The sequence below is a fragment of the Dyella solisilvae genome (assembly GCF_003351225.1).
Lineage (GTDB): Bacteria > Pseudomonadota > Gammaproteobacteria > Xanthomonadales > Rhodanobacteraceae > Dyella > Dyella solisilvae.
Genome location: NZ_QQSY01000001.1, coordinates 1,128,686 through 1,185,599, shown reverse-complemented (window position 1 = coordinate 1,185,599; position 56,914 = coordinate 1,128,686). Strand labels below are relative to the sequence as shown.

49 protein-coding genes (2 of these 49 cut by a window edge) are annotated in these 56,914 nt (G+C 64.1%); 23 read left to right on the top strand and 26 right to left on the bottom strand.

What is annotated here, in order from left to right:
* Window positions 1-697, top strand: the 3' portion of a protein-coding gene (gene cysQ / locus DVT68_RS05210; RefSeq protein ID WP_114823935.1) for a 3'(2'),5'-bisphosphate nucleotidase CysQ. Its footprint begins 131 nt before the window's first position; 697 of the gene's 828 nt are visible here — the last part of the coding sequence; its start codon lies off the left edge, out of view; its stop codon occupies window positions 695-697.
* Window positions 694-1,509: a nucleoside triphosphate pyrophosphohydrolase gene (gene mazG / locus DVT68_RS05205; RefSeq protein ID WP_114823934.1), complete on the top strand. Its 816-nt coding sequence runs from the start codon at window positions 694-696 to the stop codon at window positions 1,507-1,509. Before cysQ ends, mazG begins: the two co-directional genes overlap by 4 nt.
* Before the next feature lie 83 nt (window positions 1,510-1,592).
* On the opposite strand, the gene DVT68_RS05200 is transcribed toward mazG, so the two are convergent.
* The gene (locus DVT68_RS05200; RefSeq protein ID WP_114823933.1) at window positions 1,593-2,174 is read right to left on the bottom strand and encodes a hypothetical protein; all 582 of its coding nucleotides are present in this window, start codon (window positions 2,172-2,174) and stop codon (window positions 1,593-1,595) included.
* A gap of 146 nt (window positions 2,175-2,320) precedes the next feature.
* Here DVT68_RS05200 and DVT68_RS05195 point away from each other — a divergent pair, with 146 nt between their 5' ends.
* Window positions 2,321-3,103 (top strand): DUF4097 family beta strand repeat-containing protein, encoded by a 783-nt coding sequence (locus DVT68_RS05195; protein WP_114823932.1) that lies wholly within the window; start codon window positions 2,321-2,323, stop codon window positions 3,101-3,103.
* 9 nt (window positions 3,104-3,112) lie between these two features.
* Here DVT68_RS05195 and DVT68_RS05190 read toward each other — a convergent pair whose 3' ends face one another.
* From DVT68_RS05190 to DVT68_RS05180, 3 genes are read right to left on the bottom strand one after another with little or no spacing between them, the layout of a single operon-like run.
* The gene (locus DVT68_RS05190; RefSeq protein WP_114823931.1) at window positions 3,113-4,228 is read right to left on the bottom strand and encodes an SLC13 family permease; all 1,116 of its coding nucleotides are present in this window, start codon (window positions 4,226-4,228) and stop codon (window positions 3,113-3,115) included.
* Between the two features lie 6 nt (window positions 4,229-4,234).
* A complete protein-coding gene (locus DVT68_RS05185) occupies window positions 4,235-6,718 on the bottom strand; it encodes an ABC transporter permease (RefSeq protein ID WP_114823930.1) in 2,484 nt (827 codons plus the stop codon).
* 19 nt (window positions 6,719-6,737) lie between these two features.
* Entirely contained in the window at window positions 6,738-7,463 is a 726-nt protein-coding gene (locus DVT68_RS05180) for an ABC transporter ATP-binding protein (RefSeq protein WP_114823929.1), read from the bottom strand.
* Here DVT68_RS05180 and DVT68_RS05175 point away from each other — a divergent pair.
* From DVT68_RS05175 to DVT68_RS05165, 3 genes are all read left to right on the top strand, one after another.
* Complete coding sequence (locus DVT68_RS05175) at window positions 7,462-8,079, top strand: arylesterase (protein ID WP_114823928.1); 618 nt, start codon at window positions 7,462-7,464, stop codon at window positions 8,077-8,079. The two genes, DVT68_RS05180 and DVT68_RS05175, sit on opposite strands and share 2 nt — an antisense overlap.
* Window positions 8,080-8,190: 111 nt before the next feature.
* Window positions 8,191-8,922 (top strand): response regulator transcription factor, encoded by a 732-nt coding sequence (locus DVT68_RS05170; RefSeq protein WP_114823927.1) that lies wholly within the window; start codon window positions 8,191-8,193, stop codon window positions 8,920-8,922.
* Between the two features lie 21 nt (window positions 8,923-8,943).
* Window positions 8,944-9,927: a sensor histidine kinase gene (locus DVT68_RS05165; protein ID WP_114823926.1), complete on the top strand. Its 984-nt coding sequence runs from the start codon at window positions 8,944-8,946 to the stop codon at window positions 9,925-9,927.
* Window positions 9,928-10,276: 349 nt separating this feature from the next.
* Here DVT68_RS05165 and DVT68_RS20825 read toward each other — a convergent pair whose 3' ends face one another.
* A complete protein-coding gene (locus DVT68_RS20825) occupies window positions 10,277-11,635 on the bottom strand; it encodes a 3-oxoacid CoA-transferase (protein ID WP_114823925.1) in 1,359 nt (452 codons plus the stop codon).
* Window positions 11,636-11,870: 235 nt separating this feature from the next.
* On the opposite strand from DVT68_RS20825, the gene DVT68_RS05155 reads away from it, so the two are divergent.
* Window positions 11,871-12,860, top strand: a complete 990-nt coding sequence (locus DVT68_RS05155) for an isoaspartyl peptidase/L-asparaginase family protein (protein WP_114823924.1) — start codon at window positions 11,871-11,873, stop codon at window positions 12,858-12,860.
* Window positions 12,861-12,945: 85 nt separating this feature from the next.
* On the opposite strand, the gene DVT68_RS05150 is transcribed toward DVT68_RS05155, so the two are convergent.
* The 3 genes from DVT68_RS05150 to DVT68_RS05140 all read right to left on the bottom strand — a co-directional run bounded on the left by DVT68_RS05150 (window position 12,946) and on the right by DVT68_RS05140 (window position 16,528).
* Window positions 12,946-13,509 carry a response regulator transcription factor gene (locus DVT68_RS05150; RefSeq protein WP_114823923.1) on the bottom strand — a complete coding sequence of 188 codons (564 nt, stop codon included), beginning with the start codon at window positions 13,507-13,509 and terminating at the stop codon, window positions 12,946-12,948.
* Between the two features lie 102 nt (window positions 13,510-13,611).
* Window positions 13,612-14,889 carry an ATP-binding protein gene (locus DVT68_RS05145; RefSeq protein WP_114823922.1) on the bottom strand — a complete coding sequence of 426 codons (1,278 nt, stop codon included), beginning with the start codon at window positions 14,887-14,889 and terminating at the stop codon, window positions 13,612-13,614.
* Window positions 14,890-14,995: 106 nt separating this feature from the next.
* The gene (locus DVT68_RS05140; RefSeq protein WP_114823921.1) at window positions 14,996-16,528 is read right to left on the bottom strand and encodes a peptide MFS transporter; all 1,533 of its coding nucleotides are present in this window, start codon (window positions 16,526-16,528) and stop codon (window positions 14,996-14,998) included.
* A gap of 237 nt (window positions 16,529-16,765) precedes the next feature.
* On the opposite strand from DVT68_RS05140, the gene DVT68_RS05135 reads away from it, so the two are divergent.
* The 4 genes from DVT68_RS05135 (at window position 16,766) to DVT68_RS05120 (ending at window position 19,318) form a co-directional block, all read left to right on the top strand.
* On the top strand, window positions 16,766-17,137 hold the full coding sequence (locus tag DVT68_RS05135; RefSeq protein WP_114823920.1) for a diacylglycerol kinase: 372 nt from the start codon (window positions 16,766-16,768) through the stop codon (window positions 17,135-17,137).
* A gap of 163 nt (window positions 17,138-17,300) precedes the next feature.
* Complete coding sequence (locus tag DVT68_RS05130; protein ID WP_114823919.1) at window positions 17,301-17,918, top strand: LemA family protein; 618 nt, start codon at window positions 17,301-17,303, stop codon at window positions 17,916-17,918.
* Window positions 17,919-17,931: 13 nt separating this feature from the next.
* Window positions 17,932-18,813: a TPM domain-containing protein gene (locus DVT68_RS05125; protein ID WP_114824403.1), complete on the top strand. Its 882-nt coding sequence runs from the start codon at window positions 17,932-17,934 to the stop codon at window positions 18,811-18,813.
* A 1-nt stretch (window position 18,814) separates the two neighbouring features.
* Window positions 18,815-19,318, top strand: coding sequence for a TPM domain-containing protein (locus DVT68_RS05120; RefSeq protein ID WP_114823918.1), 504 nt, complete (start codon window positions 18,815-18,817; stop codon window positions 19,316-19,318).
* 173 nt (window positions 19,319-19,491) lie between these two features.
* Here the strand turns inward: DVT68_RS05120 and DVT68_RS05115 are convergent, their stop codons facing one another.
* Window positions 19,492-22,377: a TonB-dependent receptor plug domain-containing protein gene (locus DVT68_RS05115; protein ID WP_114823917.1), complete on the bottom strand. Its 2,886-nt coding sequence runs from the start codon at window positions 22,375-22,377 to the stop codon at window positions 19,492-19,494.
* Window positions 22,378-22,873: 496 nt separating this feature from the next.
* Between DVT68_RS05115 and lgt the strand changes: the two genes are divergently transcribed.
* The 4 genes from lgt (at window position 22,874) to DVT68_RS05095 (ending at window position 26,148) form a co-directional block, all read left to right on the top strand.
* Window positions 22,874-23,767, top strand: a complete 894-nt coding sequence (gene lgt / locus DVT68_RS05110; protein WP_114823916.1) for a prolipoprotein diacylglyceryl transferase — start codon at window positions 22,874-22,876, stop codon at window positions 23,765-23,767.
* A 4-nt stretch (window positions 23,768-23,771) separates the two neighbouring features.
* Window positions 23,772-24,566: a thymidylate synthase gene (locus DVT68_RS05105; protein WP_114823915.1), complete on the top strand. Its 795-nt coding sequence runs from the start codon at window positions 23,772-23,774 to the stop codon at window positions 24,564-24,566.
* 122 nt (window positions 24,567-24,688) lie between these two features.
* Window positions 24,689-25,177, top strand: a complete 489-nt coding sequence (locus DVT68_RS05100; protein ID WP_114823914.1) for a dihydrofolate reductase — start codon at window positions 24,689-24,691, stop codon at window positions 25,175-25,177.
* A 38-nt stretch (window positions 25,178-25,215) separates the two neighbouring features.
* The gene (locus DVT68_RS05095) at window positions 25,216-26,148 is read left to right on the top strand and encodes a Nudix family hydrolase (protein ID WP_114823913.1); all 933 of its coding nucleotides are present in this window, start codon (window positions 25,216-25,218) and stop codon (window positions 26,146-26,148) included.
* A gap of 7 nt (window positions 26,149-26,155) precedes the next feature.
* Here the strand turns inward: DVT68_RS05095 and coaE are convergent, their stop codons facing one another.
* The 4 genes from coaE to pilB form a co-directional block, all read right to left on the bottom strand.
* Window positions 26,156-26,779, bottom strand: coding sequence for a dephospho-CoA kinase (gene coaE, locus DVT68_RS05090; protein WP_114823912.1), 624 nt, complete (start codon window positions 26,777-26,779; stop codon window positions 26,156-26,158).
* Window positions 26,776-27,633, bottom strand: a complete 858-nt coding sequence (locus DVT68_RS05085; protein ID WP_114823911.1) for a prepilin peptidase — start codon at window positions 27,631-27,633, stop codon at window positions 26,776-26,778. The genes coaE and DVT68_RS05085 overlap by 4 nt, the downstream gene beginning before the upstream one ends.
* A gap of 66 nt (window positions 27,634-27,699) precedes the next feature.
* Window positions 27,700-28,968 (bottom strand): type II secretion system F family protein, encoded by a 1,269-nt coding sequence (locus DVT68_RS05080; protein WP_114823910.1) that lies wholly within the window; start codon window positions 28,966-28,968, stop codon window positions 27,700-27,702.
* 143 nt (window positions 28,969-29,111) lie between these two features.
* A complete protein-coding gene (pilB, locus tag DVT68_RS05075; protein WP_114823909.1) occupies window positions 29,112-30,833 on the bottom strand; it encodes a type IV-A pilus assembly ATPase PilB in 1,722 nt (573 codons plus the stop codon).
* Between the two features lie 218 nt (window positions 30,834-31,051).
* On the opposite strand from pilB, the gene DVT68_RS05070 reads away from it, so the two are divergent.
* The 7 genes from DVT68_RS05070 to DVT68_RS05040 all read left to right on the top strand — a co-directional run bounded on the left by DVT68_RS05070 (window position 31,052) and on the right by DVT68_RS05040 (window position 39,262).
* Window positions 31,052-32,224 carry a DegT/DnrJ/EryC1/StrS family aminotransferase gene (locus tag DVT68_RS05070; RefSeq protein ID WP_233523350.1) on the top strand — a complete coding sequence of 391 codons (1,173 nt, stop codon included), beginning with the start codon at window positions 31,052-31,054 and terminating at the stop codon, window positions 32,222-32,224.
* Window positions 32,225-32,350: 126 nt separating this feature from the next.
* Window positions 32,351-33,205: a glycosyltransferase family 2 protein gene (locus tag DVT68_RS05065; protein ID WP_114824402.1), complete on the top strand. Its 855-nt coding sequence runs from the start codon at window positions 32,351-32,353 to the stop codon at window positions 33,203-33,205.
* A gap of 21 nt (window positions 33,206-33,226) precedes the next feature.
* A complete protein-coding gene (locus tag DVT68_RS05060) occupies window positions 33,227-34,450 on the top strand; it encodes a glycosyltransferase (RefSeq protein ID WP_114823907.1) in 1,224 nt (407 codons plus the stop codon).
* A gap of 47 nt (window positions 34,451-34,497) precedes the next feature.
* A complete protein-coding gene (asnB, locus tag DVT68_RS05055; protein WP_233523349.1) occupies window positions 34,498-36,279 on the top strand; it encodes an asparagine synthase (glutamine-hydrolyzing) in 1,782 nt (593 codons plus the stop codon).
* A 4-nt stretch (window positions 36,280-36,283) separates the two neighbouring features.
* The gene (locus DVT68_RS05050) at window positions 36,284-37,399 is read left to right on the top strand and encodes a glycosyltransferase (RefSeq protein ID WP_158543455.1); all 1,116 of its coding nucleotides are present in this window, start codon (window positions 36,284-36,286) and stop codon (window positions 37,397-37,399) included.
* Window positions 37,396-38,307 carry a lysylphosphatidylglycerol synthase domain-containing protein gene (locus DVT68_RS05045; protein WP_114823904.1) on the top strand — a complete coding sequence of 304 codons (912 nt, stop codon included), beginning with the start codon at window positions 37,396-37,398 and terminating at the stop codon, window positions 38,305-38,307. Before DVT68_RS05050 ends, DVT68_RS05045 begins: the two co-directional genes overlap by 4 nt.
* Complete coding sequence (locus DVT68_RS05040) at window positions 38,300-39,262, top strand: class I SAM-dependent methyltransferase (protein WP_147281666.1); 963 nt, start codon at window positions 38,300-38,302, stop codon at window positions 39,260-39,262. Before DVT68_RS05045 ends, DVT68_RS05040 begins: the two co-directional genes overlap by 8 nt.
* A gap of 120 nt (window positions 39,263-39,382) precedes the next feature.
* On the opposite strand, the gene DVT68_RS05035 is transcribed toward DVT68_RS05040, so the two are convergent.
* From DVT68_RS05035 to DVT68_RS05005, 7 genes are all read right to left on the bottom strand, one after another.
* Window positions 39,383-40,153 (bottom strand): class I SAM-dependent methyltransferase, encoded by a 771-nt coding sequence (locus DVT68_RS05035; RefSeq protein ID WP_158543454.1) that lies wholly within the window; start codon window positions 40,151-40,153, stop codon window positions 39,383-39,385.
* On the bottom strand, window positions 40,143-40,949 hold the full coding sequence (locus DVT68_RS05030) for a class I SAM-dependent methyltransferase (RefSeq protein WP_114823902.1): 807 nt from the start codon (window positions 40,947-40,949) through the stop codon (window positions 40,143-40,145). The genes DVT68_RS05035 and DVT68_RS05030 overlap by 11 nt, the downstream gene beginning before the upstream one ends.
* Before the next feature lie 77 nt (window positions 40,950-41,026).
* Window positions 41,027-43,057, bottom strand: coding sequence for a tetratricopeptide repeat protein (locus tag DVT68_RS05025; RefSeq protein WP_199535957.1), 2,031 nt, complete (start codon window positions 43,055-43,057; stop codon window positions 41,027-41,029).
* Between the two features lie 26 nt (window positions 43,058-43,083).
* A complete protein-coding gene (locus DVT68_RS05020; RefSeq protein WP_147281665.1) occupies window positions 43,084-45,063 on the bottom strand; it encodes a hypothetical protein in 1,980 nt (659 codons plus the stop codon).
* A gap of 58 nt (window positions 45,064-45,121) precedes the next feature.
* Window positions 45,122-45,556 carry a pilin gene (locus DVT68_RS05015; RefSeq protein WP_114824399.1) on the bottom strand — a complete coding sequence of 145 codons (435 nt, stop codon included), beginning with the start codon at window positions 45,554-45,556 and terminating at the stop codon, window positions 45,122-45,124.
* Window positions 45,557-45,688: 132 nt separating this feature from the next.
* Window positions 45,689-46,132 carry a pilin gene (locus DVT68_RS05010; protein ID WP_114823900.1) on the bottom strand — a complete coding sequence of 148 codons (444 nt, stop codon included), beginning with the start codon at window positions 46,130-46,132 and terminating at the stop codon, window positions 45,689-45,691.
* A 401-nt stretch (window positions 46,133-46,533) separates the two neighbouring features.
* On the bottom strand, window positions 46,534-47,877 hold the full coding sequence (locus DVT68_RS05005) for a hypothetical protein (protein WP_114823899.1): 1,344 nt from the start codon (window positions 47,875-47,877) through the stop codon (window positions 46,534-46,536).
* 289 nt (window positions 47,878-48,166) lie between these two features.
* Here DVT68_RS05005 and DVT68_RS05000 point away from each other — a divergent pair, with 289 nt between their 5' ends.
* On the top strand, window positions 48,167-50,248 hold the full coding sequence (locus DVT68_RS05000; RefSeq protein WP_114823898.1) for a S9 family peptidase: 2,082 nt from the start codon (window positions 48,167-48,169) through the stop codon (window positions 50,246-50,248).
* Between the two features lie 67 nt (window positions 50,249-50,315).
* Here the strand turns inward: DVT68_RS05000 and DVT68_RS04995 are convergent, their stop codons facing one another.
* From DVT68_RS04995 to DVT68_RS04970, 6 genes are all read right to left on the bottom strand, one after another.
* Complete coding sequence (locus DVT68_RS04995) at window positions 50,316-50,834, bottom strand: pilin (RefSeq protein WP_114823897.1); 519 nt, start codon at window positions 50,832-50,834, stop codon at window positions 50,316-50,318.
* Between the two features lie 1,147 nt (window positions 50,835-51,981).
* A complete protein-coding gene (locus tag DVT68_RS04990) occupies window positions 51,982-52,998 on the bottom strand; it encodes a magnesium and cobalt transport protein CorA (protein WP_114823896.1) in 1,017 nt (338 codons plus the stop codon).
* A 46-nt stretch (window positions 52,999-53,044) separates the two neighbouring features.
* Window positions 53,045-54,289 carry a lipoprotein N-acyltransferase Lnb domain-containing protein gene (locus DVT68_RS04985; RefSeq protein ID WP_114823895.1) on the bottom strand — a complete coding sequence of 415 codons (1,245 nt, stop codon included), beginning with the start codon at window positions 54,287-54,289 and terminating at the stop codon, window positions 53,045-53,047.
* A gap of 35 nt (window positions 54,290-54,324) precedes the next feature.
* Complete coding sequence (locus tag DVT68_RS04980) at window positions 54,325-55,170, bottom strand: CorC family transporter (protein ID WP_114823894.1); 846 nt, start codon at window positions 55,168-55,170, stop codon at window positions 54,325-54,327.
* 141 nt (window positions 55,171-55,311) lie between these two features.
* The gene (locus DVT68_RS04975; protein ID WP_114823893.1) at window positions 55,312-56,817 is read right to left on the bottom strand and encodes an efflux transporter outer membrane subunit; all 1,506 of its coding nucleotides are present in this window, start codon (window positions 56,815-56,817) and stop codon (window positions 55,312-55,314) included.
* Between the two features lie 13 nt (window positions 56,818-56,830).
* Window positions 56,831-56,914, bottom strand: partial view of a glycosyltransferase gene (locus DVT68_RS04970; protein WP_114823892.1) — the final stretch only. It continues 1,890 nt past the right edge of the window; only the last 84 of its 1,974 coding nucleotides appear in the window; its start codon lies beyond the right edge, outside the window — the gene reads right to left on this strand; its stop codon occupies window positions 56,831-56,833.

Below are 56,914 nucleotides of genomic sequence, written 5' to 3'. Positions count from 1 at the left end.
AGCAGCCGACCTGGCCGCGCAGCGGGTGATCGCCGCGGGACTGGCGCAACTTGACGCTGGCGTGCCGCTGGTGTCGGAAGAGGCCCGCGCCGCGCCATGGCTGCAACGCCGCGAATGGCGCCGCTACTGGCTGGTCGATCCGCTCGATGGCACGCGCGAATTCGTCAAGCGCAACGGCGAGTTCACCGTGAACATCGCCCTGATCGAGGATCACCAGCCCATTCTCGGCGTCGTGCTCGCCCCGGTGACCGGTGAAATCTACGCGGCCGCGCGCGGCGAAGGCGCCTGGATGCAGTCGCAGGAGCATGCTCCGTGGCGCCGCATCGGCACGCGCGCCATCGCCGAACCGGCGGCGGTGGCCGGCAGCCGCTCGCATGGCGGCGCGGGCACGGCCTTGCTGCGGCAGCTGATCGGCGAAGACTACGAGTCGATGCCGCTCGGCTCCTCGCTCAAGTTCTGCCTGCTGGCGCGTGGCGCTGCGGACGTCTATTTGCGCCGTGGCGCCACCAGCGAGTGGGATACTGCAGCGGCCCAGTGCGTGCTGGAGGAAGCTGGCGGCGCAGTGCTGGATCTCTCAGGCGAGTCCCTGCGCTACAACCGCGGCGAATCGCTGATCAATCCTGAATTCTTCGCGGTGGGCGATATCTCGATCGACTGGAAGGCGCGCCTGCTCGCTGCCGACCTGGATGCCTCATGAGCACCACCACGCGCCATAGCCTCGACGATCTGCTGGCGATCATGGCGCGACTGCGCGATCCACAGGACGGCTGTCCGTGGGATGTGAAGCAGGACTTCGACTCGATCGCTCCCTATACGATCGAGGAGGCTTACGAAGTGGCCGACGCCATCGATCGCAAGGACTGGCATGACCTGCGCGACGAACTGGGCGACCTGCTGTTGCAGGTGGTGTTCCACGCGCAGATGGCGAAAGAGGCCGGGCTGTTTGATTTCGCCGACGTGGCGCATGCGATCAGCGACAAGATGGTGCGCCGTCACCCGCACGTGTTCGGCGACGAGAGCTATGACGATCTCGACGCGCAGAAGCAGGCCTGGGAAGACATCAAGTCGGCCGAGCGCGCGGCCAAGGGTGAACAGCACGATGACAGCGCGCTGGCCGGCGTGTCGCGTGGACTGCCCGAATGGAAGCGTGCGCTGAAGTTGCAGGAGCGCGCGGCTCGCGTGGGCTTCGACTGGCCTGACGAGCAGCCGGTGCTGGACAAGCTGCTGGAGGAGGTGGACGAGGTGCGCGCCGAGTTCGCCCACGGGCGCGATCCGGAGCGACTGCAGGACGAGATCGGTGACGCGCTGTTCGTGCTGGTCAACCTGGCGCGGCATGCCGATGTCGATTTCTCGAAGGCCTTGCGTCACGCCAATGCCAAGTTCGAGCGTCGCTTCCGTCGCATGGAGCAGATCGCGAGCGATGAGGGCCAGCCCCTGGCGGAACGCGGCCTGGCGGCGCAAGAAGCGCTATGGCAGTTGGCCAAGCGCGGCGACGACCCGCTGCGCTGATAAAAAAGAGGCACGGGGTCTGGGGTTCCCGTGCCTCAGGCTGAGCGCCGCCGGTTGTGGCGGCGCCCTTCAGGTTTTTATTGTTATGGCTGCGGCGCCGGCGCGGGCTTGCCCGCCGGGGCGCGGCGCTGCTCCCACTCCTTGCGCATCTTGTCCATGTCGGCGCGGCGCTTGGCTTCATTGGCGAGGTTTTCGTCCAGGCTCTTGCGCAGCGTGGCGATCGCCTGGTCGGTGTTGGCCGGCGCAGCCTGCGCATGGGCCAGGTGGTGATAGACGTAGGTGCGCACCTGCGGATCCTGCGTCTTGGACAGCACCTCGTTGTAGAGCGCCGGCAGTTCCTTGGCGCGGCCACTGGTGATGTACAGGTGCTCGAGTTCCTTCAGGTCGGAGATCACCGGCGAGCGCGGGCCACCAAAGCCGGGGCCACCGAAGCCCGGACGTCCAAACCCGGGGCCGCCGCGGGAGCCGGGACCCATGCGGCCCATCGGACCATCAAAGAAGCCCATGTCGTCGTCCAGATCCGCGCGGGGCGGCACCTTGCTGGCCGGGGAGGCCTTCGGTGCAGGCGCCGACGGCGCAGGCGTGGCGCTCTGTGCGAGCGCGAAGGTGGCCGAGCCGGCGAACAGCAGGCCGAGCGTGGTGGCGAGCAGGGTCTTGCGTTGCATGGTGATGCGTCTCCACGATGGTCGTGTTGGCAAAAACGTGGATTGCCTTGCGCGGTTGACCGCGGCGGGTGTCGCCAACGTGGGCTTTCAACCTTTTGGCCGTGTGAAACATCACAGCCGGTGTCAATCAAAGCGAGGAGTACCCCATGCGCCGTCTTGTGCTTGCCACCCTTTTGTTCGTCCCGTTGGGCGCCTACGCCAGCGACTGCAAGTTCGAGGCGCCGCGCAACCTCACCCTGGACCTCGCGGGGGTGCGCGTCGTGCAGGTGGACATGCACAGCCACGAGCTGCACCTCAGTGGCAGCCCGGGGGCCAAGGTCGGCACACTGACCGGGCACGCTTGTGCTTCCGACCAGAAGGCGCTCGACGCCCTGGTGGTGACGCAGCGCCGAGAAGGCGACCGACTGATCGTCGAAACCGGCGAGCACAACCAGCTGACCATCGGATTCATGGGACACCGCTATTACGAGTCGAGCCTGCAGATCAACCTGCAGTTGCCGCCGGAAGTGCCGGTAGAGCTCAACGTCGGTTCCGGCGACGCCTGGGTGACCGGGCTGAACACGTTGCAGGCGCAGATCGGTTCGGGCGACGTGCACGTCAGCAAGATCAGCGGACCGTTCACCCTGAGCATGGGGTCGGGCGACCTGGACGCACGCGATGTGGGCAGCCTCAGCATCGGCTCGATGGGATCGGGCGACATCAAGGTGGAAGGCGTCGCCAAGGATGCCCACGTGGGCAGCATCGGTTCGGGCGACGTGTCGATTTCGTCGGTGGGCGGCAGCGTGCGCGTGGATACGCTGGGCTCCGGTGATCTGCGCGTGCGCAATGTGCGTGGCGACTTCACCGTCGGCGCCAAGGGCAGCGGTGACATCAGCCACTCGGGCGTGCAGGGCAAGGTCAGCGTGCCGCGCGATCGCGGCGACGACTAGCGATCAGCTTCAGCCAAGCCAGCGCCACGCGAGGTAAACCAGTGGCGCGCATACCAGCAGGAACGGTATCGATACCCGGTGCAGTTGGCGCAGGCCGTGCGGCTGGCCAGCCAGCCGCAGCGCGATCAGGTTGGCCAGCGAACCGATCGCCACGCCGAAGCCGCCGACATTCACCGCCACCGCCAGGCCCATCGCGTCGGGCGCGTGGCGCAGCAGCAGCACGGTGGCCGGCACGTTGCTGATCAGCTGGGACGTAACGATGCCGCTGGCGTAAAGAACCAGCGGCCGCTCCAGCGCGAGGCCATCCAGCGCGCGCTGCACCATGCCCAGTTCCGCGAAGTGGCCCAGCCCGAGAAAGATCGCGGCGAACGTCGCCAGCAGCAGCCAGTCCACGCGCGCCAGCGTGCTGCGCTCAAGCAGCAGGAAAGGCACGAGCAGCAGGCTGGCGCCGAGCAGTGCGTGGCCGTGCTCCATCATCAGCACCATGCTGGCCATCGCCGCCAGCGACAGCACGGCTTGCGTCCACGAGATCGGGTGGCCGTCGATGTCTGCGGCATGCAGCACGACGCGTCCGCGCGGCATCCACGCAAGCGTCAGCATGGCCACCAGCGCGAACATGGTGGCGAACGCAGGCAGCATGGCGCGCACGAACTCGAGGAAGGGCAAGTGCGTGTATTGCCATAGCAGCAGGTTCTGCGGATTGCCGATGGGGCTCAGCGTGGAGCCCGCGTTCACCGCCAGCGCCTGGAGGATCACCATGCGCATCAGCGGGAGGTTGGAGATGCGGCTGATCGCCAGGGTCAGCGGCACCAGCAGGAACAGGCTCACATCGTTGGTCAGCACCATCGACAGCACGGCGGTGGCGCTGACCAGCAACAAGCCCATGCCACGCAGCGAATGCGCACGCTCCACCATGGCCGCCGCGGCGTGCTGCACCAGGCCGCTGTCGCGAATGCCCTGGATGCAGATCATCAGGCCCAGCAGGCCAGCCAGGGTGGGTACCTGCAGCCAGCGCTGGTGATCGACCCAGGGATGCGGGTCAGTCACGGCAAGGACGGCGGCCAGCAGGCCAAAGCCGATGAGCAGGCGCTCGTTGGCGAGTCGTTTGATCCAGGAGGGCGCCATCAAGCGTCAGTTTTCCCGTAGCAGGCGCATCGGCGCGGTGCGGCTCACGCGGCGCGTGCCGGCCAGTCCCAGCAGCATGACCACCACCGCGGCGGCCAGTGCGGCCAGCAACAGGGATCCGAGCGGCGGCACGAAATGTTCGATGCGGAAGATGGTGTGGCCCAGCCATATCCCGGTGCCGGCTGCGCCGAACGCGGCGGTGAGGCCGGCCACCAGGCCGAGCAGGGCGAATTCGCAGGCCGCCGCGGCGCGCAGCTGGCTGCGGCGGGCGCCGAGGGTGCGCAACAGGGCGGCTTCGTGACGGCGTTCGTGCGCGCTGGCAGCCAGCGCGGCGGCCAGCACCAGTGCGCCGGCGAGCAGGCTGAAACCCAGCACCCAGCGCACCGCGCCGCTGACCTGATCCACGATCTCGTGCACGCGATCGAGCATGGCGTCGACGTCGACCAGACTGAGGTTGCTGTACTCGCGCGATAGCGCGGCCAGTGCTTCCGCATGGCCGCGCGGCAGGTAGAAGCTGGCGATCCAGGTGTGCGGCAGGCCGCTGGCATGGGCCGGATCGAACAGCAGGAAGAAGTTGACGCGAAACGAAGTCCAGTCCACCCGTCGGATGCTGCCGACGCGCGCATCGATGCGCCGGTCGCCGACGTCGAAGCTCATGGTGTCACCTACCTTCAGGGCGAACATGTCGCGCCACATGGTGTCGATCGACACCTCGGCCTGCGGCGGACTCGCGCCAGCCCAGCGGCCGGCGATCACCTGGTTGCTCGGTGGCAGTTCGTCGGCCCACGACAGGCGCAGCTGGCGGTCAGCCCATTCCTTGGCGCGTTCGTCCTTGAACCGGCTCTGGTCGATCGGGCGGCCGTTGATGGCGGTGAGCTTGCCCACCGCCAGCGGCAGCATGTTGAGTTTGTCACCACCGATGCCGGCGAGTGCACGCTCGAAACCTTCGCGCTGGTCATCCTGCAGGTTGAGCACGAACCAGTTGGGCGTGTCGGCGGGCAATTCGCGCCGCCAGCCTTCCAGCAGCGCTGGCGCCACGATGGCGAGCAGCAGCAAGGCCACCAGGCCAAGGCTCAGGGCAGTGGCCTGCAGCAGGCTCATGCCGCGTCGGCGCGCCAGTGCAGCCAGGCCCAGCCGCAGGGCCGGGTGTGCGCCGGGAGCAACCCGTCGGGCCACCCACAGCAACAAAGCCGACAGCAGGGCTGCTACCAGCGCCACGCCGGCCAGGCTGGCGGCCAGCACGCCCGCCAGCTTCGCTGAGCCGCTCTGGCTCCAGATCAGCAGCAGGGCGACCAGCGCCGGCGCCAGATACAGCGCGTCGAAGCGGCGCACGCGGCGCGCAGCGCTCTGGCGGAACACCGCCACGGGCGGCACCTCGGCCAGCCGCGCCAGCGGCGGCAGCGCAAAGCCGGCAAGCACCGCCAGGCCGATGACGGCGGCGGCGATGACGGGTCCTGCGGGCATGCTGGTCGGCACGGCGGCGAACAGCTGGCTGGCGAAGTGCCAGGTCAGCTCAGCTAACCCGAGCGCGATCAGGGCGCCTCCGGTCACCGCCGGCAGCGCCAGCAGGCCCAGGGTGCCCACCAGCAGGCCCAGCACCTGGCGCCGGGGTGTGCCGAGCGCACGCAGCAGGGCGACCTCGTCGGTCTTGCGGCGCGCATAACGCTGCGCGGCCAGCGCAATGGCCACGCCGGCCAACAGGGCCGAGAGGAGGGCGGTCAGGCGCAGGAAGGCGCTGGCGCGGTCGAAGGCGCTGCGCATGCGCTCCTGGGTCTGCTCCAGCGTGATCAGTTGGGCGCCCTGGGGCAGGGTTTGCGCTTGCACCCAGTCGCGCCAGTCCTGCACCAGGGCGGGCGGGCCGGCCACCAGCACCCGATGGTGCGCCCGGCTGCCGACACCAAGCAGTCCAGCTGCTTCGGCGTCCCCGATGTTCATCAGCGCGCGTGGCGCCATGGCCACCAGCTCGCCGCCATCGGGCTGGCGCACGATTTCTCCGCCCACGCGCAGGTCGCGGCCGCCCAGCTGAACCGTGTCGCCCAGCTTCAGGTTGAGCGCAACCAGCGCGCGATGGTCGAGGAAGACGGCGCCTGCCGGCGGACCATGGCCGACCACGCTGGCGCCGCTCGCATCACGCAGTTCCAGCGTGCCGCGCAGCGGATAGGCGGCATCGGTCGCCAGCACATCGAGCAACTGGCTTTGTTGCCGGGCGAACGCCACGCTGGGAAAGCTGGCGCCACGAGAGACCTGCAAGCCGCGTTGCGCCGCCTGCGCCGCGTACTCCTGCGGCAGCGCTTGCGGCGCGCTGATACCGAGGTCGCCCCCCATCAGCTCGGCGGCGCTGGCCAGCACGCCACGCTCCATGCGGGCAGCCAGCGTGGCCACCACGCCGAGGGCGACGACCGCCAGCACCAGCGAGGCGCCGAGCGTGCGCAGCTCCGGCAGATGCCACTCGCGGCGCAGGCTGCGCAGGGACAGTCGAAGCAGCTTCACGGGCGTGCCCCGGATGCCCTCATGGCGACACCGCCGCCGGCGAGCGCGACGGCGCGATCACGCGGCCGTTGTCGAGCTCCACCTGGCGCGCACAGCGGGCGGCCAGCCTGGGGTCGTGCGTGACCAGCACCAGCGTGGTGCCGTGGTCGTGGTTCAGGGCGAACATCAGGTCGCTGACGTGGCTGCCCGTGCGCTGGTCCAGGTTGCCAGTGGGTTCATCGGCGAACAGCAGGCGCGGGCCGTGCACGAACGCGCGGGCGATCGCCACGCGCTGTTGCTCGCCGCCGGAGAGCTGGGCCGGGTAGTGGCGTCGCCGCGCCGACAGCTCGACCGCTTCGAGCGCCTCACGAGCCCGCGCACGGGCATCGTCGCGTCCTTCCAGTTCCAGTGGCAGCATCACGTTCTCTTCGGCGGTAAGCGCCGGCAGCAGGTGGAACGACTGGAATACGAAGCCGACCAGCCTCCGGCGCAGGTCCGCGCGCGCCTCCTCGTCCATGCTGTGCAGCGCGTGTCCGTCCAGCGTGATGCGGCCGTTGCTGGGCACGTCGAGCCCGGCCAGCAGGCCGAGCAGGGTGGTCTTGCCGGAACCCGAGGCGCCGACGATGGCGAAACTTTCTCCCTGGCGCACCTGCAGCGATACGCCGGTCAGGATGTCCAGGCGCCCCTCGGGACCCTGCACCGTCTTGCTAACATCGGTCGCCTCCAGGAGCACACCGTCGGATATAGCGGAGGCATTGCCACTCATGCGTCGATTCCTTTGTTGCCTGGTCGTGCTCTTGGGCGCCATCGCCGGCGCCGCCCGCGCAGCCCCGCCGAAAACCGTGCTGGTGCTGGGCGACTCGCTTTCGGCCGCGCACAACATCCCGGTCGAGTCCGGCTGGGTGCATTTGCTGGGCGACCGTCTGACCAAGATGGAGCCAGGCTGGACGGTGGTCAATGCCAGCATCAGCGGTGAGACCTCGCTCAGCGGGCGTAACCGCCTGCCCGCGCTGCTGGAGCAATACCATCCCGCCGTGCTGGTGATCGAGCTGGGCGCCAATGACGGCCTGCGCGGCCTGCCGCTGGCCCAGCTGCGGGACAACCTCGCCGCCATGATCGCCGCCGGCCAGCAGGCCAAGGCCCGAGTGCTGCTGCTGGGCATCGAGCTGCCAGTGAACTACGGGCCCCAGTACCGCGACGGCCTGCGCGAGGTCTACGCCGGCCTGGCCAGGGACAAGGGCGTGGCGCTGGTTCCCTTCTTCCTCGATGGCGTGGCGCAGCGGCAGGAGCTAATGCAGGAGGACGGCCTTCACCCGGTAGCGACAGCCCAACCCATGGTGCTGGACAACGTCTGGAAGGCATTGCAGCCGCTGTTGCGCTAACGTGAATGTGGTCACAACCCAATGTGAACCGGTCATCTGGATTTCACGCGCTCCTCACGATGCCGGTCGTTAGCTGTTCACCTTTGTGAAGTCAGCTTCTGGAGGTAGGCAATGAGCTCACGCGACGAACAATCAGGACTGATCCTATTGGTTGAGGACAACCGCCAGATCGCGGAAATGGTGGGAGAGTTTCTCGAGCGTCGGGGCTATTCGGTCGACTACGCCGCCGACGGTGTCAGTGGACTGCACCTTGCCGTTTCAAACAGCTATGACGTGGTGGTGCTCGACCTGATGTTGCCGGGCATGGATGGCCTGGACGTGTGCCGCAAGCTCCGTCGCGACGCCAAGAAGTCCACGCCGGTGCTGATGCTGACCGCCCGCGACACGCTGGAAGACAAGCTGGTGGGTCTGGAAGCCGGCGCCGACGACTACCTGGTCAAGCCGTTCGAAGTGCGCGAGCTGGAAGCCCGCCTGCGAGCGCTGATCCGCCGCGATCGTCGCCAGGTTTCCACCGAGATACTCACGGTGGGCGACATGACGCTCGATACGGCGACGTTGCGCCTGGTGCGTGGCGGCCAGGAGCTCACCGTCTCCCCGATCGGCCTCAAGCTGCTGGCCATCCTTATGCGCGAATCGCCCCGCGTGGTCAGCCGCCGCGACATCGAACGCGAGATCTGGGGCGACACATTGCCCGATTCGGACACCTTGCGTTCGCACCTGTACAACCTGCGCCGGGTCATCGACAAGCCGTTCGAGCGTCCCTTGCTGCACACCATCCACTCCGCCGGTTATCGCCTCGCCGATCTCGAATCGGAGGTGGCTTCGGCCTCGCAACCGGCATAACCGCGTCGGCTTGAACTGAATATGGCCAGCAGGGGCAGCTTGCAGTCCGCGGAAGCGATTCGCCGCGGACTGTTTCATCGACGCTTGGCGATCATCTTTGGCCTGCAGCTGCTGGCCATCGTGATCGTGTGCCTGATGGGCGTGTATGACGTCGCGCCGGTCAGCGCCGTGCTGGCGCTGATTGTCATCATCAGCGCGCTCGCCTGGCTGGCGGTGCGGCGCCAGTGGGCGCCGGTGAGCCGGCTGGCGCGCGTGGTGGGCGACTGGGACGAGCAGTCGCTCGACCTGGAGGGATGGAGTCCGGACCAACTGCCGCGCCGCACCGATGCGGACGTGGCCACCCTGGCCAGCAGCCTCTATGGCTTCGCCAACCGCATCGCGGGCTACAACCAGCGCGAACGCAACTTCACCCGCGACGCCAGCCACGAACTGCGCAGCCCGCTCACCGTGATCAAGATGTCAGCCGACATGCTGGCGGACGACCCCTCGCTGGGCGAGTTCGGCCAGCGCTCGGTGCAGCGGATCAAGCGTTCCACGCGCGAGATGGAAGCGCTGGTGGAGGCGCTGCTGATCCTGGCGCGTGAATCGGACAACGGACTGACCGAAGAAGACTTCGTGGTCAACGACGTGATCCGGCACGAACTGCCCGACGTGCTGGAAATGCTGGAAGGTCGCCCCATCACGCTGGAGCTGGAGGAGCCGGCGCGCTTTGCGTTGCACGGCTCGCCGCGCGTGTTCTCGGTGCTGTGCTGGCAGTTGATCCGCAACGCCTGCCAGCAGGCCGAAGGTGGCACGGTGGTGGTCACGGTGATGCCCGGCGTGGTGACGGTAACTCACCGGGGCGAACCGTTGGCGCGCTCATCGGCCAACCGCCACGGATTCGAACTGGCCATCGCCCAGCGCATCAGCGAACGCTTCCACTGGCCGCTGGAGCTGCAGACGCGCGAAGGCCGCCGACACATCGCGCGCATCCGCTTTCCGGAATCGACTTCGCTGCCGGTGTAAGCGGGCCGCTATTTCTTCTCCCCTGAGGGGAGATGTCACTTCGCGCACGACTCCCTGCTCGTCGTCCCAGCGAAAGCTGGGACCCAGCGACTTTCGCCGGGCATACGCTTACCGCTGACGTGGCCAGCGGCAACGCGATGCTTCGTCATCGAACGTGGAGCATGGGCACACCTGTCTTGCCGAAACCCAGCGACACTGGATGACTCGCTGCGCTCGCCCCTTCGGGGCCGCCCTACGGGCGTTCTACGCGCTTCGCGCTTGTCCAGCTTTCGCTGGGACGACAACGCTTGGAGCGCGAGGAAGCTTGGGCGACGAGCTTCGCCACCCGCTCTTTCGCGCAGGGCCGCGATCAATGCTTCAGCGACGCACTCACCGCAAACGCACAGCCCGTCTTCGCCTTTACATCGTCGAGCGTCACGCCGTCCTGCAGCTCGATCAGCGTCAGCCCCTTGCCCTTCTCGACCGAGAACACGCACAGGTCGGTGATGATCAGGTCCACGCATTCCTTGCCGGTGATGGGCAGGTCGCACTGATCCTTGATCTTGGGCGAGCCGTCCTTCGCGGTGTGCTCCATCAGCACCACCACGCGCTTCACGCCACTGACCAGGTCCATCGCGCCGCCCGGGCCCTTCACCATCTTGCCGGGCACCATCCAGTTGGCGAGGTCGCCGGTGCAGGACACTTCCAGACCGCCCAGGATGGACAGGTCGATGTGGCCGCCGCGGATCATCGCGAACGAGTCGGAGCTGGAGAAGAAGCTAGAGCCGGGCAGGGTGGTGATGGTCTGCTTGCCGGCGTTGATCAGGTCCGGATCAACGTGCGCGTCATCGGGGAACGGGCCGATGCCGAGCAGGCCGTTTTCCGACTGCAGGGTGACGTCCATGCCCGGCGGGATGTAGTTGGCGACCAGCGTCGGAATGCCGATGCCGAGGTTGACGTAGAAGCCGTCCTGCAATTCCTTCGCGGCGCGCTGCGCCATCGCGGTGCGGATCGGGCTTTCCTTGCCGGTGTTGGCGCCGGCGATGGTGCGGAACTCGATGCGCTTCTCGTACGACGGACCCTGGATGATGCGGTCGACGTAGATACCCGGCACGTGGATGCCATCCGGCGGCAGCTCGCCCACTTCCACCAGCTCTTCCACTTCGGCCACGCAGACCTTGCCGCAGGTCGCGATCATCGGATTGAAGTTGCGCGCGGTCTTGCGGAACACCAGGTTGCCCAGGCGATCGCCCTTCCACGCCTTCACGATCGACACGTCGGCATGGATGGCTTCTTCAAGCACGAATTCCTTGCCGTTGAAGACCTTGGTTTCCTTGCCTTCAGCGAGCTTGGTGCCGAACGCGGTGCGGGTATAGAAGCCGGGGATGCCGGCGCCGCCGGCGCGCAGCTTTTCAGCCAGGGTGCCTTGCGGCACCAGGTGCAGCTCGAGTTCGCCGGCCAGCACCTGGCGTTCGAACTCCTTGTTCTCGCCCACGTAGGAGGCGTACACGCGCTTGACCTGGCGGGTCTTGAGCAGCGGGCCCATGCCGAAGTCATCCACGCCGGCATTGTTGCCGACAATGGTGAGCCCCTTGGTGCCCGCGGCCAGCAGCGCCGCGATGAGGTTCTCGGGAATGCCGCACAGGCCGAATCCGCCGGCGGCGATGGTCATGTCGTCGAACAGCAGCCCGTCGAGGGCTTGCTTCGCGCTTGCATAAACCTTGTCCATTGAGATGCCTTCTTGCAGGGAGAGCCAGCTACCAAGGATACGACGAATCGACTGCGGGGCATGCTGGTCGAAAATCCCACGGGGCGCCCCCCTCCAACGAGGGAGGGTCGGGCGCAAAACATCCGGATGAGCATGGTGGGATGGCTGGATATACTCGAGCCGAACGCTTTGGGGAGTACCGTCTGTGAAGTCCTGCCGTCTTGTCGCCGTCGTTGCGGCGCTTGGGATTGCGTCCATGAGCCATGCCGCCTCGCCGGTGCTGGTGATTCACGGTGGCGCCGGCGTGATCAAGCGGGAGATGAGTCCCGCCAAGGAAAAGGCGGTGCGTGCAGCGCTGACTCGTGCGTTGCAGAACGGTTACGCCCAGCTGAAAGCCGGCAAGACGGCAGTCGACGCCGTCACGACGGCGATCACCGTGCTGGAGGACGACGCCAACTTCAATGCCGGCAAGGGTTCGGTCTTCACGCACGACGGCAAGAACGAACTCGACGCCGCGATCATGGACGGCTCCACCCTGGCCGCCGGCTCGGTGGCCGGTGTACACCGCGTGAAGAACCCCATCCTGCTCGCGAGGGCGGTGATGGAGAAGTCACAGCACGTGATGCTGGTGGGCGATGGCGCCGAGGAATTCGCCAGGAGCGTAGGCATCGAACTGGTCGACCCCTCCTATTTCCACACCGAGGAACGCTGGCAACAGTTGCAGAAGGCGTTGAAGGAAGACGCCGAGCATTCCCGACATTCTGATGTGGAGACCGCCAAGCACTTCGGTACCGTGGGCGCCGTGGCGCTCGATGCGCAAGGCCACCTCGCGGCCGGCACTTCCACCGGCGGCATGAATGACAAGCGATGGGGGCGGGTCGGTGATTCGCCCATCATCGGCGCCGGCACTTACGCCAATGATGGCTGCGCCGTATCCGGCACCGGCTGGGGCGAGTACTACATCCGCACCGTGGCCGCGCATGAAATCTGCATGCGCGTGACGCAGATGCGCGTGCCGCTGCAGCGCGCGGCCGCCGAGGTGATCAACCAGGAAATTCCCTCGATGGGCGGCAATGGCGGCGCCATCGCGGTCGATGACGAAGGTCACATCACCATGCCGTTCAACACCGACGGCATGTATCGCGGCTGGATCGGCGCCGACGGCGTGCCGCACGTGGCCCTTTATGGCGACGAGAACGACGGTACCGCCGAACCGCTGCCGGCGACGTCAAGTTCGATCGACTGAAGAAGCGGGCAGGGCGCAGGAGCGCGCGATGCCGGAGTGGTGGCGGCGCAGGTCGCCGCCACCCGTGGATATCACGCCTGCGCGCTCAATCTTCCTGCTCGGGGCGTTCCCGCACCGGGTGCTTGCTGAGCTTGCGCTGCAGCGTGCGGCGGTGCATGCCGAGGCGACGTGCGGTCTCGGAGATGTTGCCGTCGCATTCGGTCAGCACGCGCTGAATGTGCTCCCACTCGAGTCGGCGCAGCGCCAGCGGCGCTTCCGGCGCGTCCACCAGGTCCTCGTCGCCTGCGCTCGTGTCGCCATCGAGCAGCGCGCGCACGACCGCATCAGCGTCCACCGGCTTGGCCAGATAGTCGTGTGCGCCGCGCTTGATCGCTTCCACCGCGGTAGCGATGGAGGCATAGCCGGTCAGCAGCAGCACGCGGATTTCCGGCACGAGTGCCTGCAGTTCCGGGATCAGGCGCAGGCCGTTCTCTTCGCCGAGCTTCAGGTCGAGCACGCAATAGCGCGGCTGGTGGCGCCTGGTAAGGGCGCGGGCCTCGTCGGCGTTGCTGGCCGTGATGACTTCAAATCCGCGCGAGCTGAGCGCGCGGGCCAGGACGCGCGCAAACGTGGCGTCGTCGTCGATGATCAGGAGTTGCTGTTCACTCATCGTGTTCTCCACCGGCCGATGGCCGAGTGGGCCTATTGTCGCTGGATGCGACAACGCATGCACATGTGGCCCTCTGCCACTGTGGCCATCTGCCGCAGTTACTTAGGGTGCAGCAATCACCGCAAGGGGCAAACGCAGGCTCATTTGTGCGCCGTTGCCTGTGTTGTCTGTAGTCAATTCCCCTTCGAGCCGCTCGGCCGTGGCCTCAGCCAGCGCCAGGCCGATGCCCAGCCCGGTCTGCTTGTGAGACTGACCCAGTACGGCCAGCTCACCAGTGGCGGTGAAGCCCGGGCCATAGTCGCGCACGATCAGCTCCAGCCAACCCTGGTCGCAGTGGGCAGTGAGTTCCACCGCCTGGGACCCGTTCAGGGCGGACGCGTCGACGGCGTTGTTGAGCAGGTTGATCAGGGCATGGCGCAGGCCGCGCGGCGTGCGCAGCAGGGTGCGGGCATCCGCCTCGTCCATGCGTAGTTCCAGCTCTGCTTCCGGACGCAGCAATTGGAACCGCTCCAGGCAGCCGTGGATGAAGCTAGCGAGCGTGATTTGCTCGGGCACCTGGGAAAGCTGCGCCTTGCCGAAGGCCACCATCTCGCGAAGGATGGTGCGGCAACGATCCACCTGGCCTTCGAGCAGGGCGAGGTCGTCGGCCAGCGGCGCGTCGCCGGCATGCTCGCGGCGAATCTCCGGCAGCAGGGTGCGCATGGTCGCCAGTGGCGTATTGAGTTCATGCGCCGCGCCAGCGGCCTGGGTGGCGATGGCGAGAATGCCCTCGTCGCGCAGGGCGCGTTCCCGCACGCGCTGCACTTCGAATTCCTGCATGCGCACGGCGCGCGCCAGCCGGTTGATGAAGAAGCCCAGCAGCACGGCCATGATCAGGAAGTTCACGCCCATGCCCAGCACATGCAGCGAGAAGCTGCCGGCCGTCGCCGCTTCCACCGGTACCGGTAGCGGCACGTACCAGAACAGCAGCACCAGGTAGGCCAGGCCGACCAGGGCGGCAACCGCCAGCACGGCGCTGACCGGCAGCGCCGCTGCGCTCAGGGCGATCGGAATCAGGAGCAGGGTGATGAACGGGTTGCTGGCGCCGCCGGTGAAGTGCAGCAGGTAGCCCAGCACGAGCGTGTCCACGCCCACGTGCAGGATGGTTTCCCACTGTCGGATCGGCCACGGCTGGGCCAGGCGCCAGGCGGCGAACACGGCAAACACCGCGAGGATGCCGATACCCACCATCAGGGGCAGCAACGGAATGTCCAGGTGCATCCACAGCGCGCAGACCAATACGGCGCTGCTCTGGCCGGCGATGGCGCAGATGCGCAGCCAGGCCAGGCTGCGGAAGAGGGTGCGAGGGCCGATGCGCTGGCGGGTCGTGGGACGTTTCATGCCGCGATACTAGCCGTTTTTGCCGCGTGCCCCGACGCGGCGAATCGGCGCGTCGCCATCCCGACCGGAGTCGGGATGGCAAGCTGCTGACGATGACGTCAGGGCGTCAGACTTCTTCGCTGTGCACGGCCGGCAGGATCGTGTGCGCCTCGGCATGGCTGCGCGAGAGGCGCTTCATCAGCGGCAGCATCACCACGGCGATTACCGTGCAGCCGACGCCCACGAAGCCGAGCTTGTTGAACAGGCCAACGTAGATGTTCAGCGACTCGACCGGGCTGCTGATGTTTTCCGGCATGGCCGCCATGTTGGCCACCACGCTGCCCAGGTACTGCGAGATGCCCACCGCCACGTAGTAAGCGCCCATCATGAAGCCGCCCATGCGGGCCGGCACATAGCGGGCGATCATCGCCAGGCCCAGGCCGCTCACCAGCAGCTCGCCCAGCGAATAAAGGCCGTAGCCCCAGACCATGGTCCAGGAGGAGACCTGGCCGTCGACTGCGCTCAGCGCGCCGAAGCCGTACATGAAGAAACCCAGCGCAACCGCGGCAAATCCGAGGGCAAACTTGGTGGCGACCGACGGATCCTTGCCTGCACTGCCCAGCGCGTTGTAGATGATCACCAGGATCGGGCTCAGGATCACGATCCAGATCGCGTTGAGGCTCTGGTACTGCTCGGGGATCCAGGTGTAGAGGTGGAGGCCGAACAGGCTCCAGGACAGATCCACGTTCTTCTGCGCGAACAGGTTCAGCGAGGTCGCCATCTGCGCGTAGAAGATGAAGAAGAAAATCGTCTGCACGGTGAGCACGAGCGCCGCGATCAAGCCTGCGCGTTCGCTCTTTTCTGCGCTGCGGATCAGGTGCACGAAAATGCCCAGGATCACCACGCCGGCCAGATAGACGCAGATCTTCGCGGCCAGCAGGCTCTGCAGGATGAAGGCGGCGATCGCCACCAGCACCAGCGAAGCGGCCAGCAGCGCCAGCGCGCGCTTGACCGGCACGCTGTGTTCATCAGCGGGCGAACCGATATGGGCCAGCGTCCGGCGCATCAGCGAATAGTTGATGAGGCCCAGGATCAGGCCGACCGCACAGGCCCCAAACGCCGTATGCCAGCCCATGGCATCGCCGTAGCGGTTACCGACCCAGTCGCGGATCGCCGGCGTGGCGATCATGGACACCATCGAGCCGACGTTCACCGCCATGTAGTAGATGGTGAACGCACTATCGATGCGGGTGTCGTCGCCCTCGTAGATCTTGCGCACGAGGTTGCCGGCGTTGGGCTTGAAGAAGCCGTTGCCGACGATGATCACGCCCAGCGCGGTATACAGCAGGGTGGGATTATTGGAAGGAATCCATAGCATCACGTAGCCAAGCGTGAGCACCACGGCGCCGGTAAGCATGGTGCGGCGGGTGCCGATCAGCTTGTCGCCGACCCAGCCGCCGATGGCCGGCGTGGCGTAGATCAGGGCGGAGGCGGCGCCCCACACCAGGTTGGCCTTGGTGTCGACGAAGCCGAGCTTCTTCATCATGTAGGTGACCATCAGCACCTGCATGCCGTAGAAGCCGAAGCGCTCCCACATCTCGATCAGGAAAACCGTGCTGAACGAGCGGGTCTGCGAGACCGGTGGATTCTGGATTGCCATTCGATTGTCCGTACTGCGTTTCATACAACGACCGCGGGGCGGCCGGCTCGCGCAACCCGGGTCTGGGTCACAAAGTGGGCAAGGGTAACGCATCTGTCATTCAGGCCACGTTGCGCTGCGGCATGCGGAAACCTGCGTTCCAAGGGGTGCCCCGGGGACTGCTGTGGCATCATGACGGACTTGTGTCTGCCGCCTGCGGGCGCGGCCAGGCAACGATCTCAACAGGACGAAGACACCATGGCCGCCAACGGCTTCCGCGGACCCCGCCAGATATGGAATGCCTTCAAGTGGTCCATGAAGGGGCTGCGCGCGGGCTGGCGGCACGAAGCCTCGTTCCGGCTGGAGGCCTGCCTGGCGGTGGTGCTGGTGCCCCTGGGCCTGTGGTTGGGCCATGGGCCGCTGGAGAAAATCGCGTTGGTGCTGCCGCCGGTGCTGGTGCTGTCGGCCGAGCTGCTCAACTCGGCGGTGGAGGCGGTGGTGGACAAGGTCAGTCCCGAGTTCCACGAATTGGCCGGGCGAGCCAAGGACATGGGGTCGGCGGCGGTCTTCCTGCTGCTGTTGCTGACCGTGCTGAGCTGGGGCCTGATCCTCTGGCCCCACGGGGCCTGATCCACTCTCTCCGGGAGCGCCCAGGTCGCGCTCGCCAGGATCCCAAGGGTGTCTCTTATTCACCCTTGACGCCGCCACATCGCGCCAAGGACGGGCAAACGCAAGATTGCGCCGGTCATGGCGGGATGCTGCAATGGCGTCTCCATCGGATCGGAGCATCACCATGAAACTTCTTCGTCTCCTCGCCTTGTTGATGGTGGCCGCGGGTCTCTCCGGTTGCGGCTACAACGCGATCCAGCGCCAGGACGAGGCGGTCAAGGCAGCCTGGTCCGAGGTGCTCAACCAGTACCAGCGCCGCGCGGATCTGGTGCCCAACCTGGTGAATACGGTGAAGGGTTATGCCCAGCACGAGGAGCGCGTGTTCACCGAGGTCACCAATGCGCGCGCCCGGGTGGGCAGCGTGCAGCTGTCCACGGACGACCTGAACAACCCGCAGAAGCTGCAGCAGTTCCAGGCGGCCCAGGGCGAGCTCTCCAGCGCGCTGTCGCGGCTGATGGCGGTGAGCGAGAACTACCCGCAGCTGAAGGCCGACGGTCTGTTCCAGAACCTGCAGGCCCAGCTCGAAGGCACCGAGAACCGCATCACCGTGGCGCGCAATCGCTACGTGCAGGCGGTGCAGCTGTACAACTCGATGATCCGCACCTTCCCCAACAACCTCACCGCGCGGATGTTCGGTTACCAGGTGAAGCCGAACTTCGCCGTGGAGAACGAGCGGGCGATCTCCACCGCGCCGACGGTGGATTTCGGCAACACCCCGGCGCCTGCCACGACGGCCCACTGAGATGATCCGGCGCATGGCGCGCCTGCTGCTTGTGCTGGCGGTGGCCCTGCTGCCGCTGGCGCTGCTGCATGCCGGGGATGACACGCCTGCCGTACCCACGCTGGCGCGGCATGTGACCGACCTGACCGGCACGCTGACGCCTGCGCAGGTCGATCAGCTCGACGCGCAGCTTGTGGCGCTGGAAAAGGCCAAGGGCGCGCAGCTCGTCGTGTTGATGGTGCCGACCACCCAGCCGCAGGCGATCGAGGAGTTTTCGCTCGCGGTGGCGGAAGCCAACAAGATCGGCCGCAAGGGCACTGACGACGGACTGTTGCTGCTGGTCGCCAAGAACGACCGGCGCGTGCGCATCGAGGTCGGCTACGGCTTGGAAGGGGCGATACCGGATGCCGCCACGGCGCGCATCATCCGCGAATACATCGCCCCGAAATTCCGCGTCAACGACTACTTCGGCGGCATCAACGACGCCCTTGGCGCACTGACCCAACTCGTCAACGGCGAGGCCTTGCCGCCGCCGGTGGAGAGCGGCAATCGCGAAAAGCATGGCGTGGACTTTGGCCATGTGCTGCTGATCGGCGTGTTCGTCGCCTTCTTCCTGCGCAGCCTGTTCGGCCGCTCGGCGATCTGGCTTCGCACGCCGCTGGGCGCGGCGATCACCGGTGGCTTGCTATGGCTGCTGGCCGCCTCGGTGGGCGTGGGCATCATGGGCGCCCTCATTGGCGGCCTCTTGATGCTGATGCCGGCCGGCGCCGGCCGTTCAATCGGTGGCGGCGGCTGGGGCGGCTTTGGCGGCTGGGGTGGGGGAGGCTTCGGCGGTGGCGGCGGCGGTTTCGGAGGCGGCGGCTTCAGCGGTGGCGGCGGCAGTTTCGGCGGTGGTGGTTCGTCAGGGAGCTGGTGACATGGCGCGCATGCAACGACTGCTGATGAACCTGTTCGATGGCTGGTTCCTGTTGCGTCGGCGCTTTCCGGGTGACCTGCTGGACGAGATGACCACAGCCATCGCCAACGGCGAGCGCGATCATCGTGGCGAGATCTGTTTTGCCCTCGAATCGCGCCTGTCCCCGACGGCCGTGCTGGAAGGCCTGGACCCTGAGCGGCGGGCCCACCAGGTGTTCGCCCAACTGCGCGTATGGGATACCGAGCACAACAGCGGCGTGCTGTTCTACGTGCTGATGGCGGAGCATCGCGTGGTGATCATCGCCGACCGGGGCATTGCCGCGGCGGTCACTCAGACGGAGTGGGACGCCATCCGCGACCACATGCTGGCGAGCTTCTCCCAGGGCGCCTGGCGCGATGGCTGCCTCGACGGCATCGCCGAGGCGCACGCGCTGCTCAGGCGCCACCTTCCAGGCAACGACAAGGCGAAGCCCGATGAGTTGCCGGACCGGCCGGTGGTGCTCTAGGGCTTTCGTGTTCGTTTGATCAGTGTGGCGTGGGTGGCGCACCGGGTGCGCTCACGTACACACCGCTGTGGGGCGCACCCTGTGCCAGACCCAAGCGCCTTGCCTAGGCTCAGTACGCGCAAAAAAGGCGGGCCCGAAGGCCCGCCCCATCAATCGTTCACACGCTTCCGCCCTTAGAACTTCTGGTTGTACGACACATACCAGTAACGATCGATGTCGAAGGCCGGGTTGTACGGCGAGCTGCCGGTACCCGTGCTGGTCACCGAGTAGTAGAACGGACCCTTCTTGTTGAAGATGTTGTTCACGCCGACGGTGAACACGCCCTTCCACGGCGCCGTGTAACGGAACTGCGCGTCGTTGAACGCCACCGAACCCTTCTGGCTCATGCCATAGGTGCCCCACCAGGGGTTGGTGTAGTTCGGCGAGCTGCACTCGACCAGATCGGTCGGATCGTTCGAGTAGCACTGGTCCTTCAGACCCGAGTAGTAACGGATCGTCCAACTGGCGCCGAACTGCTTGTAATCCCAGTCCACCTGCAGGTTCGAACGCAGACGGTACAGGCCGTCCTCGCCGTCCATGAAGCCGACCGGCGTCTTGGCGACCGCGCCCGGACCGCTGACCAGCTCGTACTTGCTCAGGTAGGTGCTGTCCGACGCAATGCGGAAGCGACCGAACGAGGTTTCCGGCAGGCGGTAGTGGATGCCGACGTCGTAGCCCTCGGTCTTCAGCGTGCCGAGGTTGTACAGCGTCTCGGTCAGGCTATCCACCGAGCCCGCCGCCACGCCCGTCACCGGGTTGGCCGTGGCGGCGCGGGTGAAGCTCTTGCAGAAGGACGGATCGTTCTGGATGTAGCAGTAGTTCAGCGTGTCCTGCGCATCGACCGCCGTGATGATGTTCTTCACGTAGATGTTGTAGTAGTCGACGGTGAAGTCCAGGCCTTCGACCTGGTGCGGGCTGAAGACCAGGCCCAGGGTGCGGGTGATCGACTGCTCCGGCTGCAGGTTCGGGTTCGAGGCGGAGATGAACGCGACCGGCGTCTGGCTGCCGTTGCTGTTGGTGATCGGCTTCCCGCTGGTGCTGTTGACCTGGCGGTAGCCGGCCGGCACGCCGGCGGCGGCGCAGCTCTTGGCCACGGCGGGGTTGCTGGCGGCGGCGCCGTACACCGAGTCACACGGATCGAGGAAGGTCTCGAAGCTCTGGGCCTCGCCACCGTACAGGTTGTCCAGCGACGGCGCGCGGAAGCCGTGCGCGAAGGTGCCGCGGACCAGCAGGTCCTCGAACGGACGGTAGCGGAAGCTGTACTTGTTGTTGGTGGTGCTGCCGAAGTTGCTGTAGTGCGAGTAGCGGCTGGCGATGTTGATGCCGAACTCCTGGGCGCCCGGCAGGTCACGCAGCAGCGGCACGTCCAGCTCGGCGTAGGCCTCGTTGGTGTTGTAGGCGCCGCTGGTCGGGGCTGCCGCCAGGTCGGTGGTCAGGCCGGCCGAGACGTTGGCGTCCGGACGGAAGTTGCCCTTCTCGCCGCGGTGCTCGATGCCCACAGCCAGGTTCACCGTGCCGGCAGGCAGATCGAACAGGCCGCCGGACACGTTGGCCGTGTAGTCGTCGGTCGAGCTGGTCTGGCGGTTGGTCTCGATGTAGTTGACGTAGTTCAGCACCTGCTGCGAGGCGCTGCCCGGACCGGCAAGGATGTTCCACGGCACGCAGCCCGCGGCGCGCGCGGCGGCGTTGGCGCACACCACCTGGCCATTGACGGTCTCCGTCGGGCCCAGGGCGTTGGCCAGGTTCACCAGGTTCAGGTTGCCCGAACCGATCTGGCGGATCTTGTTCTGCGAGTAGGTGTAGTTCGCGTCCCAGCTCCAGTCGTGGTCGAGGAACTGGAAGTAGCCTTCCGCGCCGACGTCGATATGAGCCAGCTTGGAGTTGCTCCAGGTGATGCGCGGCAGCTCGGTCGTACGGCGGTAGAACGCGACGTCCTGGCCCGGGAACGGGTTGTACGCGTTGTCACCGCTGATGGCCACGCCGGTGCCGCCGGTGGACAGCGGGTAGCCGGCAAGCTGGCTGGAGGTGTCACGCGTGCTGTAGCTGGCCATGCCGTGCAGCGTGATGTTGTCCGTCAGCTTGTACTTGTCCTGCAGGAAGATGTTCTTCAGCTTCGAGCCGGCGCGGAACGTCATGTCCTGCTGCGTGTTGTACTTGTCGGCGTTGCTCGAGCCGTCGTACAGGTGGTAGTTCGACAGGTCGGCGGTGTTGGTCGCGCCGTGGTTGATCACGTACTGCTGGTTCGTGTTCGGGTCGATCACGCGGCCGTACGGGCCGGTGCCGCTCCAGCCGTCGTTCGGGTGACGCGGACCGTTGGCGTAACTGGTGATGTCACGCTCGCGGTTCCACATCGGATCGGTGTTCTGGTACGACGCGCCGATGATCAGCGAGTTCTTCTCGGTGCTGTGGCCCCAGGTGAAGTCGTAGTTCGTGGTGGTGCCGTCGCCCTGGCCGTTCTGGCCGAAGTAGACGTTCGCTTCGGCGCCGTCGAACTTTTCCTTGGTGATGATGTTGACCACGCCGCCGATGGCGTCGGAGCCGTAGATGGAGGAGGCGCCGTCCTTCAGGACGTCGATGCGCTCGATCATCGAGACCGGGATGGTCGACAGGTCGGTCAGGCCCGAGAGGCTGGTGCTCCAGCGACGGCCGTTGACCAGCACCAGGGTGCGGTTGGAACCGAGGTTGCGGATGTTGACGTAGCGACCGCCGACGTCGGTGCCCGACGACAGCGTGTCCTGCGGGGTGATGTCCGGAGTACCCGCGGAAGGCATGCGGGCGATGATGTCGTTGACGTTGGTCAGACCGGTGGCCTGAATCGCGGCGCGATCCATGGTGAAGACCGGCTGCGAGGTTTCCACGTCCACGCTGCGAATGCGCGAACCGGTCACGGTGACGGTTTCAAGGCTCTTGGCCGAACCCTGGTCGGCCTGAGCGGGGGCAGCATCCTGTGCGGCCACCGACCACGTCTGCAGCACGAGCGCTGCGGCGATGGCAGTAGCCAGCAGTGTCTTTTGCTTCATTGTTGGAACTCCGAACAAAAAATAGCCGTCAGCCAGCGCGCAAGCGGCTGGATCTGATGGTCTTGGGATGGCGCGCAGCGCCCTGGGGAAGGGCCTCCGTGCCGCGGCATCGCCCTGGCTTGGGGGAAGGGCGATGTAACTCCGACGTTAAAACAAAGTGACGATCGCGTGCAACGGGATTGACATGTTCAGCTGATAGCCGAACGGGCCGCACATCGCGGGTCACGGCAAGGTCCGGTGACGGGCAGGTGGCGTCTTGACGCCAAGTGGGGCATGTCCTGGCCCGTCGCGGATGTGTCGCAACCGATCGAGCCTGGCCATGCTTGGTGAGCGGCAAGATGCGGCCACCCAGCGCGCGGGTCACCGCAGTCGCGGTGAACGGTCGCCTGAGCGTCAGCCAGGGATCCGGGCGCTCACCGCTGCGCGCGTGCCGCGTGCTCCGCGCAGGCTGTCAAGGCCGCTAAACTTGGGGTTTGCCACCAGCCACCGCCGCCCCATGACGCAGCCCTATACCGTCGCCATCAACCCCGTAGCCTTCCATCTGGGGCCGGTGCAGGTCCATTGGTATGGCCTGATGTACCTGGGTGGATTCCTTGGCGCGTGGGCCCTGGCGGAGTATCGCCGGCGTCGCGGACGCCTGCCGGTCTCGAAGGACGCGTTGGGCGACCTGGCGTTCTACGTGATGATGGGCGTCATCGTGGGTGGGCGCATCTGGTACATGCTGTTCTACTCCGACATCCGCTGGATCTGGACCGATCCGCTGGCGCTGTTCCGCGTGTGGGACGGCGGCATGAGCTTCCACGGCGGCCTGCTCGGTGTGCTCACCGCGGGCCTGTGGTGGTCGCGCCGCAACGGCATGCATTTCTTCGATACGGTGGATTTCGTGGCGCCCATGGTGCCGATTGGCCTGGGCCTCGGGCGACTTGGCAACTTCATCAACGGCGAACTGTGGGGCAAGCCCGGCGACGTGCCGTGGGCCATGCTGTTTCCCAACGCACATGCCGCCGACGTGGACTGGGCAGCCACGCACCCGCAGTGGCAGGCAGCTCTGGCGCAATATGGCGCGCTGCCACGCCATCCGTCGCAGCTGTACGAGATGCTGCTAGAGGGCGTGGTGATGTTTACCGTGCTGTTCCTGGTGTCGCTCAAGCCCAAACCCCGCTACCTGGTGTCGGGGCTGTTCGGGCTGATGTACGGTTGTTTCCGCTTCGGCGTGGAATTCGTGCGCGTGCCGGACCCGCAGCTCGGCTATCTCGCCTGGGGCTGGCTCACCATGGGGCAGATCCAGTCGCTGCCGTTGGTCGTGGTGGGAGTGATTCTGCTCGTCATGGCGCGCAAGGCGCCGACCCTGCGCCCGTACACCGTCTCGATGCCCGGCAAGGAGTCGTAAGCACATGCGTGCCTATCTGGACCTGCTGCAACACGTGCTCGAACACGGCGCCGAGAAGGCCGACCGCACTGGCACCGGCACGCGTAGCGTGTTCGGCTGGCAGATGCGCTTCAACCTTGCCGACGGCTTCCCGCTGGTCACCACCAAGAAGCTGCACCTGAAATCGATCATCCATGAGCTGATCTGGTTTCTTAAGGGCGACACCAACATCGCCTACCTCAAGGAGCACGGCGTCAGCATCTGGGACGAATGGGCCGATGCGAACGGCGAGCTGGGCCCGGTCTACGGCCGCCAGTGGCGCGCCTGGCCCACCGCCGACGGTGGCGTCGTCGACCAGATCCGCTGGGTGGTGGACGAGATCAAGCGCAACCCGGACTCGCGCCGTTTGGTGGTGAGCGCCTGGAACGTGGGCGATCTGCCGAAGATGGCGCTGATGCCGTGCCACGCGCTGTTCCAGTTCTACGTGGCCGACGGCAAGCTCAGCTGCCAGCTGTACCAGCGCTCGGGCGACATCTTCCTCGGCGTGCCGTTCAACATTGCGAGCTATGCGCTGCTCACCCACATGATCGCCCAGGCGTGTGGCCTGGGCGTGGGCGATTTCGTGCACACGCTGGGCGATGCGCACCTGTACAACAATCACGTGGAGCAGGCGCGCCTGCAGCTGACGCGGGAGCCGCGTCCGCTGCCACGGCTGGTGCTCAACCCGGACGTGCGTTCGCTGTTCGACTTCCGCTACGAGGACATCGCCATCACCGGCTACGAGCCGTACCCGGCGATCAAGGCGCCGGTGGCTGTGTGACAGTTTCGGCCTAGACGATCGGCCGGTGGCCGTGTCGGCGCATCCTGCTAAGATCGGCGGGCGCGGCGCCATCGGCCCGGCGACGCGAGCCGTCCCCCACTGTCGATGTCACAAGGATTTCCATGGCTATTTCGCTGATTGCCGCGCTGGATGAGAACTTTGCCATCGGCCGCAAGGGGCAGCTCCCCTGGCATCTGCCCGATGACCTGCGCCGGTTCAAGCAGCTCACCATGGGTAAATTCGTGCTGATGGGCTACCACACGGCCGTTTCGATCGGAAAGGCCCTGCCGGACCGCACCAACCTGGTATTGAGCCGCAAGCACGAGGCGCCGTTTCCGGGGCAAATCACCGTGCGCTCGCTGGCCGAGGCCCAGGCCCGGGCGGGCGGCACCGGGCTGATGGTCATCGGAGGCGGTCAGGTGTACGCCGAGGCGCTGCCCTCGGCCAAGCGCCTCTACCTCACCTGGGTCAACGCCGCGGTCGAAGGCGCAGACACGTTCTTCCCCGGCCTGCACTTCAGTGACTGGACCGAAGTGTCTCGTGTGCACCACAAGAAGGACGCCGACCATGCGTACGATTTCGACATGGTCGAGTACATCCGCAACGACTGATCGGACCACTGACGTTGGCTTTCCCTGAGGCGGCTGTCATGCACGTCATGGCCGGCGTGCTTGTCGATGCGCAAGGCCGCGTGCTGCTGGCGCAGCGTCCTCCCGGCAAACACCTGGCCGGGCTGTGGGAGTTTCCGGGCGGAAAGCTGGAAGACGGGGAGTCGCCGGAAGCGGGGCTGGTTCGCGAGCTGCGGGAAGAGCTTGGCGTGGACGCGGCCGTGGACGAGCCATTGATCCGCGTACCCTGGCGTTACGGCGAACGCCCTTTGCTGCTCGACGCGTGGACGGTCCGCCAGTGGCGAGGCCAGCCAGCGCCGCTGGAGGGGCAGGCGCTGCAGTGGCGCCATCCGGCTGACGTCGACCTGTTGCAACTGGCGCCGGCCGATCGCCCCATCCTGCGGGCCTTGCAGCTTCCCCGTCGATATCTCATCACCCCGGCCGATGCGCCCCTGGATGCCTTCGACGAATGGCGGGAGCGATTGGTCGCGGTGATCGCTGCCGGCGAACGACTGCTATTGCTTCGATTTCCTTCCTGGGCGCCGGAACGCGTGCGCGAGCTTGCCGCGGCATTGCTGCCGATGGCGCGCGAACATGGCGCTCACCTTCTGCTGAGTGGCGACGTGCCGGGCGCCCTGGCGCTGGGCGCTGGCGCCGGGGTGCAGTTGAAGGGGCATCAGTTGGCCACCCTGACCGAACGTCCGCTGCCGCTCGGGCAGTGGGTGGGCGCGAGCTGTCACGATCTGGTCGAACTCGAGCGGGCGAAGGTGCTGGCGGATTTCGCCACCTTGTCGCCGGTCGCCGCCACGGCGTCACATCCGGATGCGCCCGCGTTGGGCTGGTCGGCCTTCCAGACCATGGTTGAAATGGCCGCGCTGCCGGTCTACGCGCTGGGCGGCATGACATGGGCGGATGTAGGGCCGGCGCGCCGTGCCGGCGGGCAGGGCGTGGCTGGTATCCGCGGCTTCTGGTGAGCCGTCCTCAGCGGCCAGCGAGGGCAAGCGCCAGATAGCGCTCGTGCAACTTCAACACGGCGTGCCCGAGCGCCGCCTCGTCGCCGGTGTTTTCGATGACATCGTGGGCCAGGTGCAGGCGTTCGTTGCGGCTGGCTTGGCGCTCGATCATGCGGCGCGCCAAGGCCTCGTCGATGCCATCCCGGCGCACCAGCCGATCCAGTTGCAGGGTCTCAGGTGCATCCACCACCAGGATGCGGTCGACCCAGCGGTAGTGCTCGAGATTCTCTGCCAGCAGCGGAATGGCCAGCAGGCAATAAGGACCGCGATCGGCGATGGCGTGGTCATGCAGCCATGCGCGCACGCGCGGGTGAATGATGGCCTCGAGCGCGCGCCGTGCATCGTCGTCGCCGAAGACGTGCCGCCGCATCGCCGCCCGATCAAGTGTGCCCTGAGCATCGAGCACATCGGCGCCAAAACGCGCCACGATAGCCTGGAGACCGTCGGTACCGGGCGCCACCACCTCGCGTGCGGCAATATCGGCGTCATACACCTGCACCCCGAGTGCCTGGAAGCGCCCGGAAACCGCGCTCTTGCCGGCGGCGACGCCGCCGGTCAACGCCACCACATAGCTGCGCGACGCGCCGCTCATCGCATCCCGGTCAGCTGGGCATAGTGCTGCCACAGCCAGTCGCCGGCCATGAACCAGGTCCAACCCGCTGCGGCAATGAATGGGCCGAACGGCATCGGAATCTCGCGCGCATGCTTGCGCATCAGGATCAGGCTGCCGCCGGTCAGGGCGCCGATCAGAGAAGACAGCAGGATCACCGGCAACAGTGCGCCAGGTCCCATCCAGGCGCCGAGGGCCGCGAGCAGCTTGAAATCACCGTAGCCCATGCCCTCCTTGCCGGTGAGCAGCTTGAACAGCCAATACACGCTCCACAGGCTGAGATACCCGATGGCTGCGCCGAGAATGGCGGCCTGGGGCATCACGAACATCGGCAGCAGCGACAGCAGCAGGCCCAGCCAGAGCAGCGGGAAGTTCAGCTGATCGGGCAGGTACTGGGTGCGGAAATCGATGCCGGACAGGGCGATCAGCATCCAGGTGAAGACCAGTCCAGCCAGCGCTGGCCATGTCGGCCCGAACTTCCACACGACGGCGGCACTGAGCAGCCCTCCCAGCAGCTCCACCAGCGGGTACTGGATCGAGATGGGCGCCTTGCAGTATCGGCAGCGTCCGCCCAGCAGCAGCCAGCCGAACACCGGGATGTTGTCCCTTGCTGCCAGCGGGTGCTTGCAGTGCGGGCAATGCGACGGCTCGCGAACGATGCCGGGCGGCAACGGCTGCCCGTCGTCCGCCATGTCCAGCGTGTCATACGCGTCCCGCCGCCATTCGGCCTTCATCCGCTCGGGCAGACGCAGGATCACCACATTGAGAAAGCTGCCGACCAGGAGGCCGAGCACGCCGGCGGCGAGGATCCAGGCCCAAGGCGAAAGTTGAAGCATGCGTTCTTCCAAAGGCTATAAAAAAAGCCCCCCTCCCGGTGGGAGAGGGGCCCGTGAAGCTCGAGCTTACACTGTGCCGGCGAGCTTGAAGATCGGCAGGTAGAGCGCGATAACCATGCCGCCCACGATCACACCGAGGATAACCATGATCAGTGGTTCAAGCAGGCTCGACAAGGTGTCGACAGCGTTGTTCACTTCTTCCTCGTAGAACTCGGCGACCTTGAACAGCATGTGGTCAAGCGCGCCCGATTCCTCGCCGATGCCCACCATCTGCACCATCATGTTGGGAAACAGTCCGGTCTGGCGCATGGACAGCTGCAGCTGGTGACCCACGGCGACGTCCTCGCGCATCTGCTTGACGGCCTCGCTATAGACAATGCTGCCGGTGGCGCCGGCCACGGCCTCCATGGCTTCCACCAGTGGGACGCCGGCGCGAAAGGTCACGCCCAACGTACGCCCGAAGCGCGCAAGCGCCGACTGGCGAAGAATGTTCCCCATGACGGGTAATCTGAGCATCACGCGATCAAGCAAGTGCGCAAACTTCTCCGAGCGGTTCTTCGCCATCACCAGGGCAACCACGCCGCCCACCGTGCCGCCGACGACGACCCACCAGTAAGACTTCATGAACTCCGAGGCGTTGACCACGAACTGTGTCGGCGCCGGCAGTTCGGCGCCGGCGTCCTTGAAGGTCTGTGCAAACACCGGGACGACGAACAGCAGCATGATCATGCTGACCAGCATGGCCACCACGACCACCATGATCGGATAGAACAGGGCCTTCTTGATCTTGGCCTTCATGCTCTCCGTGCGTTCCTTGTAGGTCGCCACGGTATCGAGCACGGTTTCGAGCACACCGGCGGACTCGCCAGCGTGCACCAGATTGCGATAAAGCTCATCGAACTGCACTGGATACTTGCCCAGTGCCTCATGCAGGGATGCGCCTCCCTCGATGGTTTGCTTCACGTCCGTCAGCATGTTCTTGAAGCGGACGTTCTTCTGGCCGTCGGCGATGATCTCGAACGACTGCACCATTGGCACACCCGAGGCCATCATGGTGGCGATCTGGCGGCTGAAGATGGCCACATCCCGCGGCTTGACGGTGCTGCCAGTGGCGCCAAACAGGGGCTTGCCGCGTTCGCGCACGGTCTGCGGGTTCATGCCCTGGCGGCGCAATTCGGCCTTCACCAGCGAGGCATTCTTGGCGCGCATGTCGCCCTTCATGCGCTTGCCGCGCTTGTCCAGCGCGATCCACTCGTAGGTGGTCAGCTTGCTGATCTCGGCGCGCTGTGCGCCGAGGGACTTGCCATTCTTAGCGGTGGCGGTGGCCGTGGCCATTGCGGTTCCCCCTGCTGGTACGGTCGGGTCGCCTCAGGATGGCGACCGCCTGATTCTGCAGCTTAAGTCATTCCCCAGGGGCAATTCGTGGCACCCAGCGCAACTTTGGTGTGACGAACGGCCCCGCCCGGTCGTTTCGAGCTTCAATCCTTGGTGACGCGGTCAATCTCGGCAAGGCTGGTGACGCCCTTCTTGACCTTGAGCAGGGCCGAGGCGCGCAGATCGTTCACGCCGGCCTTGCGGGCCACCTCGGCAATCTGCAGTGCATTGCCGCCCTGCAACACGATTTTCTGGATGTCCTCCAGCATGGGCATCACCTGGTAGATACCTACGCGCCCCTTGTAACCCTCGTTGCAGCTGTCGCAGCCAACCGCCTCGAAGATGGTCAGGCCGCCGTCGATATCGTCCTGGGTAAAGCCCGCGTCGAGCAGAACCTGCGGAGGGAGATCAATCGGCTTCTTGCAGTCGTGCAGGCGACGAGCCAGGCGCTGGGCAATCACCAGCGTCACCGACGAGGTGATGCTGTAGGGCGGGATACCCATGTTCATCAGGCGCGAGATCGTCTGCGGGGCGTCGTTGGTGTGCAGGGTCGACAGCACCATGTGACCCGTCTGCGCCGCCTTGACGGCGATCTCGGCGGTTTCCAGGTCGCGGATTTCGCCCACCATGATCACGTCCGGATCCTGGCGCAGGAACGAGCGCAGGGCAGCCGCGAAGGTCATGCCGCGCTTGGTGTTCTGCTGGACCTGGTTGATGCCCTCCACGCGGATTTCCACCGGGTCTTCCACGGTCGAGATGTTGCGTTCCTGCGTGTTAAGGATATTGAGCGCCGTATACAGCGACACGGTCTTACCGGAGCCGGTGGGGCCGGTCACCAGCACCATGCCGTAGGGCTTGTGGATGGCGTCCAGGTAAAGCTGTTTCTGCACGTCCTCGTAACCCAGCGCATCGATGCCGAGCTTGGCGGCCGAGCCATCGAGGATACGCAGCACGATCTTCTCGCCGAACAGGGTCGGCAGCGTACTTACGCGGAAGTCCACCGCGCGGCTCTTGGACAGGTTCAGCTTGATGCGGCCGTCCTGCGGCACGCGGCGCTCGGCGATGTCCAGGCCCGACATCACCTTGAGGCGGGAGGAGATGCGCGAGGCCAGCTTCATCGGCGGGCTGGCCACCGCGCGCAGCATGCCGTCCATGCGCAGGCGCACGCGGTACTGCGTTTCGAATGGTTCGAAGTGGATGTCCGAGGCGCCGCGCTTGATCGCGTCGACCAGGATCTTGTTGACGAACTTCACCACCGGGGCGTCGTCGTTCGCGTTGGCGTCGATGCCGGTGGATTCGGCTTCGTCGTCACCACTCTCCAGCCCCAGCTCATCGAGATCGCCGCCGCCGAGGTCCGGCACCGTATTGCTCATCGCATTGAGCACGGTCTCGATAGTGCGCAGCAACTGGCCGCGCTCGACCAGGATCGGTTCCACCATGCAGTTGGAGTGGAACTTGATCTCGTCCAGCGCGTGCGACTGCATGGGGTCGGCGATGCCCACGAACAGGCGCTTGCCGCGCTTGAACAAGGGCAGGGCGTGGTGCTTGTTGATCAGCGCCTCGCTGATCAGGTTGGCCGGCATGTTGGCGGGCGCCAGTGCGCTCACGTCCATGACCGGCATGCCGAACTCGTCGGAGGCGATGCGGGTCAGGCGGGCGCTGTCCACCAGGCCATGGTCCAGCAACCAGGCGGCAAAAGAGGTCTTGTTCTGGGCCGAGTCGGCCATCGCCCTGCGGACATCGGCCTCGGGCAGCACATTTTCCGACACCAGCCTGCGCGCCATGCCGGAGAGGCCCGCGAGGGAAGGTTGCATTAGCGTAGACATGGCGGTACTGGCTCAGCCCCCTGATTGGAAGGGAATTTACCCCAGTTGGACGGGCGGGTCACCCGCTGGCGTCACGGAATGGCGGTCCGGGCGACCCGGAGCATGGGGTCGGCCACCGCCAGTTGGTGCCGAAAAGACATGCAACGGGCGTGCCTCAGCAGCATGGACGACGCTGGATGGCTGGGGTAGAAAGTGCCTTTCCGACTAAAAGGCTGTCAGTGCCCACTGCCGACCCTCAACCCTCGTTCCTGGTGTTTGGCGCCCCGCGCATCGAGGAGGCCGAGATTGCCGAGGTCGAGGCCTGCCTGCGCTCCGGCTGGCTGGGCACGGGGCCGCGCGTGGCTCAGTTCGAGCAGGACTTTGCCCGGTGGCGCGGCGTCACCCCTTCGAGGGTGGCGGCGGTCAATTCCTGTACCGCGGCACTGCATGTAAGCATGGTGGCGGCCAATCTCGAACCGGAAAGCGAGGTCATCACCACGCCGCTGACGTTTTGCGCCACGGTGAACGCCATTCTCCACGCCGGCCTGACGCCGGTGCTGGCCGATGTCGACCCGCATACCCAGAACATCGATCCAGCGGCCATCGAGGCGGCCATCACCCCTCGCACGCGGGCCATCCTGCCGGTGCATTTCGCTGGCCGGCCCTGTGACATGGACCGAATCATGGCCATCGCGAACAAGCATGGCCTGGTAGTCGTCGAGGATTGCGCCCACGCCATCGAGTCCGAGTTCCGGGGAAGGCCGGTGGGCACTTTCGGCGACTTCGGCTGCTTCAGCTTCTATGTCACCAAGAACGTGGTGACGGGCGAAGGCGGCATGATCCTCGGGCGCCATGAGGAAAGCATCGCCCGGGCACGCATCCTGGCCCTGCATGGCATGAGCAAGGATGCCTGGCATCGCTTCAGCGACCAGGGCTATCGGCACTACCAGGTGGTCGAGTGCGGCTTCAAATACAACATGATGGATCTGCAGGCCGCGATCGGCATCCACCAGCTGGCCCGGGTGGAGGCCAACTGGCAGCGGCGCCGCCAGCTGTGGGAGCGCTACGATCAGGACCTGGCCGGACTGCCCCTGCAGCTACCGCCACCTCCGGAGCCGGACACCCGCCACGGCTATCACCTTTATACGGTGATGATTGACGAAACGCGCTGCGGCATCGGCCGGGATGGTTTCCTGGAGGCCATGAACACCGCGCGCATCGGCACGGGCGTGCACTACCTGTCCGTGCCCGAGCACCCGTACTACCAGCAGCGTTTCGGCTGGCGGCCTGATCAATGGCCCCATGCGGTGCGGCTGGGGAGGCAGACGGTCAGCCTGCCGCTATCGCCGGCGATGTCCCATGCCGACCTGGCGCGCGTGATCGAAGCCGTACACGGGCTCATCCCGGCTTGAGCCGGTGGGCGAGGCGCCACGCAGCGTGATGTGCTCCGGAGCCCACAATTTCGCGTAGCTCGCGGCGAGGCGCGGAATGGCTTGGCGCTCAGGTTATCATTCGGACTCACTCTCGGGGACACGCTCTTGGATCGTCTAAGCATCATCCTGCCCGCCAAAAACGAAGGGGCGGCGTTGAAGGATCTGTTGCCACGCCTGCGCCAGGCCCAGCCGACGGCGGAGATTATCGTGGTGAACGACGGCTCTACTGACGACACGCGCGAGATCTGCGCCGACGCCGGAGTGGTCTGCCTTTCGTCGCCGTATTCGATGGGTAATGGTGCGGCTATTAAACGTGGCGCCCGGGCAGCCAGCGGCGATGTGCTGGTGTTCATGGACGGTGATGGACAGCATGACCCGGCAGACATAGCCCGCCTGCTGGAGAAGCTGCAACAAGGCTACGATATGGTGGTTGGCGCGCGCGACTGGGGCAGCCAGGCTGGCGTAGGGCGGGGTGTTGCCAACACCATCTACAACTGGCTCGCCACGCGCATGACAGGGCATGAGGTGATGGATCTCACCTCCGGCTACCGTGCCGTGCGCGCTGATAAGTTCCGTGAGTTCCTACACCTGTTGCCCAACGGGTTTTCCTACCCGACGACCAGTACCATGGCGTTTTTCCGCAGCGCTTATCCGGTGGCTTATGTGCCGATCAAGGCGGCACAGCGGGTGGGCAAGAGCCACATCAGGCCGCTCAAGGACGGTGTGCGGTTCTTGTTGATTATCTTCAAGATCGCGACGCTGTATTCGCCGTTGAAGCTTTTTGCGCCAACGAGTGCGTTGTTTTTCTTGCTTGGCTGCCTCAATTACGCGCGGACGTTCTTCATCGATGGACGGCTGACGAACATGAGCACGCTGATGTGGAGCGCGTCGGTGATCATTTTCCTGATCGGATTGGTGTCCGAGCAGATCACCTCGTTGATCTATCGGCGTGACGCCTGAGCAGATCGACGTGATGCGGTCATGAAAAAGATACGCGTGGTCGCATTGACGACGTCATATCCACTGCGCGCTGGTAGTTCCGCCGGCATTTTTGTCCAGAGCCTTTACCGGAGCCTGGCGGTCGAATGCGCGATAGACGTGATCTGTCCTGCCGACTCTAGGCCGGGGAAGGTTAGGTCGGACGACGAAGCGGCAAGAGACCTTCGTGTTCATGCGGTGCGTTACGCTCCCAGGGCATGGCGCATGTTGGCGCAGGCATCCGGCGGTGTCATCACGGGCCTGCGGCGTTCGCCATGGCGTGCGTTGCTGTTGCCTGGCTTGCTGCTTGGGCTGTTTTGGCGTTGCCTGTTGTCCGCGACTGGTGCGGACCTGATTCATGCCAACTGGTCCATATGCGGGGCCATGGCAGGAATCGTTGGGCGGTTGCGCAGGAAGCCCGTGATCACCACGTTGCGCGGTGATGATGTAACCCGCGCGACGCATTCATGGTTGGATCGGCTGATCCTCGGCACGGCCGTACGCAACAGTCAAATTGTGATTTGCGTTTCTGAGGCGATGGCTGATCGGCTGCGTGTGCAATTTCCGTCTCGGGCGACCGACATCCATGCGTGCCTCAATGGCGCTGACGAAGCATTCTTCAAGAGCGACAGGTCGGATTCTGATGGCGAAGCCTTGCGCGTACTGGCGGTAGGTAGCCTGATTCGCAGGAAGGGCTTCGATGTGTTGATCGAGGCTGTCGCGCGTGCGCGTCATCACGAACGAATGCACATACGCATCGTCGGTGATGGGCCAGAGCGGGAGTCATTGCTGGTCCAGGCGGACTCCCTTGGCGTTGCTCCCTGCTTCACGTTTGATGGAGCCGTGCCAGCAGCCGACATGCCGAAACGCTTGTCCGAGGCGGATGTGTTCGTGCTTTCCAGTCGTTCGGAAGGTCGACCCAATGTGGTCGTGGAAGCGCTAGCCGGCGGCTTGCCGGTCATTTCCACCGATCTGGAGGGCGTGCAGGGAATGGTAAGGAACGGTGATACCGGCTGGCTGGTCGCAGTTGAAGACGCGGACGCAATGGCCGCTGCGCTGGACAGCGCGGTCGCCGATCGAGTTGAACTTCACCGCCGCGGCGAACGCGCACGTGCACTCGCACGTACCCAGATAGGAACCTGGGCGGACACTGCGCGTTGTTATGAGGCATTGTTTCAGACGGTCCTGGCAGCGGGCGGGAGGCATCACCCTTCATGTGCGGAATAGCTTTTCTCCGGGCCCCGGCGATCTCACCCGGCGAGCGCCGCGAACGCATGGGTGCGGCCCTGCAGCGACTCAAACATCGCGGCCCCGATGAAACCGGGAGCTATGCCGGCGACGATTTCGTCGCGGGACAAACGCGCCTGGCCATCATCGATCTGAAAGGTGGCCACCAGCCCATGCGCGACCCCGCTGGGCGCTGGGTCTTGGTGTTCAATGGCGAGATCTACAACTACAGGCAACTCAGGGCGCAGCTGACAGGGCGGTGGAGCTTCCGGGATGACAGCGACACCGAAGTGTTGCTGGCTGGGTTGATCACCGAGGGTCCGGGCTTTGTCGAGCGTCTGGACGGCATGTGGGCGTTCGTGTTGCACGATGTCGCTTCTGGCGACTTGCTGCTTTCAAGGGATCGCTTCGGAAAGAAGCCGCTGTACTACCGCCGTCATGGTGCGACCTTCGCCTGCGCCTCCGAATTGCCGGCACTGGCCGTACTAACTCCGGATGTGGCCGTCACGGAAGACGCCGCCGGTATCGCGGACTATTTCCGCTACGGGTACGCGCTGCCTGGCAAGACTTGTGTGGCTGGCGTCAGCGAAGTTTTACCGGCACACACGCTGTGGCTGCGTGCGGATGGCTCCACCGTCGAGACACGCTATTGGGCGCCGTCGGTCGAACCCTGGACCGGCAGCTTCGATGAGGCGGCCGAGCAGGTTCGCGAACTGTTGACGGAGGCGGTGCATCGACGCCAGTTGGCATCGGATGTCGAAGTCGGAGCGTTTCTATCCGGCGGAGTCGATTCAACGACCGTGTGCGCGCTTGCGCAGAACGCGGGTTTCGGCAAATTGAGAACGTTTACGGCAGGCTTTGCCGAAGCGACTTTCGACGAGCGCGAGCCAGCGGCGCGGGCCGCAGCGGAGTTGGGTACGTTGCACACCGCGGAAGAGATCAAGCCGGAGATGGCGGCGGCCTTGGCAACGGCACTTCTCCGTCGCATGGGCCAGCCATTCGGTGACTCCTCCCTAGTTCCCACTGCGTTGGTCGCCTCGGTGGCGGCCAAGCACGTGAAAGTGGTGCTGACCGGAGATGGTAGCGACGAGATCTTCGGCGGGTACGCCAGATACATGGGGCGGCTGCTGCGTCAGCGTTACCATCGGCTGCCGGCTTCCTTGCGCTCGATCGTCGAGCGCGGCGTGCTAGCAACATCCGAGCCCTACGCACATCACAGCGGGAGCCTATTGAAGCGCGCGCATCTTTTTGTGCAGCACGTGCGCGAGGGCAGGGAGACCTATATCGGGCCGCCGGCCATCCGCAAGGAGATGCTGGCTCAACTGGTCCCGGGCTTGGGCGACGGTAACCCGATGCCCGATCGGCCGTGGCCGGACGACCCGCACGAACTTCGGCACATGCTGCTGATGGATTGCCTGGTCTATCTGCCCCAGGACATTCTGCAGAAAGTGGATCGCGCGACCATGATGTACTCGCTCGAAGCCCGCAGCCCCTTCCTCGACAAAGCGTTGTTCGAGTTTGCGATTCGTTTGCCGTGGCAATGGCACTTTTCAGGAATGAAAGGAAAGCGCTTGTTGCACGCAGCCATGCGCGGACGCGTGCCCGATTTCATCTGGGGCCGTCGCAAGCAGGGGTTTGCCTCGCCTGTCAGTCACTGGCTGCGCAACTGGCTGGGAGATGACCTGCTGGCCATGGCCAATTCAGAGGATACGGGTGTTGTGGATGTGGCGGGTTTGCACGCGCTGCTGCGTGAACACCGCGCAGGACACGCGGATCACTCCCAGCCCTTGTGGCTGGCTTATACCTATCTGTGCTGGCGTGCCGGTTGATCACGTGGCGGCGCGCGCTGATCGAATTGTGTTGGTCTTGCCGAGCCTTGAGCGGGGTGGTGGTGAGCGTGTGCTGCTGCAATTGGCGGGGTTGTTTCTAACTGCAGGGCGAGAAGTTCATGTTGTCACCTTGATCGGTGGCGGTGCGCTCCGTTCGCTTGTTCCTGCCGGGGTCACATTGCATGAGCTGATAGATGGAGGCGATCCGCCGAAGGGCCTGGCGCTGGCATGGAAGGCATACCCTAGGTTGATATCGCTCGTGCGCAAAACAAAACCACATGCCGTGCTCAGCACTATGACAGGCACGAATTTGCTGGCCGTGTTGGCATGCAAGCGGGCACGCGTCCGTATTCGGCTTGTATTGCGTGAAGCCGCTAGCCTTGTCAATGCGAAAGGATTTTTGAAACGGCAGGCGATGCGTTGGCTTTACGGCCTCGCAGATGGGATCGTCGCGGTATCGGCCGGCGTTGCGCAGGATCTGCGTAAACTGGGCTTGCCGCATGACCGCATACATGTCATACGAAATCCGGTCGATGTTGAGCGGCTGCGATATTTGGCCGAAGTGGGGCCTTCACTCTCGCGCCACGTTGATGAGTCATATGTGGCGACGCTCGGCCGGCTGGCTGAACAAAAAGATCATGCCACTCTGTTACATGCCTACGCCGCCAGCGCACTGCGCGCCAGTCATCGCTTGGTCATCGTTGGTGAGGGTGAAGAACACGAGAAGCTACTTTGGCTAGTGAAAGAGCTCGGCCTAACTGATCGTGTCGAATTCACCGGGGCGATGGACAACCCGTATCACGTGCTGGCGAACGCCAAATTGCACGTGCTCTCTTCCCGTTGGGAAGGCTATCCAAACGTTCTGTTGGAGGCCCTGGCGTTGGGGGTTCCGGTGGTATCGACCGACTGCCCGCATGGTCCCCGCGAGATACTCGATGACGGGCGCTACGGCCGTCTTGTGCCTGTTGCCGACTGCGCTATTTTGGCACGTGCGATGGATGCGGAATTGAAGCAACCCGCATCCGGAGTTGATGCGGTGCTTGCCACCCATCGACCCCAAGTCGTTGCATCGCGCTATCTGGCCTTGCTGGATGGCGGCGTCGGAGAAGAACAGTCATGAGCCGGACATGGCGAATGTGGCGCAATATGTCGTATTTGCTGCTCGTGGCCGTAGCGGCTACTCTGGTTGTGTTCTGGTGGCCGACGCTTGCAGCGATCTGGCGCGAACAAGCGCTGACCTTCGCGGGCGCAATGGTGATGATGTTTTGCGGCCTGCTGGTGCAGGCTCACAACTTCTTGATGTTCCTCGAAACTCCAGCGCGCATACGAATCAGGGGCTTAGTGCCGGTGTGGGCGTGGGGCGCATTGGCCAACTATGTAGCTCCATTGCAGGCCGGTGGCATTGCGGTCCGGGTGGCATGGCTCGGGCGTCATAAAGTGAGTGTCACGGACAGCTTGCTGGCAACCTGGCGTCAACTTGCGTTGAGTCTCTGGATTGCGATTGCGGGGCTAGCGACCGGATTGTTGCTCATCGACGATCCGCGCGGCCTTTGGCCAGCCCTTGCGCTATTTTTGATATGGGTCGCGGTACTTCTAATGCGCAAACTGTGGCTGAAGTGGTTGAACAGATTGACGCGGCCAGCTTGGGTGGCGAATCGAAAGCAACTTATGGAGCGAGCAGTTACGGGTATCACGCCAAGCGGCATCGGGGGCGTGGTAGTGCAATACGCCTTGGGTACGCTATTGCTGTATTGGGCATACACGTGCTTTGGTGCCTCAATAGGGCTCGGGCAAGCACTTATTCTGGCTTGCTTGGTGTATGCGTCGTCCCTCATAGCGGTTTTGCCCGGCAACCTTGGCGTTACGGAAGCGATTTACATGCTTGGGGGGCATGGGTTTGGCCTGGACGTGGCACAGGCGGGAGCACTGGCGATACTGATTCGCGCTGCACACATCGTTACGTGTTTGTTGGTTGCTCTCATAGGCATGCTGTGTGGTGGAGGTGGGTTCGGTGCAGAGCATGAATAGTTCTTGGCAAAGCCGACTTTGCGAACTTCCAGTGGAATCGGTGCGAAATTGTCTGCTGTGCGACGGCGTGCGGGGGACAACCGATTTTCGATGGCGCAAATACCTGAATCTAGTGCCGCCATTCGACGTATTGCGTTGCCCCGTTTGTGCCTTGCGGTGGCTTAGCCCGCGGCCAAGTGCTGAGGGGTATGCACTGCTCTACACCGACGCAATGTACTTCGGAGGTGATGGCGCCTCACCCGCTGACTACGCGTCCTCGGTGAAGGCTCGGGTCGACTACATGCGCGCAAGGATCGGGCGGATTCAGCGCATCATCAATAAACGGGGGCCTTTGTCGATACTCGATTATGGTGCGGCCACTGGTGATTTTGTCCGAGCAGGTCTTGATCAAGGGCATGATTGCGTTGGCGTCGAATTGTCTGATGACGCTAGAGCTGTCGCAGAACAAAAGAACGGCGTGACTCTGCTGTCGGTCGATTGTGTCGAGAGCATGGCCGATCTGCGATTCGATGCCATACACATGAATCATGTGCTTGAGCACATGCCGGATCCCCTTGCACATGCTCGCTGGTGTGCAGGGGCTCTCAAGCCGGAAGGGATATTGATTTTGGAGGTGCCGCAGCAATTCGACAATGACCTTGACCGGCTTCGTCGTGGACTGCGTGTTGGTGGTAGGCTTCAAAGATTTGACGCCTATTCGTTACACCATACCTATTTCTTTACACCTCCAACTTTCAAAACGTTGCTTGCCAAAGCGGGCTTCAATGTTCTGAGTTTGTCCACATTCAACAGTGACAAGACTCCCCTCTGGCCTCTTTCTGCTAAGAACTATGTGCTGAGAGCGCTCCTTGGTACAGCTGATCGATTACATGCGGGTGGCAACATCATCGAGGTTTTTGCACAACGGCCCTCAGCGTCGTACCACCGCGCTGTAGATGAATTCAAAGCTTCATAAGGACCCCTCAGCCGGTAACTCGATTCTTGACCCAGATGCCTTTCGATGCGGTCGGTGTGCTCGAATCGGACATTGCAATGGAGAGGGTCTCGGTTTTTGCAGCATCGGCACCGGAGCAACTCAGGTTCGGGCTCGGGGCGGACATGATTTGAGAAGGAATGTACTGCTGCCGAGGATCCCGGCCATCGATTCACGAAATCGAGGGGTTAACCGCAGGCCGAAAAGCTCATTCCCCGAATAGAACAATTCCGTCGGGCGAATGTCCTCGACTTGCCATTGGGTTCGCTGAAATCGGCGTTTCCAGGCGCTGCGAGTGAACAGATAGTGTTCAGTGAGCAAGTTGCCATGTTCCCCGTGTCTTGGCGCAACCAACCCAAGTCGAACGAGGTCAAGAATGTTTTTGTCGACCAAGTGTCGATTGATGTTTGGAGTTCGCGACGGGTCCACCGGCGGGGTTGCCCGGTTACGCGAAGCGCAAACCCATTTCGCCGCATGGAAAGGGTGACCAACCGTTGTCCAGAAGCGCCACGTTGCCGAAGGAAGGCAGTGCACGGCGACTCCGTTGGGTGTGAGAACTCTAGCCAATTCTGCCTGGATGCGATCGAAGTCCTTGATGTGTTCGAGCACATTCGACGAGTAGATGGCATCGAAGGAGGCATCAGGAAAGGGGATTGTTTGACCATCGTAGATGGTGACCGGGGTATATTGGGTAGCGCCCGCCGCGATACCCTGAACGTCGATGGCCGTAACTTTGAATCCATGTTGGGTAAGGATAGATGCCTGCCACCCGTCGCCCGCGCCGAGTTCCAGAATCTTGCCGCCGACAGGCAGCATTGGCATGGCGAGCGCCAGTTCGGCACTCCGCATGGCGTGAGCAAACTTACTTGCCATGTGGCGTTGCGCCCTTGGTGAAAACGAACTCATTGCAGCCCAGCCCTCGGGTAAGCGTTTGGCGCTGCAATTCGAATCCGACTTCGGCCAGCTCTTGCACGACATCTTCGGGTTTTGCTACCTCGAATGGAAATCCGCCAAGCCAATCCCGCCAGTCGTGAGAGAGTGACATGCCACGCTTGCGTACGTAATCACGTGCGTGAGCGCCGGGCATATGCAAATGTCGAACATCTTGCCAGAGCGCATACGTGGCAAACAGCGGATAGAAGATGGCCACAACCATTCCGCGCCCGAATTGACTACTACAATAGAAGCGTTTGACTGTGTGCCAGACACGCGAGCGCCAGCCCTGGTCGTTGTACAGTGCGATCAACAGCGTGCCGCCTGGGGCAACGCACTTTTGCGCAAGGTCGATGGCCTTCCACATCTCACCGGTGTGATGCAGTACACCCCATGAGTAGACCAGATCGAATTCTCCGAGCGACTGCATGAATGGCGCATCGAGCACGGACCCTTGCATCACAGTCCAGTGCTTGCCGCCGGGACCGTAAAGCCGACGCAGCTCTTCGGTGCAGGCGACGGAGTCGGGGTCATAGTCGAACGCGACCACTTCAGCGCCGAGCTGGTGCATGGCCAGGCTGGACAAGCCGCTCCCAGAGCCGATGTCGAGTACGCGCAAGCCCTGAAGATCGTTTCGGCCCAGCAATTCGCAAATAGCGCGGCGCGATTGATCGACTCGCTGATCATCGAGCAAGGACAGGAAGGAACGCCAGTTTTTTCCGAAGGCGAAGCGCATGAATCGTGATAAGTCCTGATTGGCGGTGGGAATGTGGCTGTCGTTGATGCGGGTGCTTTGGGATGCAATCGTAAATTTTATCGCGGCCTCTCGATCGGGGCCGCAGTCGAGCGTTCGTCAAGAAGCTCTTGCAGGGACTGGATCGTCGTGTCCAGTCGCCCACCGTAATTCATGGCTTGCAACTGTGCCAATGCGGCGCGCGCCTGTGCGTCATTTCCAGTGGATGCAAGCATACGTACCAGTGTGACTCGGTAGGCAGGTTCATCGGGCGCGGTGTTCACGGCGCCTTCGATCATGCTCAGGCCGAGCGCATGGTTGCCCTGCACGTTCCACGCATAGTTGCCATAGGTGGCCTGCAACCTGGCGCTGGGGGCCGGATGTGAGAGCGCCGCCTCGAATGCTTGCACCATGCGATCCGTGGGCAGGGAGCAGGAACGATCCTGGGCGCACTGCGCCAGCGAAGCGAGCGAACTTTCGTCCTGGACGCCGGGCTTCCGGGCCTTCAGCTTGGCGATCATGCTATCCCACCAATCGGCCTTCAGTGGCAGCCCCATGCGCGAGTTCATGAAGATCATGGCTTGCTGGGGAAGGATCGACGATTCGGGCAGGCTGGCGGCTCGTTCCAAGGGGGGATAGGCCAGTTGGGTATACGGCGAGGCGGGATCGTAGTGCGAATAGATGATGTACGTGCGTCCCAATTCGTATTGCGCGCGTGGCGAGTCAGGCGCTCGGTCGGCCAGCTCTAGCGCAAGGCGTAGAGGGTCGCTCCAGGCCTGTACGGTGAGGGCGGTGAGAGCTGTCCACCACAGCATCAGGCTGGCAAGTACCGCACGCTGCAGCCATGTCCGTGTCGTCGAGCCGCCCCTTGCCTCCACCAGCCAAGGTACGACTGCCAGTAACACACCGAAACTGGCGAAATAATTTCGGTGTTCGTACACCAGCTCCAACTGCAAGATGGTGCCGGTCAGCAACTGACCGCCCAGGAACAAGGCAATGCCCAGGGCAACCAGAGGTTGCCGCTGGCGGAGTTGAAACATGAGAGCGACAAGTAATGCAAGGACCAACAGGCTCGCCAAGGTGCTCCACGGCGACAGCAATCCGGTCGAGATACGGAAGTTGTCGTGGTAGAACGACAGTGCATGGTGAGTTGGCAACAGTGTCCATGCGAGGTAGTCGCAAAGGACGCGCGCCTCACTCAGCAGTCTCTGGCCGAGTGTGAATTCGCGCGTAGCCCAGGCGGAAGAATCAAGTACCTGTGGCACTTTCCAGAAGAGGCCGGCGATCAAGGGAAGCAACAGTACAAGGACGAACAGGGCCGCGATGCGCGGATCTGACGCTTCCGCAGAGCGCTGCGTGCGCCTGAAGCGGAACAAGATCCATTCGATAACGAACGTATACAGGGGCAGCATCGCTGCCGTTTCCTTGGCAAGCAAGCCGACGGCGGCGGCCAAAGTGACGCTCGCGGCGCAAAGCCAGAAACCGCTCCAATCCGACGACCCGTTGCGTGCAGTGGCGGGATGGGCTACAGCGCCATCGCGTCGCAACATCCATTGCCTTCCTGCCACATAACCTACCAGTCCTAGCAGGACGAACATGTTGGCCATGCTCTCCTCGCGCTGCACCACGTACAGCACACTGGTGAGGTTAATCGGCAGCAGCATCCAGCCAGTGGCGGTCAGTGCTGCAATCACCGAAGCACGATTGTCTTCGGGTGCGCCCCGCATGTAGTGGTCGGAAGCGGTTGAGGTTTTGCCTACGGCTGCAAGCAAACGTCGCGTAAGGATGAAGACTAGGACGCCGTTCAACAAGTGAATGATCAGGTTCACCAGCTTCCAGCCGAATGGATCCAGGCCGCCAGCGAGATAGTTCGCGGCAAAGCTGAGCGAAGCCAGTGGTCGCTTGAAATCGCTGGCCGGCGAAGAGAGTGCGGCACGCACCAGGGCCGCTACGCTTACCCCATGCGGTTGCACACCGGGGTTGTCCACGATGTTGGGGTGGTCGTCGAACAGCCAGGAACCTTGGAGGCCGGGCCGATAGACAACTGTGACAATGAGCAGCGATATTGGCAGAAGCCAGCGCTCAGCGTGAGTTTTCCGGGCGGGGCTCATTTCATCGAAGGCAGGGGTTGAGGTGGCTATTGTGGCGCATAGGGCCCCACAATCAGACTACTCGGCTTTCCGGCGGCGTCGCGCGAGTTCTTGCGCATTCTGTAGATTTCGCCAATGTCGGCCTTGTTGATGGCGCGATCGTCCACGAGCAGGCGACGCAATAGTGGCAGGCGGCTGTAGTCGGTGTTGCGCAATACATCGATGGCTTGGTCGTACAGCTGGGCGCTGACGAGGTATTTGGCCTCCAGCCGCGGAATATTGGCGTCCGGGTCGTTCTGGTAAGTGAGCTCGAGTTCGTGGATGGCCGTGCCCAAGTTCCCCTGGCTGACTGCCCAGTAGTGTTTCTGGTAGTGCAGGAAGCCAGATGCCAAGCCATTATTAGCGTATGCCGGGTTGGATAGCTGTGCATCAGCAAGGCCCAGCCAAGCCTTGGGCGTGAGCTCAGGGCACGCCCCTTGGGTCGCGATCGTGCGCAGTATTTCGATATTCTCCCATCCGCCCTGGTCGAAAACAGCGGTGCGAAGGAGTGTATTCAGCTTGTCCAGATCAGCCTGCGCGAGGTCGCCTTGTACGCATTTGAGCAGAACGCGATCTTCGGCCAGCGAGATGTTGTTCGGGCGTAGTTGAATGGCCTTTTCGAGCACTTGCAGCGCGGTGGCCGGCTGGCCATGCTTATAGAGCCGATCGACGAGATAAACCTGAGCACGCGTAGAGTCCGGTTGAGAGTTGGCCCAGACCAAGGCCAGGCGGTCCTCCGATGCGTACACGCGTGCGCTCAAGGCGGTGGTGACGCAGCAGGCCAGCAACCAGAGGCCGGCGACCAAGTACAGCGTGCGTTGCCTTTGCCCCTGGGGCAGCCGCGCCACGCTCAGTGCCAAGGCCATCACGGGGCCGACCAGCGGCATGTAGTTGCGGTGCTCGAAATACAGCTCCAGCATCACGGTGGTGCTCTCCACCAACTGACCACCGAGGTACCAAAGCACTGCCAGCGCAAATAGCGGCCATCGGCGCCGGCCAGCCAGGGCGGCCGACAGGGCTCCGATGAGCGCCAGCAGAGCAGGCAGCGTGGTCCATGGCGAAAACAGGTTCCGCGACACGACATAACCATCGTGATACAGGCCATATAGGCCGAAGCGTGGCAGGAAGATCTTGCCGAGGTAATCGAACAAAATGCGCGGCTCGGTCAACAAGCGCTGGTCTACGGTGAAATTGCGTGTGCTTGCGTGCCCCCATTCGTTGGGAAGTGTCCAGAGCAGGTAGCCGAGCACGAATAGCACTACAGGCCATATAAGCAGGCGCCGCAACCAGGCCAGCGTGCGGGGCAAGCGTTGCACGTCCTCCCGAAATAGCGCGGCGTCCAGCGCCAACGCATATACGGGCAACAGGACGCCGTTTTCTTTGCTTAGGAAGGCGAGGCCCATGCATGCACCCAGTCCGAGCAACATCCACATGCTGCGTCGCCATGCTGGCCATTCTGTCGCCAGCAGGCCCCTCGTGTAGCCCAGCAGCCCCAGCAGCATGAACATCGCCATCAGCAGTGTCATGCGCTGCACTACCAGCACCACGCCCGAGAGCTGGATCGGATTGAACAGCCAAGCCGCGGCCGCCAAACATGCGGCCACATTTGCGCGGTTTTGGAGTAAATCAGGCGTTACTTGGTTTGGCAGCCAATGGCGCGCGACTCGCCGGACCAATCCGAACACCAGTACGCCGTTGAGCAGATGGATGCCCACGTTAATCAGGCGGAAGTGCAGCGGATGATCGGGCCAGGAGGCTTTCTGCATCAGAAAGCTCAACATGGCCACGGGCCTGCCAGGGAAGTTGCGTGGCTGAGACAGGAAAATGCCCAAGTCACGCCAGCTCGATACATGGTCGATGCTGGTCAGTGCTGTCAGATTGGGAAAATCGTCAAACAGGAACGAGCCATGCATGGCTGGCCAGTAGAGCATGGCGCAGACGAGCAGAGTGATCGTCAGCCCGAGTAGGGCACGTGTTCGGGCTGGCATCAAAAATTCCGGGTCATCGAAGGGGGCGCGGCGGGTATGCCGCTGGGCCCGGCAAGGGCTACTTGCAGCTTTGAGGAAGGTAAGCGGCGTCCGCATCGCTGCTGCACTGCCATTCTATGGCGCCGCCCATGCTTCCGATCATAGTGAGCGTGACCTCTTTGCCTTGCAGCCTGGGCGCCACGGTGTGGCTCCGCATGAGGGCCGTAATCACACAGCCGGCCCCCCCTGCGGCGATATTGACGCTGGCCACGTATTTGCCGCTATAGCTAGCGGCTGCGGGAAGCCCGTTTGCTCCGGGCACTGGGCAGCTTCCGGTTTGGGTGTGGTATTCGGCAATATTTGTTTTCAGGCCATCCGCGAGAGTGAAGGCCTCAGCCAATTGGGCCTTGCCAGTCGAACTGCCGTACACGGAGATAGCGATGCTGGATAGAACGGCGATTATCGCTACCACGATCATCATTTCGATCAATGTAAAGCCGTGCTCATGTTTCATGTTGGAATGCCCCCTGATGACGCTGCGATGCGAAGCAAGTGGCGAGCCAGGGGCGGTTACTGAACCTGCGCAACACTGTAAAAAAAAGCCCCTCACATGGAGGGGCTTTCCGGGTGCCTGGTCGGTTGCCGTTTACTGGCAGACGGTCGGCTTGTACTGGTTGCCAATGCCGGTGGCTGTGCAGGTCCAGGAGAAGGAGCCGCCGTTGTTGGTACCCGTGAAGGTGACCGTCTGGCCGCCCAGCGGAGTGGAGACCGAACCCTGCGCCTTGAATGTCACGAGAATCGTGCAGCTGGGGGCGGTGCCGCCCGCGGCGGCCGACAGGACGTACTTGCCCGTATAGCTCGCGTCGGCCGAAGCCAGGCTGCCCTGGCCGGCGGTGGGGCAATTACCAGTCTGGTTGAAGTACTCCACGATCGGCGTCTTCAGACCATCGGCAATGGTCTGCGATTCGGAGAACTGCGACTTGGTGATGTAGTTCTGGTACTGCGGGATGGCGATGGCCGCCAGGATCGCGATGATCGCAACCACGATCATCAGTTCGATCAGGGTAAAGCCCTTCTGCACGTTCTTCATGGTGGTTCCTCTTTAGTTAGCTAACCGGTATTGCCCCCTGAGCCCCGGTCCCGATTCCCCCTAGGCGGGAACGGACCCCCTGATAGCGGTCTGGAACGACCAGGAAGCTCTTGGCTCTCACAGCACATTACGTGCCGGGTCATATCGTAGGTGATTGCCTACCGTGATGTCGGCGGTCTGTAGGCACTTAGATTGTGCACACTGTCACGGGATCGGGCAATTCGATGACGTACTGAATGGACATGCAGAAATAGCTTGTCTAAAGGGGCGTGTCATTGTTCGTCACAATGTGACCTTAAATGTCATGTTGAGCTGTGAGGTGGATCGCGATGTGCTCTGTAGGGTCACCTTCGGCGGGAAGGCAAAGTCGTGCCGCGGGTGCCCAAAGAGCCGCCATCGAGTCAAGCGATCGAGTCTGCCGTGGGCGAGGAGGGTTGCCTCCAGGTGGCGCGCCATCGAGCGGCGCATCGAATGGCTTCAACGGCCAAGATGAGTTCGACGCATCTGAATGGAATGGCGTAGCGGGGCTCTGCCTGAAGCAGCGAGTAGATCACGGTGACATAGGCGGCAAGCGCGGCGAAGGCTATGGGCATCATGGGGGATTCTCGGCGGCCCCTCCAAGTCAGCACGAGGCCTACCAGCGCCAGTGCCATGATCAAAGGATTGAGCATGCGGCATATGGTGACCGTCGCCCGAAGGATCGGCTGTTCGTCGAGAATGGAGTGCGATGTCGAATAGACGTAGATGCTGCCTATGCCCATGCGAATACTCCAATCCCACAGGAGTGCAGGCTTGCTCGCGTACCAGGCCGCATAGCGCCAAGGATGTTGCCCCATCCTCTCTGAGACCATCTGCATGCCGATGGCTGGCGAAGTCCTCAGCACTTCGTACTCGTGCCAAATGTCCGCCTGGATCTGCTTGGCGCCCGGATCGCCCATGACGCTGGGGATGTAACTGGCGTGATATTCGGGCCAAGACCCTTGCACGGCATTCAACAGAGCACGCCCTGATGAGCTGTCTGTCGTGGGGAGTTGGACACTGCGTGCACTCCACGCCGCAGGCAACAGCAAAGACGAAAGAGCCAGTACGAAAGCCAGCTTGCTCGTGCAGCTCTTGTTCCACCACAGGATCAAGGCCAAAAGCGTAGCAAATGGAATGAGCACGGCATTGGTCAGTGCGGCGAGGCTGAAGGCGATTCCGCTGAAGGCCATGGGAAATAGCCCGCTGCGCACGTTGGCCCTGTGCAGTAGGAAGAACGCCAAAGCCACCCAGAAAGCGGTCGCCGTTTCGGAGAGCAGGAAGCCCGTTATGGTGATGCTGTGCGGCCAGATCGCCATCAGTAGCCCGGCGACCAGGCTCCATTTGGCACCAAGCCACGGCCGTACGGAGGCAGTCAGTAGCGTCACAGTCAGCGCGCCCAGCAGTCCCTGCAATAGCAAAACGGATCGGTACCACGGACCAAGCTCGTCGAAAACCAGCATGACGCAGGCAAGCACGCTCGGATAGCCGGGATCGCGGAAACTGTCTGGCACGATCTTCGCGCTACCGGGCAGGCTCATGGAAAACGCCCCGTGATGGGCCATGTTCCAGGCGTAGGAGACGTATTGAACGGCGTCCCCTCGGATGGGATTGTCGACGACCGCGTGGATGGAATAGGCCCAGCGCAATCCCAGGGCGAATAGCGTCACGGCCAACAAGGCGATACGCCAGTACCACGGCCGGTCCGCGGTTGAGACTTTGCACATGGGGTCCCCTGAGGTGGATATGGTGGAACGATCCGCCGGGCAACATACCACCTGTGGCTCTCCCCGGCCTTCTGTCCCCTACGGGCATACCTACCGGGTCGCATGATGCTTTTCCAATTGGGGGTGATCGGAGCGCCGCGGCTCAGCCTGGCCCCCGCTCCACCGCCTGGTGGAATTGGCACTTAGAGCGTTAATCCGGGTGGCATTTCGCTGTGAGGATGGTGCGGGCGACTTGCGCTGGACCATGGGGCCTCTTACCGTCAACGTTTTCGCAGCACCCAGGAACCCTATGAAACCCTTGTTTGTCGCGCTGGCGCTTGCGCTGGCCAGCACGTCGGCGGTCGCGGCCGAGGTCGAAAGCCACGGGCCGCACCCGTTCAATATCCGCGATCTGGTGATGATGGATCGGGTCGGTGACCCGCAGCTCTCCCCGGATGGCCGCTATGCGCTGTATACCGTGCGCGCCACCGATTACGCCGCCAACAAGGGCGTGACCTCGATCTATCTGCTCGACCTGGGCAAGGCCGGCGAGCCGGTGAAGCTGGTCGACAAGGGTTCGTCGCCGCGCTGGGCGCCGGACGGCAGCGCTTTCTACTACCTGGCGGCGACCAAGGACGGGGTGTCCCAGGTGTGGCGCCATGGCTTGACAGCCTCGGATGCAGCGGCGCAGGTGACCCAAGCGCCGATCGACGTGGACGGCTTCAAGCTATCGCCGGATGGCAAGAAGGCGCTGCTCACCCTGGGCGTGTTCACCGATTGTGCCGACCTGGCCTGCACCAAGGAGCGGCTGGACGGTCGTGCCGCCGACAAGGCCTCGGGCACGGTCTACGACAAGTTGTTCGTGCGCCATTGGGACACCTGGTCTGACGGCCGGCGCGCGCAGCTGTTCGTGACGGACCTGGGCAATGCCTCCGCCCAGCCGGTGCTGTTGTCCCGTGGCATTGATGGCGACGTGCCGAGCAAGCCGTTCGGCGACGACGCCGAGTTCAGCTTCTCGCCGGATGGCAAGACGGTCTACTTCAGTGCACGCATTGCCGGCAAGTCCGAGCCCTGGTCGACTAACTTCGATGTCTATAGCGTGCCCGTCGACGGCGCAGCTACCCCGCGCAACCTCACTGCCGCGAACCTGGCCTGGGATGCCTTCCCGCTGCCGTCGCCGGATGGCAAGACGCTGTACTACCTGGCGATGAAGACGCCCGAATCCGAATCGGATCGTTTCGGCATCATGGCGCTGGACCTGGCCTCTGGCGAGAAGCACGAAGTGGCGCCGAACTGGGACCGTTCCGCCGGCGGCCTGCAGGTGTCGGGCGATGGCAAGACCCTGTTCGCGACGGCCGACGACAACGGCCAGCATCCGCTGTTCGCCATCGATGCGGCGACGGGCAAGGTCACCACGCTGGTCACCGACGGCGACGTGGGCGCCTATTCGCTGGGCAAGTCGAAGTTTCTGGTGCAGCGCGATGACTTGAAGCGCCCGGCCGATCTTTACGTGGCCGACCTGCAGGGCAAGGGCCTCAAGCAGGTGACGCACTACAACGCGGCGAGCCTGAAGAACCTGCAGATGGGCGAGCCCGAGTTCTTCACCTTCAAGGGTTGGAACAACGAGACGGTGCAGGGCTACGTGGTGAAGCCGGCCAACTACAAGGCGGGCAAAAAGTACCCGGTGGCCTTCATCATCCATGGCGGCCCGCAGGGCGCGATGAGCAACGGCTGGAGCTATCGCTGGAACCCGCAGACCTACGCGGGCCAGGGCTTCGCCGTGGTCACCGTGAACTTCCATGGCTCCACCGGCTACGGCAAGGCGTTCACCGACTCGATCTCCGGTGACTGGGGTGGCAAGCCTCTGGAAGACCTGAAGGCTGGCTGGGCGGCTGCGCTTGGCAAGTACAGCTTCCTTGATGGCGACCGCGCCTGCGCGCTGGGCGCCAGCTACGGCGGCTACATGATTTACTGGATCGCCGGCGTGTGGAACCAGCCGTGGAAGTGCCTGGTCGACCATGATGGCGTGTTCGACGCGCGCGCCATGTACTACGACACCGAGGAGCTGTGGTTCGAGGAGCGCGAGAACAGCGGGACGCAGTTCGAGCATCCGGAGAACTACGAGAAGTTCAATCCAGTCAACCATGTGAAGGATTGGCGCGTACCGATGCTGGTGGTTCATTCGGCAAAGGACTTCCGCATTCCCGACACACAGGGCCTGGGCGCCTTCACCGCGCTGCAGCGCCGTGGCATTCCCAGCAAGCTGCTGCATTTCCCGGACGAAAACCACTGGGTGCTCAAGCCGCAGAACAGCGTGCAGTGGCATGAGACGGTCAATGCGTGGTTGAAGCAGTGGACCTCGGCGGACAATGCCAAGGACGCGGCGAAGTAAGCCCGCTGGCTAGACAAGAAAATGGCGGCCACTTGGCCGCCATTCTTTTTCATCACCTTGAATTGCCTTAGTGGCGGCAGTTCGAAGGCACGTACTTGAGGTGTGTGGGTTCGCCGCTGATATCGCAGCCCCAAACAATGGGTTGGCTCGCCGCCATGGGGCCCGTGGGCAGGCCGGTAGTGGTATCGATCGTGCCGCTGCCGGGGGTCAGATGAAGAACCAAGCCCGCGACGCCAACCGCATCGTTGTATGTGACAGTGATTTGGCCATCGCCCGCCTCAGGTGTTGCGGCGACCGCTGCAACGCCAATGCTTCCAACATTGTCGGTCGCCGTGAATTCATAGCCAAAACTGTTTACGTCGGTATCCCCGGTGCCGCCGTATGCACCGATCTCTCGGCCGATATTGGACGCAACGGTTTCGGACACCGCCAGCTTCGCGGCATCAGCCAGCACAATGCCCTCGGAAACCTTGGCGCGGATGGTGTAGTTCTGATATTGCGGAATGGCGATGGCAGCCAGAATCGAGATGATCGCAACCACGATCATCAGTTCGATCAGGGTAAAGCCCTTTTGTACGTTCTTCATGGTGACTCCTCAGTTTTCCAATAAAATGTCCGTGACACGACTGAGACCTGGTTCTGATTCCCTCATGGGGAACAGTTCTCTTGGGAAGTTCGGAACGACCAGGGTGCTCACCTGACTTGCGGCACGCCGTGTGCCATCCCCGTCATCGACGGTTATCCGTGGCGCGGGCCAAGCTTGGGCAGTGCGCAAAATGACTAAGTCGCGACGTCAGGTAGGGCTGATGGGTCTGTAGGCGCGTCTAAGTCGCCATGTCATCATTCGCGGGGCGTTACTGCTGCCGAAGGCTGCATTGAGATTGCGCATTCATCCGTAGAGCTGCGCGTGCAGATGGATTAGGCCAGCCCGCTTTGGCGCTGCAAATTAGCGCGGAGCACTGAAGGCTGGCGACGGCCGTTGGGCTATCGGCGAAAAGCGAAGCCGCGGCAGTGGGTGCAGAGGTTAATGCGTGCGTTGCCAAGGGCATCAGCCCGCACATCAAGATCATCACGCAGCGCGCTTGGTGGCTAAGCGTTCGGCGTTAACCTGATGACTTGCCCCTTTCCCAGGGAAAGCATGAAGCCAGTGCCGTTGCCTAGGCGTGCACGAAAGGCACTGGATGACTCGCTACGCTCGCCCCTTCGGAGCCGCCCGTCGGGCGTTCTCCGCGCTTCGCGCTCCGTCCTGCGTTCGCAGAAATGACGAGCAAAAGAGTGCGGCTTGTTGCAGGAGCCCCCGCAGCCGTCGTCCCTGCGAAGGCAGGGACCCAGCGACTTTGCCTTCGGTGTCGAGAAAGGCACTGGACTCCTGCTTTCGCAGGAGTGATGAGCAAGAGAAGCACGGCGTGTTGCAGAAGCCCCTCAGCCCGTCGTCCCTGCGAAACCCAAAAAGAGGAGGCTCGAGCATAGACCCATCGACTTTGCCTTCTGTGTGGTGAAAGGCACTGGACTCCTGCTTTCGCAGGAGTGACGAGCAAGAGAAGCGCCGCGTGTTGCGGGTGCCTCCAGAGCCCGTCGTCCCTGCGGAAGCAGGGACCCAGTGACTTTGCCTTCAATGCGTGGAAGACACTGGGCGACTCGCTGCGCTCGCCCCTTCGGGGCCGCCCTTCGCGCTATGTCCTGCTTTCGCAGGAATGACGATCTATAATCAGACTCCGCGCCGAGCGTGCGCCCTAAAGCCACTTCGCCCGCTTGAGGAAGTAATAGATGCTTCCCACCAGCGTGCCCACCAGCACGATGATCAGCGGATAAGCCCAGGGCTTGTTGAGCTCCGGCATGTGCGCGAAGTTCATGCCGTACCAACTGGTGATCAACGTCGGCGCGGCAAGCATGGCCGCATAACCGGCCAGTCGCTTCATCACTTCGTTCTGCCCGAACGTCACCAGCGACAGGTTGACGTTGATGGCGGCGGTCAGCATTTCGCGCATGGCGCTGATCGACTCGTTGACGCGGAACACGTGGTCGTACACATCGCGGAAATAGGCGCGCAGTTCGTCGGGGATCAGCTCCGGATGCAGGCGCACGAGCTGGCTGATGACGTCCTGCATCGGCGCAACGGCGAGGCGAAGCGTCATCAGGTCGCGCTGCATGTCGTACAGGCGGCGGATCGTGCTGCGCTTGAAGGTGTCGGAGAAAATGTCCTTCTCCAGTTCCTCCAGCTCCTCCCGGAAATCACGCACGATGGGCAGCAGGTTGTCGACGATGTAGTCGAGCACCCCGTACAGGCCGTAGCTCGGACCCAGCGCAAGCAGTTCGGGCGTGTGCTCGCAGCTGCGCCGCGCCGGTGCATAGGAGAGCGAGGCGCCGTGGCGTACGGTGACCAGGTAGCGCGCGCCGAGGAAGACGTGGGTTTCGCCAAAGGCGATGTGTCCCGCGACCAGTTGGGCGGTCTGCACGACCACGAACAATGAGTCGCCGAAAGCCTCGACCTTGGTGCGCTGGTGGGCGTGCTTGGCGTCCTCGATCGCCAGGTCATGCAGGTCGAATTCTTGCTGGATCTTGTCCAGCAGGGGGCCGTCGGGCTCGTGCAGCCCCACCCACACAAAGGCATCGGGTTGCTTGAGCACCTCGCTGATGTCGTCGAGGCTGATGTCGCCGATGCGCTTGCCGTCGAAGCGGTAAGCCACGCAGTTGATGACCATCGGCGACGGGGACGCCGGGACGGCGGCTGGCTTGGCAGTCACGTGCATGGACGGATCATGCCCCGCGTTCTGCGACAGGGCAACGACAGCGGCCTCAGGCCGCTGCCACCCGACGGGGCTGGCCGTTCCTCAGACACCACGCCAGCGCCACCCAGCACGGCAGCGCAAACAGCAGCCACGGCTGGTTCTGCTGCACGACGCCGGGCAACAGGTGCAGCAGGATGGCGGCGAGCGTGGCCAGCAGTTGCAGTACGAGCAGCACCTCAATGCGGCGGGACGGCGCGACGCCGCGGCGCGAGCGCCACAGCGCGGGAAGCAGGAAGAACGCGGCAGGATTGAACAGCAACAGGTTGGCGTTGGCCCATGCCGAGTGGTGCGTGGTGAGGGTCCACAGCACCAGCAGGGCGACACCGACCAGGCCGGCCAGCACCAGGTACAACGAGCCGGCCAGCGCATAAACCGCAGGGGCCAGTTTCCGCGTCATGACGAGGAAAACGGCGAAGGCCAGCCCGGCCAGACCGAGCGGCAGCCGGAGGTCCGGCGCCTCGTCGGGAGGCGGGATCAGGCGGTTAGGCGAGAGCAATTGCTTCTCGATGACCAGTGGGCGCGGAGCGCCGTTGGCGCCGGGCACGGTGACATGCGCGATCTCCCGCTGCAGCACCATTGGCAGGAAACTCTCCTGCCAGGCGTTGAGGGGCTGGTCGGCGTAGGGGCCCAGTCCAAGGTCGAGGATCAGCATCAGCCACGCCTGCTGGCGCATCAGGCGCGCGGTCTGCTGGCGAAAGGTCATGCTGGCCGGACGCGACGTGAGTTGCTGCTTGAGCGCGCCGCCGAGCGCCTTGTCGAGCGCATCGCGCACGCGGGTGGCGCAGTTGTCGGCGTAATAGTCGTAGTCGTAACGGACGTTTTCCGGGCGCAGGTTCCACAGCAGGAAGTCGCGCAGGTCGGCTGCCTGCGCCGGCGTGAAGGCCAGGCGCTGGCGCGTCACCGAGCGGCCGACGCTGACGTAGTACTGCTCGTCGACGTCGGTGGGCGCGGCATCCATCATGTAGTGCATGCGCCCGCGCGCGAAGTGCAGCAGGAAGCCCTTCTCGTCGAAGTCGAACACGCCGTAGTTGAAGGTGGCCGACTCGCCGCTCACCGTGTCGCGCAATTCGATCGCGTCGTGGCCGAAGCGCTCCCAGTAGGTGTCGCCCGGGCCGTAGGTGATCAGTGCGACTTCGAGATTGGCGCCCGGCGCGTTGGCGACGCCCGCCTCTGCGCGCGGCGCCCAGCCGAGGAGGCTGCACACGAGAAGCAGAGCGAACCCGGCGAGGAGGCGGCGCAGGCCTTGCAGCATGCCGGACGCTGGCGTCCTGCCGGATGGATGCACAGTCAGTCTTCCTTGCGGGTGACGCGGAACGCCTGCACGCGCCGGTCGTCCGCCTCGGTCACGTGGAACAGGTAGCCGCCGATGGTGATTTCCTCGCCCACTTCGGGCAGGTGTCCGAACTCGGAGGTGCACATGCCGCCGACGGTGTCGAACTCCTCGTCCGAGAAGTGCGCGCCGGTCTGTTCGTTGAAGTCGGCAATCGGGGTCAAAGCACGAACCACCCAGCCGCCGCCGGTTTGCTCGTGCATCAGCATGGGTTCTTCTTCATCGTCGTGCTCGTCGTCGATCTCGCCGACGATCTGTTCGAGCACGTCCTCGATGGTGATCAGGCCGGCCACGCCACCGTACTCGTCCACCACCAGCGCCATGTGGTTGCGCGTATGGCGGAACTCCGACAGCAGCACGTTCAGCCGCATCGATTCGGGGATCAGCACCGCCGGGCGCAGCACGCTGGCGATGTCGAAATGATCGCCGTCGCCCACGAACTTCAGCAGGTCCTTGGCCAGCAGGATGCCGAGGATGTCGTCCTTGTCCTCGCCGTGGACGGGGAAGCGCGAGTGGCCGGATTCGACCACCGTGTCGAGGATCTCGCGCAGCGGCGCCTCGGCCGAAAGCATCACGATCTGCGCGCGCGGCATCATGACGTCATCCACGCTCAGCTCGGTGACCTTGATAGCCCCCTCGACCATGGTGAGGGTGTCGGTCGACATCAGGCCGTTGGCCTGGGCGGCGCGCAGCTCATCAATAAGCTCTTTCCGGTTGCGCGGCTCGCCGGAAAACATGTGGCCCAGTCGATCCCACCATTTGCGGTGGGCTGGGCCGCTGGTACTGCCAGGGTCCTCGTTCATTACTCTTGTAGGTTCTGCCCGGAACCGGGCGGAAGCAAGAGTCTAGCGGAAAAATCTTGACGATTCAGGAACAAGGCGCGGGAGGAGGCGGGCGAGGCCCCCTTCAACAGCGTCTCCGGGCCGCCCTCCGGGGCGCCCCGATCACCGCGGGAAGCCCGCCGTAGCGCCGCGCGGCGCGGCCTTGGCGATGCCGGCAGCCTGGCCCTGGGCGTGGCCCTGCTGCCAGCCGCCGCCCAGGGCCTTGTACAGGTTGACCTGGTTCACCGCCTGGTCCAGTTGGAGGCTGACCAGCTTCTGCTGGGCGGCGTAAAGCGAACGCTGGGCGTCTTGGGTGGCGATGTAGTCGTCCATGCCTTCCTGGAAGCGCACCTGCGAGATCGAGTAGACGTGTTGCGACTGGTCCACCAGCTCCTGCTGCGCCTTCAGCTCCGGCATGATGTGGTCGCGCACGGCCAGCGCGTCGGCCACCTCGCGAAAGGCCTGCTGCACCGTCCCTTCGTAGGCCGCCGTGGCGCCGGTGTTGCGGGCTTTGCTGGCCTCCAGCCCATGTTCGTTGCGGCCCCAGTCCAGCAGAGGCATCGCGGCCGCGGCGCCGGCATTCCAGGCCAGCGAGCCGGCGGTGAACAGGTTGGACAGGCCGCTGCTCAGCACGCCGAGGGTGGCGGTGAGCGCGATGTTGGGGAAGAACGCCGCGCGGGCGCGGCCGATGTCGGCGTTGGCGGCGCGCAGGCGGTCCTCGGCGGCGATGATGTCGGGACGGCGGTCCAGCAGGGAGGAGGGCAGGCCGGCCGGAACGTCTGTCAGCAGCGGCGCTTGCCACAGGCTGGGTTCGGCATAGCTGGACGGCAGCGGCTGGCCGATCAGCACCGCCAGGCCGTTGATGTCCTTGGCGATGCGCGTGTGCATGTCCTCCACGTCCACCTGGGCGGTGTTCACCTGCGTCTGCGAGCGGCGCATGTCGAATTCCGCCACGCCGCCATCGCGGAAGGCCTTCTGCATCACTTGCGCGTGCTGCTGTTGCGCCGCCAGGGTCTGCTGGGCGAGCAGCAGCAGGGCGCGATCGGCGTTGAGGGCGAGATAGGCGTTGGCCACCTCGCCGATCAGGGCGATGCGCGCGGCCTGGTAGTCGGCGGCGCTGGCCTCCGCCAGCTTGCCCGCTTCATGCACGGAGGCGCGCTGGCGACCGAAGAAGTCCAGCTCATAGTTGGTCATCCCCGCCTGTACCTGGAAGGTGTTGAAGGTCGAGGCGTTGCTGCGATTGTTCTGGATCGGGCCGAGGGTGCCGTTGCCGGGCTGCTGCGTCATGCCGGGCAGCCGCTGCCGGCCTGCGTAACCCTGCAGGTCGATTTCCGGAAACAGGCTGGCGCGCGCCACGCCGTAGCTGGCGCGCGCCTCGGTCATGTTGGCGGCGGCCACCTGCAGGTCGCGATTGTTGGCCAGCGCGATATCGATCAGGCGTTGCAGCGCCGGGTCCCTGAAGAAGTCGTGCCAGTCCAGGTCCGGGGCCTGGGTCGCGGCCTCGCCATTCGTGGTGTGCGTCGGATAGTCGTTGGGCACGGGCATGCCCGGGCGCTGATAGGTCGGCTCCATCGTGCAGCCGACCAGCAGGCAGCCCGCAAGCGGGGTGATGAGCATCCACGGCTTCATGGCGATCTCCGGTTCAACGTGTCGAAGAGAGGGGCAGGCCCGCCAGGCGCAACAGCTGGCGGAAGGCGCGCAGCGGCCGCGCCTTGGTGGGGATGTT

Excerpts from the sequence above, each read along its gene's own strand:
- mazG (WP_114823934.1), top strand. The coding sequence starts at position 694 with ATGAGCACCACCACGCGCCATAGCCTCGACGATCTGCTGGCGATCATG.
- DVT68_RS05200 (WP_114823933.1), bottom strand. The coding sequence starts at position 2,174 with ATGCAACGCAAGACCCTGCTCGCCACCACGCTCGGCCTGCTGTTCGCC.
- DVT68_RS05195 (WP_114823932.1), top strand. The coding sequence starts at position 2,321 with ATGCGCCGTCTTGTGCTTGCCACCCTTTTGTTCGTCCCGTTGGGCGCC.
- DVT68_RS05190 (WP_114823931.1), bottom strand. The coding sequence starts at position 4,228 with ATGGCGCCCTCCTGGATCAAACGACTCGCCAACGAGCGCCTGCTCATC.
- DVT68_RS05175 (WP_114823928.1), top strand. The coding sequence starts at position 7,462 with ATGCGTCGATTCCTTTGTTGCCTGGTCGTGCTCTTGGGCGCCATCGCC.
- DVT68_RS05180 (WP_114823929.1), bottom strand. The coding sequence starts at position 7,463 with ATGAGTGGCAATGCCTCCGCTATATCCGACGGTGTGCTCCTGGAGGCG.
- DVT68_RS05170 (WP_114823927.1), top strand. The coding sequence starts at position 8,191 with ATGAGCTCACGCGACGAACAATCAGGACTGATCCTATTGGTTGAGGAC.
- DVT68_RS05165 (WP_114823926.1), top strand. The coding sequence starts at position 8,944 with ATGGCCAGCAGGGGCAGCTTGCAGTCCGCGGAAGCGATTCGCCGCGGA.
- DVT68_RS20825 (WP_114823925.1), bottom strand. The coding sequence starts at position 11,635 with ATGGACAAGGTTTATGCAAGCGCGAAGCAAGCCCTCGACGGGCTGCTG.
- DVT68_RS05155 (WP_114823924.1), top strand. The coding sequence starts at position 11,871 with ATGAGCCATGCCGCCTCGCCGGTGCTGGTGATTCACGGTGGCGCCGGC.
- DVT68_RS05150 (WP_114823923.1), bottom strand. The coding sequence starts at position 13,509 with ATGAGTGAACAGCAACTCCTGATCATCGACGACGACGCCACGTTTGCG.
- DVT68_RS05145 (WP_114823922.1), bottom strand. The coding sequence starts at position 14,889 with ATGAAACGTCCCACGACCCGCCAGCGCATCGGCCCTCGCACCCTCTTC.
- DVT68_RS05140 (WP_114823921.1), bottom strand. The coding sequence starts at position 16,528 with ATGGCAATCCAGAATCCACCGGTCTCGCAGACCCGCTCGTTCAGCACG.
- DVT68_RS05135 (WP_114823920.1), top strand. The coding sequence starts at position 16,766 with ATGGCCGCCAACGGCTTCCGCGGACCCCGCCAGATATGGAATGCCTTC.
- DVT68_RS05130 (WP_114823919.1), top strand. The coding sequence starts at position 17,301 with ATGAAACTTCTTCGTCTCCTCGCCTTGTTGATGGTGGCCGCGGGTCTC.
- DVT68_RS05125 (WP_114824403.1), top strand. The coding sequence starts at position 17,932 with ATGGCGCGCCTGCTGCTTGTGCTGGCGGTGGCCCTGCTGCCGCTGGCG.
- DVT68_RS05120 (WP_114823918.1), top strand. The coding sequence starts at position 18,815 with ATGGCGCGCATGCAACGACTGCTGATGAACCTGTTCGATGGCTGGTTC.
- DVT68_RS05115 (WP_114823917.1), bottom strand. The coding sequence starts at position 22,377 with ATGAAGCAAAAGACACTGCTGGCTACTGCCATCGCCGCAGCGCTCGTG.
- lgt (WP_114823916.1), top strand. The coding sequence starts at position 22,874 with ATGACGCAGCCCTATACCGTCGCCATCAACCCCGTAGCCTTCCATCTG.
- DVT68_RS05105 (WP_114823915.1), top strand. The coding sequence starts at position 23,772 with ATGCGTGCCTATCTGGACCTGCTGCAACACGTGCTCGAACACGGCGCC.
- DVT68_RS05100 (WP_114823914.1), top strand. The coding sequence starts at position 24,689 with ATGGCTATTTCGCTGATTGCCGCGCTGGATGAGAACTTTGCCATCGGC.
- DVT68_RS05095 (WP_114823913.1), top strand. The coding sequence starts at position 25,216 with ATGCACGTCATGGCCGGCGTGCTTGTCGATGCGCAAGGCCGCGTGCTG.
- coaE (WP_114823912.1), bottom strand. The coding sequence starts at position 26,779 with ATGAGCGGCGCGTCGCGCAGCTATGTGGTGGCGTTGACCGGCGGCGTC.
- DVT68_RS05085 (WP_114823911.1), bottom strand. The coding sequence starts at position 27,633 with ATGCTTCAACTTTCGCCTTGGGCCTGGATCCTCGCCGCCGGCGTGCTC.
- DVT68_RS05080 (WP_114823910.1), bottom strand. The coding sequence starts at position 28,968 with ATGGCCACGGCCACCGCCACCGCTAAGAATGGCAAGTCCCTCGGCGCA.
- pilB (WP_114823909.1), bottom strand. The coding sequence starts at position 30,833 with ATGTCTACGCTAATGCAACCTTCCCTCGCGGGCCTCTCCGGCATGGCG.
- DVT68_RS05060 (WP_114823907.1), top strand. The coding sequence starts at position 33,227 with ATGAAAAAGATACGCGTGGTCGCATTGACGACGTCATATCCACTGCGC.
- asnB (WP_233523349.1), top strand. The coding sequence starts at position 34,498 with ATGGGTGCGGCCCTGCAGCGACTCAAACATCGCGGCCCCGATGAAACC.
- DVT68_RS05045 (WP_114823904.1), top strand. The coding sequence starts at position 37,396 with ATGAGCCGGACATGGCGAATGTGGCGCAATATGTCGTATTTGCTGCTC.
- DVT68_RS05040 (WP_147281666.1), top strand. The coding sequence starts at position 38,300 with ATGAATAGTTCTTGGCAAAGCCGACTTTGCGAACTTCCAGTGGAATCG.
- DVT68_RS05035 (WP_158543454.1), bottom strand. The coding sequence starts at position 40,153 with ATGGCAAGTAAGTTTGCTCACGCCATGCGGAGTGCCGAACTGGCGCTC.
- DVT68_RS05030 (WP_114823902.1), bottom strand. The coding sequence starts at position 40,949 with ATGCGCTTCGCCTTCGGAAAAAACTGGCGTTCCTTCCTGTCCTTGCTC.
- DVT68_RS05025 (WP_199535957.1), bottom strand. The coding sequence starts at position 43,057 with ATGAGCCCCGCCCGGAAAACTCACGCTGAGCGCTGGCTTCTGCCAATA.
- DVT68_RS05020 (WP_147281665.1), bottom strand. The coding sequence starts at position 45,063 with ATGCCAGCCCGAACACGTGCCCTACTCGGGCTGACGATCACTCTGCTC.
- DVT68_RS05015 (WP_114824399.1), bottom strand. The coding sequence starts at position 45,556 with ATGAAACATGAGCACGGCTTTACATTGATCGAAATGATGATCGTGGTA.
- DVT68_RS05010 (WP_114823900.1), bottom strand. The coding sequence starts at position 46,132 with ATGAAGAACGTGCAGAAGGGCTTTACCCTGATCGAACTGATGATCGTG.
- DVT68_RS05005 (WP_114823899.1), bottom strand. The coding sequence starts at position 47,877 with ATGTGCAAAGTCTCAACCGCGGACCGGCCGTGGTACTGGCGTATCGCC.
- DVT68_RS05000 (WP_114823898.1), top strand. The coding sequence starts at position 48,167 with ATGAAACCCTTGTTTGTCGCGCTGGCGCTTGCGCTGGCCAGCACGTCG.
- DVT68_RS04995 (WP_114823897.1), bottom strand. The coding sequence starts at position 50,834 with ATGAAGAACGTACAAAAGGGCTTTACCCTGATCGAACTGATGATCGTG.
- DVT68_RS04990 (WP_114823896.1), bottom strand. The coding sequence starts at position 52,998 with ATGCACGTGACTGCCAAGCCAGCCGCCGTCCCGGCGTCCCCGTCGCCG.
- DVT68_RS04985 (WP_114823895.1), bottom strand. The coding sequence starts at position 54,289 with ATGCTGCAAGGCCTGCGCCGCCTCCTCGCCGGGTTCGCTCTGCTTCTC.
- DVT68_RS04980 (WP_114823894.1), bottom strand. The coding sequence starts at position 55,170 with ATGAACGAGGACCCTGGCAGTACCAGCGGCCCAGCCCACCGCAAATGG.
- DVT68_RS04975 (WP_114823893.1), bottom strand. The coding sequence starts at position 56,817 with ATGAAGCCGTGGATGCTCATCACCCCGCTTGCGGGCTGCCTGCTGGTC.